59 protein-coding genes and 1 tRNA gene (2 of these 60 cut by a window edge) are annotated in these 54,526 nt (G+C 63.9%); 27 read left to right on the top strand and 33 right to left on the bottom strand.

Features of this window, described 5'->3' with window-relative positions; genetic code table 11:
- From yihA to rpmH, 8 genes are all read right to left on the bottom strand, one after another.
- Positions 1-393, bottom strand: partial view of a ribosome biogenesis GTP-binding protein YihA/YsxC gene (gene yihA, locus ACEN2S_RS13425; RefSeq protein ID WP_441866668.1) — the 5' portion only. The gene continues 255 nt to the left of window position 1, outside the view; only the first 393 of its 648 coding nucleotides appear in the window; it begins with the start codon at positions 391-393; the stop codon falls past the left edge of the window.
- Complete coding sequence (locus tag ACEN2S_RS13420) at positions 393-1,157, bottom strand: MOSC domain-containing protein (RefSeq protein ID WP_441866667.1); 765 nt, start codon at positions 1,155-1,157, stop codon at positions 393-395. The genes yihA and ACEN2S_RS13420 overlap by 1 nt, the downstream gene beginning before the upstream one ends.
- On the bottom strand, positions 1,154-3,037 hold the full coding sequence (gene yidC, locus ACEN2S_RS13415) for a membrane protein insertase YidC (RefSeq protein ID WP_441866666.1): 1,884 nt from the start codon (positions 3,035-3,037) through the stop codon (positions 1,154-1,156). Before yidC ends, ACEN2S_RS13420 begins: the two co-directional genes overlap by 4 nt.
- Before the next feature lie 135 nt (positions 3,038-3,172).
- A complete protein-coding gene (locus tag ACEN2S_RS13410) occupies positions 3,173-4,729 on the bottom strand; it encodes an EAL domain-containing protein (protein ID WP_441866665.1) in 1,557 nt (518 codons plus the stop codon).
- Positions 4,730-4,805: 76 nt separating this feature from the next.
- Positions 4,806-5,699 carry a tRNA 2-thiocytidine(32) synthetase TtcA gene (ttcA, locus tag ACEN2S_RS13405; RefSeq protein WP_441866710.1) on the bottom strand — a complete coding sequence of 298 codons (894 nt, stop codon included), beginning with the start codon at positions 5,697-5,699 and terminating at the stop codon, positions 4,806-4,808.
- The gene (yidD, locus tag ACEN2S_RS13400) at positions 5,692-5,937 is read right to left on the bottom strand and encodes a membrane protein insertion efficiency factor YidD (RefSeq protein ID WP_441866664.1); all 246 of its coding nucleotides are present in this window, start codon (positions 5,935-5,937) and stop codon (positions 5,692-5,694) included. The genes ttcA and yidD overlap by 8 nt, the downstream gene beginning before the upstream one ends.
- A complete protein-coding gene (gene rnpA / locus ACEN2S_RS13395) occupies positions 5,934-6,449 on the bottom strand; it encodes a ribonuclease P protein component (protein WP_441866663.1) in 516 nt (171 codons plus the stop codon). The genes yidD and rnpA overlap by 4 nt, the downstream gene beginning before the upstream one ends.
- Before the next feature lie 21 nt (positions 6,450-6,470).
- The gene (gene rpmH, locus ACEN2S_RS13390) at positions 6,471-6,605 is read right to left on the bottom strand and encodes a 50S ribosomal protein L34 (RefSeq protein ID WP_066013101.1); all 135 of its coding nucleotides are present in this window, start codon (positions 6,603-6,605) and stop codon (positions 6,471-6,473) included.
- Between the two features lie 242 nt (positions 6,606-6,847).
- Here rpmH and ACEN2S_RS13385 point away from each other — a divergent pair, with 242 nt between their 5' ends.
- From ACEN2S_RS13385 to ACEN2S_RS13290, 20 genes are all read left to right on the top strand, one after another.
- Positions 6,848-8,248, top strand: coding sequence for a sensor histidine kinase (locus ACEN2S_RS13385; RefSeq protein WP_441866662.1), 1,401 nt, complete (start codon positions 6,848-6,850; stop codon positions 8,246-8,248).
- Between the two features lie 105 nt (positions 8,249-8,353).
- Positions 8,354-8,917 (top strand): hypothetical protein, encoded by a 564-nt coding sequence (locus ACEN2S_RS13380; protein WP_441866661.1) that lies wholly within the window; start codon positions 8,354-8,356, stop codon positions 8,915-8,917.
- A 91-nt stretch (positions 8,918-9,008) separates the two neighbouring features.
- Positions 9,009-9,085: transfer RNA gene (locus ACEN2S_RS13375), tRNA-Arg, on the top strand.
- A gap of 105 nt (positions 9,086-9,190) precedes the next feature.
- Entirely contained in the window at positions 9,191-9,949 is a 759-nt protein-coding gene (locus ACEN2S_RS13370; RefSeq protein ID WP_441866660.1) for an HAD family hydrolase, read from the top strand.
- Positions 9,946-10,902, top strand: coding sequence for a sugar-binding transcriptional regulator (locus ACEN2S_RS13365; RefSeq protein WP_441866659.1), 957 nt, complete (start codon positions 9,946-9,948; stop codon positions 10,900-10,902). Before ACEN2S_RS13370 ends, ACEN2S_RS13365 begins: the two co-directional genes overlap by 4 nt.
- 226 nt (positions 10,903-11,128) lie before the next feature.
- Complete coding sequence (locus ACEN2S_RS13360) at positions 11,129-12,442, top strand: ABC transporter substrate-binding protein (RefSeq protein WP_441866658.1); 1,314 nt, start codon at positions 11,129-11,131, stop codon at positions 12,440-12,442.
- 224 nt (positions 12,443-12,666) lie between these two features.
- A complete protein-coding gene (locus tag ACEN2S_RS13355; protein ID WP_441866657.1) occupies positions 12,667-13,539 on the top strand; it encodes a carbohydrate ABC transporter permease in 873 nt (290 codons plus the stop codon).
- A gap of 3 nt (positions 13,540-13,542) precedes the next feature.
- Entirely contained in the window at positions 13,543-14,373 is an 831-nt protein-coding gene (locus ACEN2S_RS13350; RefSeq protein WP_441866656.1) for a carbohydrate ABC transporter permease, read from the top strand.
- Positions 14,374-14,382: 9 nt separating this feature from the next.
- Positions 14,383-15,381 (top strand): ABC transporter ATP-binding protein, encoded by a 999-nt coding sequence (locus ACEN2S_RS13345; RefSeq protein ID WP_441866655.1) that lies wholly within the window; start codon positions 14,383-14,385, stop codon positions 15,379-15,381.
- The gene (locus ACEN2S_RS13340; RefSeq protein ID WP_441866654.1) at positions 15,381-16,148 is read left to right on the top strand and encodes an L-iditol 2-dehydrogenase; all 768 of its coding nucleotides are present in this window, start codon (positions 15,381-15,383) and stop codon (positions 16,146-16,148) included. Before ACEN2S_RS13345 ends, ACEN2S_RS13340 begins: the two co-directional genes overlap by 1 nt.
- A gap of 1 nt (position 16,149) precedes the next feature.
- Positions 16,150-17,622 (top strand): mannitol dehydrogenase family protein, encoded by a 1,473-nt coding sequence (locus tag ACEN2S_RS13335; RefSeq protein WP_441866653.1) that lies wholly within the window; start codon positions 16,150-16,152, stop codon positions 17,620-17,622.
- Between the two features lie 155 nt (positions 17,623-17,777).
- Entirely contained in the window at positions 17,778-20,633 is a 2,856-nt protein-coding gene (locus ACEN2S_RS13330; protein WP_441866652.1) for a monovalent cation/H+ antiporter subunit A, read from the top strand.
- Positions 20,634-20,636: 3 nt separating this feature from the next.
- Complete coding sequence (locus ACEN2S_RS13325; RefSeq protein WP_441866651.1) at positions 20,637-21,020, top strand: Na+/H+ antiporter subunit C; 384 nt, start codon at positions 20,637-20,639, stop codon at positions 21,018-21,020.
- Positions 21,017-22,540: a monovalent cation/H+ antiporter subunit D gene (locus ACEN2S_RS13320; protein ID WP_441866650.1), complete on the top strand. Its 1,524-nt coding sequence runs from the start codon at positions 21,017-21,019 to the stop codon at positions 22,538-22,540. Before ACEN2S_RS13325 ends, ACEN2S_RS13320 begins: the two co-directional genes overlap by 4 nt.
- Before the next feature lie 12 nt (positions 22,541-22,552).
- Complete coding sequence (locus ACEN2S_RS13315) at positions 22,553-23,044, top strand: Na+/H+ antiporter subunit E (protein WP_441866649.1); 492 nt, start codon at positions 22,553-22,555, stop codon at positions 23,042-23,044.
- The gene (locus ACEN2S_RS13310; protein ID WP_441866648.1) at positions 23,041-23,310 is read left to right on the top strand and encodes a K+/H+ antiporter subunit F; all 270 of its coding nucleotides are present in this window, start codon (positions 23,041-23,043) and stop codon (positions 23,308-23,310) included. Before ACEN2S_RS13315 ends, ACEN2S_RS13310 begins: the two co-directional genes overlap by 4 nt.
- Before the next feature lie 7 nt (positions 23,311-23,317).
- Entirely contained in the window at positions 23,318-23,734 is a 417-nt protein-coding gene (locus ACEN2S_RS13305) for a Na+/H+ antiporter subunit G (protein WP_441866647.1), read from the top strand.
- A gap of 87 nt (positions 23,735-23,821) precedes the next feature.
- Entirely contained in the window at positions 23,822-25,186 is a 1,365-nt protein-coding gene (locus tag ACEN2S_RS13300; protein WP_441866646.1) for an aspartate aminotransferase family protein, read from the top strand.
- Between the two features lie 11 nt (positions 25,187-25,197).
- Positions 25,198-26,592, top strand: a complete 1,395-nt coding sequence (locus tag ACEN2S_RS13295) for a glutamine synthetase family protein (RefSeq protein WP_441866645.1) — start codon at positions 25,198-25,200, stop codon at positions 26,590-26,592.
- Positions 26,593-26,755: 163 nt separating this feature from the next.
- The gene (locus ACEN2S_RS13290) at positions 26,756-26,923 is read left to right on the top strand and encodes a hypothetical protein (protein WP_441866644.1); all 168 of its coding nucleotides are present in this window, start codon (positions 26,756-26,758) and stop codon (positions 26,921-26,923) included.
- Positions 26,924-26,928: 5 nt separating this feature from the next.
- Here ACEN2S_RS13290 and ACEN2S_RS13285 read toward each other — a convergent pair whose 3' ends face one another.
- The 13 genes from ACEN2S_RS13285 to ACEN2S_RS13225 form a co-directional block, all read right to left on the bottom strand.
- Complete coding sequence (locus ACEN2S_RS13285) at positions 26,929-27,738, bottom strand: division plane positioning ATPase MipZ (RefSeq protein ID WP_441866643.1); 810 nt, start codon at positions 27,736-27,738, stop codon at positions 26,929-26,931.
- Positions 27,739-27,852: 114 nt separating this feature from the next.
- Positions 27,853-28,266, bottom strand: a complete 414-nt coding sequence (locus ACEN2S_RS13280; RefSeq protein WP_441866642.1) for a hypothetical protein — start codon at positions 28,264-28,266, stop codon at positions 27,853-27,855.
- Positions 28,267-28,520: 254 nt separating this feature from the next.
- On the bottom strand, positions 28,521-28,742 hold the full coding sequence (gene rpmE, locus ACEN2S_RS13275) for a 50S ribosomal protein L31 (RefSeq protein ID WP_441866641.1): 222 nt from the start codon (positions 28,740-28,742) through the stop codon (positions 28,521-28,523).
- Between the two features lie 11 nt (positions 28,743-28,753).
- A complete protein-coding gene (gene rplS, locus ACEN2S_RS13270; protein WP_441866640.1) occupies positions 28,754-29,125 on the bottom strand; it encodes a 50S ribosomal protein L19 in 372 nt (123 codons plus the stop codon).
- A 49-nt stretch (positions 29,126-29,174) separates the two neighbouring features.
- Positions 29,175-29,939, bottom strand: coding sequence for a tRNA (guanosine(37)-N1)-methyltransferase TrmD (gene trmD / locus ACEN2S_RS13265; RefSeq protein ID WP_441866709.1), 765 nt, complete (start codon positions 29,937-29,939; stop codon positions 29,175-29,177).
- 158 nt (positions 29,940-30,097) lie between these two features.
- Positions 30,098-30,910, bottom strand: a complete 813-nt coding sequence (locus tag ACEN2S_RS13260; RefSeq protein WP_441866639.1) for a hypothetical protein — start codon at positions 30,908-30,910, stop codon at positions 30,098-30,100.
- 4 nt (positions 30,911-30,914) lie between these two features.
- Entirely contained in the window at positions 30,915-31,424 is a 510-nt protein-coding gene (gene rimM, locus ACEN2S_RS13255; RefSeq protein ID WP_441866638.1) for a ribosome maturation factor RimM, read from the bottom strand.
- Positions 31,425-31,519: 95 nt separating this feature from the next.
- On the bottom strand, positions 31,520-31,879 hold the full coding sequence (rpsP, locus tag ACEN2S_RS13250; protein ID WP_441866637.1) for a 30S ribosomal protein S16: 360 nt from the start codon (positions 31,877-31,879) through the stop codon (positions 31,520-31,522).
- Positions 31,880-31,946: 67 nt separating this feature from the next.
- Entirely contained in the window at positions 31,947-32,258 is a 312-nt protein-coding gene (locus ACEN2S_RS13245; protein ID WP_441866636.1) for a chorismate mutase, read from the bottom strand.
- A gap of 35 nt (positions 32,259-32,293) precedes the next feature.
- Positions 32,294-33,814 (bottom strand): signal recognition particle protein, encoded by a 1,521-nt coding sequence (gene ffh, locus ACEN2S_RS13240; RefSeq protein ID WP_441866635.1) that lies wholly within the window; start codon positions 33,812-33,814, stop codon positions 32,294-32,296.
- Positions 33,815-34,078: 264 nt separating this feature from the next.
- Positions 34,079-34,672: an FMN-dependent NADH-azoreductase gene (locus ACEN2S_RS13235; RefSeq protein WP_441866634.1), complete on the bottom strand. Its 594-nt coding sequence runs from the start codon at positions 34,670-34,672 to the stop codon at positions 34,079-34,081.
- Between the two features lie 264 nt (positions 34,673-34,936).
- Positions 34,937-35,446 carry a hypothetical protein gene (locus ACEN2S_RS13230; RefSeq protein ID WP_441866633.1) on the bottom strand — a complete coding sequence of 170 codons (510 nt, stop codon included), beginning with the start codon at positions 35,444-35,446 and terminating at the stop codon, positions 34,937-34,939.
- Positions 35,447-35,712: 266 nt separating this feature from the next.
- Positions 35,713-36,210 carry a hypothetical protein gene (locus tag ACEN2S_RS13225; protein ID WP_441866632.1) on the bottom strand — a complete coding sequence of 166 codons (498 nt, stop codon included), beginning with the start codon at positions 36,208-36,210 and terminating at the stop codon, positions 35,713-35,715.
- 202 nt (positions 36,211-36,412) lie between these two features.
- Between ACEN2S_RS13225 and ACEN2S_RS13220 the strand changes: the two genes are divergently transcribed.
- Together ACEN2S_RS13220 and ACEN2S_RS13215 are read left to right on the top strand one after the other, a co-directional pair.
- Positions 36,413-37,351, top strand: a complete 939-nt coding sequence (locus ACEN2S_RS13220) for a LysR family transcriptional regulator (protein ID WP_441866631.1) — start codon at positions 36,413-36,415, stop codon at positions 37,349-37,351.
- A gap of 7 nt (positions 37,352-37,358) precedes the next feature.
- Complete coding sequence (locus ACEN2S_RS13215; RefSeq protein WP_441866630.1) at positions 37,359-38,270, top strand: DMT family transporter; 912 nt, start codon at positions 37,359-37,361, stop codon at positions 38,268-38,270.
- A 63-nt stretch (positions 38,271-38,333) separates the two neighbouring features.
- Here the strand turns inward: ACEN2S_RS13215 and ACEN2S_RS13210 are convergent, their stop codons facing one another.
- A complete protein-coding gene (locus tag ACEN2S_RS13210; RefSeq protein ID WP_441866629.1) occupies positions 38,334-40,304 on the bottom strand; it encodes a protein meaA in 1,971 nt (656 codons plus the stop codon).
- A 210-nt stretch (positions 40,305-40,514) separates the two neighbouring features.
- Between ACEN2S_RS13210 and ACEN2S_RS13205 the strand changes: the two genes are divergently transcribed.
- From ACEN2S_RS13205 to ACEN2S_RS13185, 5 genes are all read left to right on the top strand, one after another.
- On the top strand, positions 40,515-40,844 hold the full coding sequence (locus ACEN2S_RS13205; protein WP_441866628.1) for a hypothetical protein: 330 nt from the start codon (positions 40,515-40,517) through the stop codon (positions 40,842-40,844).
- A gap of 199 nt (positions 40,845-41,043) precedes the next feature.
- A complete protein-coding gene (gene ccrA, locus ACEN2S_RS13200) occupies positions 41,044-42,330 on the top strand; it encodes a crotonyl-CoA carboxylase/reductase (protein ID WP_441866627.1) in 1,287 nt (428 codons plus the stop codon).
- Positions 42,331-42,490: 160 nt separating this feature from the next.
- Positions 42,491-44,053, top strand: a complete 1,563-nt coding sequence (locus ACEN2S_RS13195) for an ATP-dependent DNA helicase (RefSeq protein ID WP_441866626.1) — start codon at positions 42,491-42,493, stop codon at positions 44,051-44,053.
- Between the two features lie 87 nt (positions 44,054-44,140).
- Positions 44,141-44,377 carry an Lrp/AsnC family transcriptional regulator gene (locus ACEN2S_RS13190; protein ID WP_441866625.1) on the top strand — a complete coding sequence of 79 codons (237 nt, stop codon included), beginning with the start codon at positions 44,141-44,143 and terminating at the stop codon, positions 44,375-44,377.
- Position 44,378: 1 nt separating this feature from the next.
- A complete protein-coding gene (locus ACEN2S_RS13185) occupies positions 44,379-45,110 on the top strand; it encodes an SDR family oxidoreductase (RefSeq protein ID WP_441866624.1) in 732 nt (243 codons plus the stop codon).
- Positions 45,111-45,145: 35 nt separating this feature from the next.
- Here ACEN2S_RS13185 and ACEN2S_RS13180 read toward each other — a convergent pair whose 3' ends face one another.
- The 11 genes from ACEN2S_RS13180 to ACEN2S_RS13130 form a co-directional block, all read right to left on the bottom strand.
- A complete protein-coding gene (locus tag ACEN2S_RS13180; RefSeq protein WP_441866623.1) occupies positions 45,146-45,922 on the bottom strand; it encodes a TIGR02186 family protein in 777 nt (258 codons plus the stop codon).
- Positions 45,919-46,839: a sulfite exporter TauE/SafE family protein gene (locus ACEN2S_RS13175; RefSeq protein ID WP_441866622.1), complete on the bottom strand. Its 921-nt coding sequence runs from the start codon at positions 46,837-46,839 to the stop codon at positions 45,919-45,921. The genes ACEN2S_RS13180 and ACEN2S_RS13175 overlap by 4 nt, the downstream gene beginning before the upstream one ends.
- Positions 46,840-47,035: 196 nt before the next feature.
- Positions 47,036-47,482, bottom strand: a complete 447-nt coding sequence (locus tag ACEN2S_RS13170; RefSeq protein ID WP_441866621.1) for a GNAT family N-acetyltransferase — start codon at positions 47,480-47,482, stop codon at positions 47,036-47,038.
- A 4-nt stretch (positions 47,483-47,486) separates the two neighbouring features.
- On the bottom strand, positions 47,487-48,293 hold the full coding sequence (locus ACEN2S_RS13165; protein WP_441866620.1) for a purine-nucleoside phosphorylase: 807 nt from the start codon (positions 48,291-48,293) through the stop codon (positions 47,487-47,489).
- Positions 48,277-49,245 (bottom strand): ABC transporter permease, encoded by a 969-nt coding sequence (locus tag ACEN2S_RS13160; RefSeq protein ID WP_441866619.1) that lies wholly within the window; start codon positions 49,243-49,245, stop codon positions 48,277-48,279. The genes ACEN2S_RS13165 and ACEN2S_RS13160 overlap by 17 nt, the downstream gene beginning before the upstream one ends.
- A complete protein-coding gene (locus ACEN2S_RS13155) occupies positions 49,242-50,339 on the bottom strand; it encodes an ABC transporter permease (protein ID WP_441866618.1) in 1,098 nt (365 codons plus the stop codon). The genes ACEN2S_RS13160 and ACEN2S_RS13155 overlap by 4 nt, the downstream gene beginning before the upstream one ends.
- A 4-nt stretch (positions 50,340-50,343) precedes the next feature.
- A complete protein-coding gene (locus ACEN2S_RS13150) occupies positions 50,344-51,909 on the bottom strand; it encodes an ABC transporter ATP-binding protein (RefSeq protein ID WP_441866617.1) in 1,566 nt (521 codons plus the stop codon).
- A gap of 6 nt (positions 51,910-51,915) precedes the next feature.
- The gene (locus ACEN2S_RS13145) at positions 51,916-52,905 is read right to left on the bottom strand and encodes a BMP family lipoprotein (protein WP_441866616.1); all 990 of its coding nucleotides are present in this window, start codon (positions 52,903-52,905) and stop codon (positions 51,916-51,918) included.
- Between the two features lie 108 nt (positions 52,906-53,013).
- The gene (locus ACEN2S_RS13140) at positions 53,014-53,469 is read right to left on the bottom strand and encodes a GNAT family N-acetyltransferase (protein WP_441866615.1); all 456 of its coding nucleotides are present in this window, start codon (positions 53,467-53,469) and stop codon (positions 53,014-53,016) included.
- Positions 53,466-54,131 carry a tRNA (adenosine(37)-N6)-threonylcarbamoyltransferase complex dimerization subunit type 1 TsaB gene (tsaB, locus tag ACEN2S_RS13135; RefSeq protein ID WP_441866614.1) on the bottom strand — a complete coding sequence of 222 codons (666 nt, stop codon included), beginning with the start codon at positions 54,129-54,131 and terminating at the stop codon, positions 53,466-53,468. The genes ACEN2S_RS13140 and tsaB overlap by 4 nt, the downstream gene beginning before the upstream one ends.
- A protein-coding gene (locus tag ACEN2S_RS13130; protein WP_441866613.1) for a NifU family protein crosses the window boundary here: on the bottom strand, positions 54,121-54,526 show its 3' portion. It continues 158 nt past the right edge of the window; only the last 406 of its 564 coding nucleotides appear in the window; its start codon lies off the right edge, out of view; the stop codon is at positions 54,121-54,123. Before ACEN2S_RS13130 ends, tsaB begins: the two co-directional genes overlap by 11 nt.

Here is a 54,526-nt window from a genome sequence, read left to right as displayed (position 1 = left end):
CACGAAGGCGCGGCGCAGGGTCTGGCGGCCCGAGAGATAGGCCTTGAGCAGGCGCTGCCATTTCTCCACCACCGAGACCGGAGCTTCGGCATAGCCATAGCCGGGAAGGTCGACGAGATACTGCTCGCCCGCGGTGAAATAGTTGATCTCTTGCGTCCGGCCGGGGGTGTTGGAGGCGCGGGCGAGGTTCTTGCGGTTGGTCAGCGCGTTGATCAGGCTGGATTTGCCGACGTTCGAGCGGCCGGCAAAGCAGACCTCAAGCCGGTCGGCGGGCGGCAGGCCGTCCATCGCGACGACGCCTTTGAGGAAGTCGACAGCGCCCGCAAACATCAGCCGGCCTTTTTCACGGGCGGCGTCTTCGGGTTCCGGGGCGAGGGTGAATTGCATTTGCATCAGAGTATCTCCACCGGGGTGCCCCGGGTAATGGTGCCGCTTTCCACGACGCGACAAAAGAGGCCGAAATCCTGATGGCCCCAGCCGGCCTTCAGCGCGGCAAGCGTATCGGCATCTTCGACGCCGGTGTCGGGGTTCACGCAGGTGGCGCGGCAGCGGGTGATCGGTTCGGCCACCTCCAGCACGGCATCGCCGAGGCGGATCTGGCGACCGATCAGGTCAAATTCGGAAAACGCCTCCCAGCCCTCAACCCAGAGGTTGCCGCGAAAGCGGTGGGGCGAGAGGGGGGTGCCCATCCGCTCGGACAACAGGCGCAGGGAGGCGAGGCTGAGGAGCGAGACATAGGGTTCCACGTCATCGGTCATCGCCTGACCCGGCACTTGCACCACATGGCTGGCGGGCGGGAAGCGGTCGGGCCAGAGCGGCGCCAGCCAGGCGAGGAGGGCGGCCTCGTCCTCTTGCGGGTGCAGGGTGATCGCGGCGGCATCGGGGTGGTGCAGTGTCACGCGGCCTGTGGCCTCGTCCAGCGATGCGGTGACGGCCATCAGCGGGTGCCCTGCGACCCCGCGCAGGAAATTCATCTTGGAGGCCCAGCCCTCAGGCTGACGGCCGGGCAGGTCGAGGAATTTCGCAGCCTGATGGGCCACGGCCCAGTGGCGGTCAAAAGGCAGCACGCGCCCCCGGGTGAGGGGCGCGTGATCCAGTTCCTCCACCCCGATCGATTTGATCGGATGGCGGAAGATATGGGCAAGGCTTGCCGTCATTTTTTCGGCACGGCGGCGGCCTTCCGGCCCCCGATGATATTGCCGAAAATGTCCGGGCGTTTCCCGTGCAGCGACATGATCGTGTACTGCTGGATGAAGGTGATCGTGTTGTTGCAGATCCAGTAGAGCACGAGACCCGAGGCGAATTTGCCCAGCATGAACATGAAGACCCAGGGCATCCAGGCAAAGATCATCTTTTGCGCCGGATCGGTCGGGGCCGGGTTCAGCTTTTGCTGGAACCACATCGAGACCCCCAGAAGGATCGGCAGCACGCCCAGCGAGAACGTGTGCAGGAACGAGCTGGCATCCGGCGTGGCATAGGGCAAGAGGCCGAACAGGTTCAGGATCGACGAGGGATCGGGCGCCGACAGGTCGCGCAGCCAGCCAAAGAACGGCGCATGACGCAGCTCGATGGTGACGAAGATCACTTTGTAGAGCGAGAAGAAGATCGGGATCTGGATGAACATCGGCAAGCAACCAGAGGCGGGGTTCACCTTCTCGCGCTTGTAAAGCTCCATCATCTCTTTTTGCTGTTTCGCCCGGTCATCCCCGGCCTTTTCCTTCAGCTTCTCCATCTCCGGCTGCAATTCCTTCATCTTCGCCATCGAGATGTAGGATTTGCGTGCCAGCGGGAAGACCAGCATCTTGATGATGAAGGTCAGCGCGATGATGGCGAGGCCCATGTTGCCGATCAGCCCGTGCAATGCGTGCAGCAGCCAGAACATCGGTTTGGTGAAGAAGTAGAACCAACCCCAGTCGATCGAATCCACGAAGCCGAGGATTTGCGGCTGGTTGGGGTCGTATTTGTCGCCCAGCATCCGCGAGAACCAGCCCGGATTGTTCTCATAGTTCTTGATGGTTTCCCATTCCTTGGCGCCCGAGAACAGCATGGTGGCGACGCTGGCGTTTGCGCCCGGGGCCACTTCCATCACCGGCAGACGGGCTTCGGTCTGGTAGATGTTGGCGCTGGCCGAATATTTGATGACCGAGGTGAAGGGCTGACCGGATTTCGGGGCCAGCGTGGTCATCCAGTATTTGTCGGTAAAGCCGGTCCAGCCGTTCGCGGCCACATTGATGACCTCGGCCTGGCCCTCGCCCTCGACAGGATCAAGCTTGGCGATGTCCTTGTATTTGGTTTCTTCCAGCTTGCCGTCCGACATCCGCACCGCACCTTCGTGCAGCACGTAGAAATTCTGGGTGTCGGGCTGGCCGTGGCGGGCGACGATCCCGTAAGGGGCCAGACGCACCGCGGCACCGGTGTTGTTCTGCACCGCTTGCTCGACCGTAAAGAGATATTTGTCATCAATGCTGATCGTGCGGTGGAACACGAGGCCCGCGCCGTTGTCCCAAACCAGCGTCACCGGCTTGCCGGGGGCCAGCGTGTCACCGGATTCAAGGGTCCAGAGCGTGCGCGCGCCCGGCAGCAGCGCCGGATCGAGGCCACCTGCGGGCAGCCAGCCATAGACGGCATAATAGGGCTTGGCCGCATTCAGCTCGGTGGCGCCGACGGGGGCCAGAAGGCGGACATCCGGCGAGTCATTCGCGAGGGTTTCTTTGTAATCCTTGAGCAGCAGGTCATCGACCCGGCCGCCCAGCAGCGAGATCGAGCCTTCGAGGCTGTCGGTGTTGATCGCCACACGGGGCGCTGTGGCCAGTTCGCTTTCGGTCGCGGCTTCCGAGGCGCTGGCGACGGCGGTTGCCGAGGCGGTTGCCGAGGGTGTGGGCGCGATGTTCGGCGCGGCGGGCGAGGCCACCTGCTCGCTGACCGGCGCATTCGGATCCACGACCGGGGGCTCCGGCGCGAAGAAGTAGGTCCACCCGACGATGACCGCCAAGGAGAGCACGGTCGCAAGGATGAGATTCTTGTTTTGGTCTTCCATAGGGGTCCGCCAGCCTGTCTTGGGTTGGGGCTGGTTCAACAGAAGGGGCACCCAAAGGTCAAGCGGTTTTCCCCGATTTGGCCCCGGCGCCCGTGTTTGTTGATCGCGGCGGCACCGAATTGCGGCCCTGTCGGGTCAGCTGCGCCGCTTGCCCAGATGCGGCGGCGCTTTCAGCTTGGCATGGTGGCGTTGCACCCAATCGCCAATGTCCTCATAGGCCAGAGGCCGCGAGATTGCGGTGCCCTCGACCAAAGCGCAGCCAAGTTGTGCCAGCATCGCATGTTCGCCGATGCTGCCGACGCCTTCGGCAACCGTTTCCAGCCCCAGGCGCTCGGCCATCGACAAGATTGCGGCGGTCAGTTTCTGCTGATCGGGATTGATGTCGACCTTCTGCGAGAAATTCTGATCCAGACGCAGGCGGGTGATGCCACAGCCGCGCAGCGTGGCAATGGGAATCGCCCCAAGGCCAAAGCCCGTCACCTCAATCCCCGCGCCCAGACGCGCCAGCGCCGCGAGGTTGTGCAGCACGACATCGCGTCCGGTGTCGCTCATCAACTCGCCCGCGACGGAGAAGCACAGCTGCGCCGGATCCATCTCGAACCGGTCAAACTCCCAGCGCAGCTTGTCCACCATCTTCGGGTTCAGCAAGGTCTCGGCGGGCAGTTTCAAGGTGACAGTACCGACCTTCATCCCGCTGCGTGCCCAGGAGCGCAGCGCCGAAAAGACGTGGTAGAGCATCACTTCGGTCAGCCGCTGGTCAAGGCCGTTGCGGGTGATCGCGGGCAGGAACTCGGTCTCGGCCAACAGGCCGCGTTGCGGGTGCAGCCAGCGCGGCAGCGCGGCAAATCCAGCGACTTCGCCGGTATCGGTCGAGAGTTGCGGCGCGAAATGTGCGACGATTTGTCCCCCCTCCAGCGCGTCCATCACCTCGGCATCCGTATCGCCCGGCGGTGTGGCGCGGGTGCTGGCGAGGGTTTCCACCGAATAGGCGCGCAGGCCCGACGGCGCCTGTTGCGCAGCAAGATCGGCGGCCATTTCGGCCGCCCCCAGCATGGCGCTGCCGCTGCGTTCCGGTGTGCGCGTCAGCAAACAGAAGCCGACATATGAGGTGGTCATCACCGTGCCGAGGCCGATCGAGAACGGCACTTCCACGGCGGTTTGCACGCGGGTTGCGATCTGGATGACGCTTTCCAGATCGGCGCGCGGCACCGGGGCGAGGACGATGGCAAAACGGGCGCCCTCAAGCCGGGCGATATAATCCCCCTCGCGCAGCGCGCCCGCCAGTCGCTCGCCGGTGCGGCAGAGACATTCGTTCAGCGCGGCCGCGCCGTAGCGCGCGGTGATGGCTTCGGGCGCATCCAGCCCGACAACCAGACAGGCGGTCGATTTGCCGGTGGTGCTGCAATAGGCGATGACCTGCTGCATCCGCGCTTCGGCTTCGCCGCGCAGCGGCAGTGCGGTGACGCCATCGCGGGCCAGCCCGGCTTCTTGCGTCATCTGGGGCGGGGTGCGTTGCGCGCGCCCCAGCCAGGCCACCGCCAGTGCCGTGCTGCTGACCAATGCCGCCCCCCGGGCGCCATACCAAGCCGTCGCCAGCGCCAGAGCCGGCAGAAATGCCGCCATTTCGCGGCGGAACAAGGCCGACTGACCTGCCGCCTGCAAAACCGACCGCATCGAAAATTTCCTGCTCATCTGACCACCTTTGACCCATTCTGCGCGGGGGTTGACCCGTCGCCATGCAGGCTAGGCAATTTTGGTCAGCGATAGGTTAATCGGACTCGCGCAGTTTGGGGGGAATCCGAGAAAAATTTTCACCATCTGGTTGAGTGGCGCCCGGTTCGGCCCGCATCAGCCCGGCGAAATCGAACAGCGCCGGGTCCAGAAGATGCGAGGGGCGGCTGTTCATCAGGGCGCGGAACATGATCTGGCGGCGGCCGGGACTGCGCGCCTCCCATCCGTCGAGAATCTGTTTCACCTGTTGACGTTGCAGCCCGTCCTGACTGCCGCAAAGATCGCAGGGAATGATCGGATAATTCATCGCCTTGGCGAATTTCTCGCAATCCGCCTCGGCCACGAAGGCCAGCGGGCGGTAGACGAAAAGATCGCCTTCTTCATTCAAGAGTTTCGGCGGCATCGCGGCCAACCGCCCGCCGTGAAAGAGATTCATGAAGAATGTTTCAAGGATGTCATCGCGATGATGGCCCAGAACCACGGCCGAGCAGCCCTCTTCGCGGGCGATTCGATAGAGGTTGCCGCGCCGCAGCCGCGAGCAGAGCGCGCAATAGGTGCGGTTCGCCGGGACCTTTTCCTTCACGATGGAATAGGTGTCCTTGTATTCGATCCGGTGCTTGACCCCCATCCGCGCCAGAAACTCCGGCAGGACGGTGGCGGGAAAATTCGGCTGCCCCTGATCGAGGTTGCAGGCAATGAGTTCCACCGGCAGCAGGCCGCGCCATTGCAATTCATGCAGCACGGCGAGCAGCGTGTAGCTGTCCTTGCCACCCGAAAGGCAGACCAGCCAGCGGCTGCCGCGCTCGATCATCCCATAGGTTTCAATCGCCTCGCGGGTTTCGCGGACGATTCGCTTGCGCAATTTCTTGAATTCTGTCGAGGTCGGCGCGCCCTGAAACAGGGCATGGATTTCCCCCAGATCATCATCCAGCATCGCGGTCTCCTTTGCGGGGCGGCACCGGATCATAGCCTTGTCCGCCCCAGGGGTGGCAACGGCAAATGCGGTGAACGGTCAGATAGCTGCCCTTCAGCGCGCCGTGGCGGTCGAGCGCCTCCAGCGCATAGGCAGAACAGGTGGGCTGAAAGCGGCAGCCATGGCCGACCCAGGGGCTGAGCACCAGGCGGTAGGCCCGCACCGGCAGCGCCACGATGCGTGCAAGCGGGGTCACTTGCCGCGGCCCTTGGCCTTGCCGCGCGGGGCATAGGGGGGCGGGGCCTTGTAATTCTCGGAATGAATCTGCGTCAGCGCGCGGCTGAGATCGGCCAGAAGCGCCGCGAAATCGCGGTTGGCCGTGGCATCGGGGCGCCCCACAAGGACGTAATCCCAACCGGGACGGCCCGCTTGCGGCAGCACCGCGCGGGCAATTTCACGCAAGCGGCGCTTGGCGCGGTTGCGCATCACCGAATTGCCGACCTTTTTCGAGCAGGTATAGCCGATGCGGATCAGATCCGCCGGAGCGGGTTCCTCATCCCGTCGGGCGCGGGCCTGCAGCAAAAAGCCGGGCGCCCCCTGACGGCGGGCCTGCGCGGCGCGCAGAAAATCCGCGCGCTTGGCCAGAACCGAGATCCGGGGGGGCTGGGGTGCCGGAATGGCGGCAGGCTCCGGACAAACGGAAACCGCCGGGGCGCTTCCCGCGCCCTGACCAACCTGGCCAGTAACGGGAGCCTCCGGCGGTGTCATGCCGTATAGCCTGCGCTGGCCTTATGCCGACAGGGACTTGCGGCCCTTGGCGCGGCGTGCGTTCAGGACGCGGCGGCCGCCTTTGGTCGCCATGCGTGCGCGGAAGCCGTGACGGCGGGCGCGGACGAGGTTCGACGGCTGGAATGTGCGTTTCATCGCTTCTTCTCCGGGTTCAGGCAACGCAAAACCCGTTCGGATTCGCCGCCGATATCATTCGAAGCCCGGTCTTTAGTGGGGGATCGCCGCCAAGTCAATTCACACTGGGGCATTTTTTGCCGATCACCTTGGGGTGAGGCGCCGCACACCCTATTTTTCCCTTGAACCGTTTGATAATTCTGTGCCCAAGCGGGGGCAAGCGGGCCTTTTGGGACACAAAGATCCGGCGCTGAGGAGAAGGCATGCAGCTGAACACACTATCGGGTCGCTTTTTGCTGCTGACGACATTGTTCGTCATGCTGGCAGAAGTGCTGATCCTGGTGCCCAGCCTGGCCAATTACCGGCGCGACTATCTCGCCTCGCGTCTGGAGCGGGCGCAGATCGCCTCCCTGGCGCTGCTGACCACCGATGCGGTGATCGAACCGGATCTGGAAAAAGAGCTGCTGCAGAACGCCGGGGTGTTCAACGTCGTGTTGCGCCGCGACGAGATGCGGCAGCTGGTGCTCTCCTCGCCGATTCCGCAGGAAGTCTCGGCCAGCTACGATCTGCGCGAGGAAACGGAGCTCAATCTGATCTCGGATGCGCTGCGGCAGATGGTGGATGGGCAGAACAGGGTGATCCGGGTGATCGGTGCTCCGGTGCGGGCGGGCGGTCAGCTGATCGAGATCACGCTGGAGACCGCGCCGCTGCGCAAGGAGATGTTTGAATATGGTCTGCGCATCCTGACGCTGTCGGCGGTGGTCTCGGTGCTGACGGCGCTCTTGCTGTTCTTGGCGGTGCAGCGGCTGATGCTGACGCCGATCAAGCGGCTGGTGCGGCATATGTCATCTTATGCCGAGGCGCCGGAAGATGCGCGGCGGATCATCGTGGTCGAGGGGCGGGTGGCCGAGCTGCGGGTGGCCGAGGAGGCGCTGGCCTCGATGCAGCACCAGCTGACCGCGTCGCTGCGGCAAAAGGACCGTCTGGCGCAGCTGGGGCAGGCAGTGGCCAAGATCAGCCACGATCTGCGCAATGTGCTGACCACGGCGCAGCTCTTTGCAGACCGGTTGGAGCGGTCGGAAGATCCGGCAGTGAAACGCGCGGCACCGAAGCTGGTGAATTCGATCACCCGCGCCGTCAATCTGTGCGAGACGACCCTGACATTCGGGCGGGCGGAAGAGCCGCCCCCCTCGCTGTCGCGTTTCATGCTGGCGGCGCTGGTCAATGAGATGATTGAAGGCGAAAGCATGGCTGATGGCGCGGATTCGGTTGAGTTCATCACCGATATCGCGCCCAATCTGGTGGTGCGCGCCGACCGCGAGCAGCTCTACCGTGTGGTGTCGAACCTCACCCGCAACGCGCGGCAAGCCATTGTCGCCACCGGGCAGCCGGGGACGGTGGAAATCGGGGCGGGCGAATCAGAGGATGGCTGGTGGATCCGCGTCGGGGATACCGGTCCGGGCCTGCCCGAGCGTGCCAAGGAGCATCTGTTTCAGCCCTTCTCCGGCGGCACGCGGAAAGGCGGCACCGGTTTGGGGCTGGCCATCGCGGCCGAATTGGTGCGCGGGCATGGCGGGCGGCTTGAACTCTTGCGGAGCGATTCCGAGGGCACGGAGTTCCGCCTGCTCTTGCCGCGCGCCCTGGCCCTGGAGACCGAGAATTAGGCAAAGGCGGCATCCGCGGTGCCAAAGTCGATTTATTGACCGGTTGGCGACAGTTTTTCCCCGCTGAGCCGTAGTAGCTTGTCTGAGGGGTTCTGGGGGCAAAAAATGAATGTGCGCAGTTGGATCATCCCGATCGGGATCGGCGCCGTGTCTCTGCTTTTGATAACCGGCATCCAGCTGGCGTTTCGGGTTGATAACCCGGTGGGGCGCGGGCTGCATATGGTGGCGGGTGCCTGGCTGGTGGCCGCGGGCATCATATTGATGCTGTCGCGTGCGGCCGTGCTGCGTCCCTATCTCGAGGGGCGGTTTGCCGTCTGGGCGATGGCGCTGAGTGCCGGGCTTTTGGGGCTGACCGCGCTACCGCTCTTGCCGCTGATGCCGCCACCGGCACCGCCGGGCATGGCGGCCCCCGTGCTGCCGCTGGGCGCAGTGCCGCCGCAACTGCTCGTCGGCGGTGAAGACCTGCCGCCGCCCGGGATCGACGGGCTGAGCAGCACCAGAATCGGTCAGCTCGCGCTGATGGCGGGGCTGAGAGATGACGAGCTTCTGAGCCGTCTGAGCGCGAGCGGATATCAGAATGTGACCATTGATCAGACGATTGCCTTCGTGGCCCACGGCGATGTTGCCCGCGAAAGGCGCATCGTGCAGATCGCCTTCGGGTCTCAGTGACGGTTTTTTCACGAAAAATGCATCCGGCTGCAAAAAGTTTGTTTTTTGCTCTTGCTCTGCCCGGCGGGCAGGGCTAAACGGCCCCCACGGCGCACCCGTAGCTCAGCTGGATAGAGCATCAGACTACGAATCTGAGGGTCAGGAGTTCGAATCTCTTCGGGTGCACCACTTCCCCTTCTTCTGCGACAGATGACGTGACATGGCGGCGCAACAGCCCTGCCTCCGGGGAAATTGTCTGCTTGCAGGATGCCCGATTCCGCCTCAAATGAGCAGATGGAACCCAAACTCATCATCTTTGACTGCGACGGCGTGCTGATCGACAGCGAAATCATCAGTGCCAAAATGCTGGTGGCTGAGCTGGCGCCGCTGGGCGTGCATATCGACCTCGATTATATCGGCGCGCATTTTCTGGGCCGCAGTTATCCCGTGGTCATGCAACAGATCCGGCAGGAATTTGGCGTGACCTTGCCGGTGGATTTCGAGGATCGCTACCGAGAGCGGCTGCTCGCGGCCTTTGAACGTGGGCTGAAGGTTATTCCCCATGTGACGGCGGTGCTGGAGACGTTGACCGCGACGGGCCGGAACTGGTGCGTTGCCACCTCCTCAAGCCCCAAACGTGCGGAACTGTCGCTGCGGATTGCCGGGCTTGATCATCTGGTTGCCGGGCGGCTCTATACCTCCAGCCTGGTGGCACGCGGCAAACCGGCGCCGGACCTTTTCTTGCACGCAGCGGCGGCGCGCGGCGTCGCACCGGAGGCGTGTCTGGTCATCGAGGACAGTCTCAACGGGGTCCGGGCTGGCCGGGCCGCGGGTATGCGGGTCTGGCGGTTCATCGGGGGCAGCCATCTGGCCGACAAGCAGCTGCACGAACCCGACGATGCCCTGCCCGAGCGCAGATTCGCATCCTTTGACGATTTCACGCAGCGCATCGGCGCAACGGCGGAAGGGGGCGCAGGGGCGACCGCAGAGACGACCGGAGCGACGACCGGAGGGACGACCGCAGCGCCGTGCTGCGGAAAGGAGGAGCTATGAGCCGGTTTGACGCCGAAATCTCACCTTTGGACGAGGCGGCCCGTGCGGGCTGGCTCTACTACATTGGCGGGATGACGCAGGATCAGATTGCCACCAATCTCGGCGTCTCCCGCCAGCGGGCGCAGCGTCTGGTGGCGCGCGCAATGGCCGAAGGCCTGATCCGCGTGCGGCTGGATCACAAGATCGGTGCCTGTCTCAGGCTGGAGGATGAGCTGAGCCGCCGCTTTGGCCTGACCGAATGCCGGGTGGCACCGGCGATGGGGGCGTCAGTGGATCCGGCGCGCTCGATCGCGGTGACGGCGGCGGAGGTGTTTGAACAATTCCTCGCGCAGCCCGAACCGATGGTGATCGGTGTGGGGACCGGCCGTGCCTTGCGGGCGATGGCCGATGAGTTGCAGCCGATGAGCGGCACCCGCCACCGCTTTGTGTCCTTGATCGGCAACATCGCCTCGGATGGCTCGGCCAGCTTTTATGACGTGATTCTGAAAGTGGCGGAAAAGCTGCAATCCGCACATTATCCGATGCCGGTGCCGGTTATTTCCGACAGCATCGCCGAGCGGGAGGCGTTTCACGCGCTCAAGCCCGTGCAGGCGGTTCTGGCCCTGGCGCGCGGGGCAGGGGCATTGATGGTTGGCGTGGGGCAGATGGGGGCGGATGCGCCGCTGCTGAAAGACGGGTTTATCACCGCGGCCGAAATGGCCGAAGCGCGCGCCATGGGCGCGGTGGGCGAGGTGGTGGGCAATATCTTTGACGCCGAAGGCTGCTATCTGAAAAATGAGATCACTGCCCGTATGGGCGGCGTCCGGATTGAGCCGGGATTGCCGCGCCCTGCCGTCGGTATTGCCGGTGGCGCCAGCAAGGTGCCCGCCATTCTGGGGGCATTGCGGGGCCGAATCATCAACGGCCTGATCACGGATGAGACGACCGCTGAGGCGCTGTTGGCGCAATCCTGACTCCGCCGGCTTCTGCCGCGGCGCAGCAATTCAAGTGGTTTCGCAAGGGCCCCGGCGTGTTCGGGGCCCTTTGTGCTTTTGGCGGGCAGGGAGCGGGGCTGCCGCCCGAAAAGAGGGCGATTTTCGGTGCCGCAGAACGCAAATTCAGCGTTGACAGATTTCGATTGTCGGGTGAGTATTTACTCAGCTAGTGGGCATATGCTCAAACGGCAAATGGGAGGACTACATGAAATTCACGCTCCGCGCGCTCATGGGCGCGTGCGCTGTTGCTGCGCTTTCCAGTGCGGCGATGGCCGAAACCACGATCACCGTTGCCACCGTGAACAACGGCGACATGGTGCGTATGCAAGGCCTGATGGATGCTTTCTACGCCAAGCACCCCGACATCAAAGTTGAGTGGGTGACGCTGGAAGAGAACATCCTGCGTCAGAAAGTCACCACCGACATCGCCACCAAGGGCGGCCAGTTCGACGTGATGACCATCGGCACCTACGAAGCGCCGATCTGGGGCAAGCAAGGCTGGCTGGTCTCGCTGAACGATCTGCCCGCGGAATATGACGTTGATGACCTGCTGCCCGCGATCCGTGGCGGCCTGACGGTGGATGGCAATCTCTATGCCGCGCCGTTCTATGGCGAATCCTCGATGGTCATGTACCGCAAGGATCTGATGGAAAAAGCCGGTCTGACCATGTCGGACGCGCCGACCTGGACCGAGATCAAGGCGGCGGCCGCGGCGATGACCGACAAGGCCAATGAAGTCTACGGCATCTGTCTGCGCGGCAAGGCGGGCTGGGGCGAGAACATGGCCTTCCTCTCGGCCATGGCCAACTCCTATGGCGCCAAATGGTTCGACATGGACTGGAATCCGCAGTTCGACGGCGAAGCCTGGAAAGCCACGCTCACCGATTATCTGGACCTGATGAACAACTACGGTCCTCCGGGCGCCTCGAACAACGGGTTCAACGAAAACCTGGCGCTGTTCCAGCAGGGCAAATGCGGCATGTGGATCGACGCCACCGTGGCGGCCTCCTTCGTGACCAACCCGAAAGACTCGACCGTGGCCGACAAGGTCGGTTTCGCCCTCGCGCCGGACAATGGTCTGGGCAAGCGCGGCAACTGGCTCTGGGCCTGGAACCTGGCCATCCCGGCAGGCTCGCAAAAGGTCGATGCGGCGAAGGCCTTCGTCGAATGGGCGACTTCGAAAGACTATATCGCGCTCGTGGCCGAGAAAGAGGGCTGGCCGAACGTCCCGCCGGGCACCCGGACCTCGCTCTATGAGAACCCCGAGTACCAGAAGGTACCGTTCGCGCAAATGACGCTGGAAAGCATCAATGCGGCCGACCCGGTGCACCCGACCGTCGACGAAGTGCCTTATGTTGGCGTGCAGTTCGTGGCGATCCCGGAGTTCCAAGGCATCGGTACCGCCGTGGGTCAGCAATTCTCGGCGGCACTGGCCGGGACCACCTCGATCGACGACGCGCTGGCCAATGCGCAGGATCTGACCGTGCGTGAAATGACCAAGGCGGGTTACCTGAAGTAATCAGGTTCCACCTTGTGACGGGGGCGGGCCCGGTGCCGGCCCCCGTTTTCCATCCCGCGCCCGGCGCGTGCATTTTCTGCCCGCGCTGCGCCCTCTGCCGATCTCAGGTCTGGTTGTCCCGCTGTTCTGCCTGGCTCAGTCAGTCTGACCTGACACGGTCCGCCCCAAGGTCGCCGCCCCCGGGCCCGTCTTTTCCGGTCCTTAATCCTTCACGAGGTTCCCCAATGGCCACTTCAGCTTCCCGCATCGCGGGGCGTCTGATGATCTCGCCCGCGGTCGTCTTGCTGTTCTTGTGGATGATCGTGCCCTTGGCGATGACCATCTGGTTCTCGCTTCAGCACTATAATCTGCTTCAGCCCGGCACCGAGCGTTTCGTCGGTCTGCTCAATTACCGCTATTTCCTCTCTGATCCCGCGTTCAGCGATGCGCTGGTGAACACCTTGCTGCTGGTGGGCGGGGTGCTGGTCATCACCATCTTTGGCGGCATGTTGCTGGCGATCCTCCTGGATCAGCCGATGTGGGGGCAGGGGATCGTCCGGGTGCTGGTGATCGCGCCGTTCTTCGTCATGCCCACCGTCTCGGCGCTGGTCTGGAAGAACATGTTCATGAACCCGGTGAACGGCCTTTTCGCCTTCGCGGCGAAAGCGTTGGGGATGCAGCCCTATGATTTTCTCAGCCAGTCGCCGCTGGCCTCGATCATTCTGATCGTGGCCTGGCAATGGCTGCCCTTCGCCACGCTGATTCTGCTGACCGCGCTGCAAAGCCTCGACAGTGAACAGCTGGAAGCCGCCGAGATGGACGGCGCCGGTGTCCTGTCGCGCTTTCGCTACATCATGCTGCCGCATCTGGCGCGCGCCTCCACCGTGGTCATCCTGATCCAGACCATCTTCCTGCTGTCGACCTTTGCCGAAATTCTGGTGACCACCAATGGCGGTCCGGGCACGGCATCCACCAACCTGACCTACCTCGTCTACATGCAGTCCTTGCTGCAATACGACGTCGGCGGCGGCTCGGCGGGCGGCATTGTCGCGGTGGTTCTGGCCAATATCGTTGCGATCTTCCTGATGCGGATGATCGGCAAGAATCTGGAGAGCTGAGCCATGGCACGTGCTGTTTCCCCCCGCCGCAAGGCCGCCTTCACCGCGCTCGCCTGGGCCATCGGGATCGTGATCTTCTTCCCGATCCTCTGGACGATCCTGACCAGTTTCAAATCCGAGGGCGATGCCATCGCCAGCCCGCCGAAATTCCTGTTCTTCCACTGGACGCTGGAAAACTATGTGACGGTGCAGGCGCGCTCGGACTATTTCCGGCATTTCTGGAACTCGGTGGTGATTTCGGGCGGCTCGACCATCCTGGCGCTGGTCATCGCCATCCCCGCCGCCTGGGCCATGGCCTTTGTGCCGGGCCCGCGCACCAAAGACGTGCTGATGTGGATGCTCTCGACCAAGATGATGCCCGCCGTGGGTGTCTTGGTGCCGATCTACCTGTTGTTCCGCGATCTGGGGCTGCTCGATACCCGCAGCGGGCTGGTGGTGGTGCTGGCGCTGATGAACCTGCCGATCGTGGTCTGGATGCTCTACACCTATTTCAAGGAGATCCCCGGCGAGATCCTGGAGGCCGCGCGCATGGACGGTGCCGGGCTGAAAGCCGAGATCCTCTATGTGCTGACGCCAATGGCCGTGCCGGGCATCGCCTCGACCCTTCTGTTGAACATCATCCTCGCCTGGAACGAAGCCTTCTGGACGCTGAACCTGACGGCCGCGAAAGCCGCGCCGCTCACGGCCTTCATCGCCAGCTATTCCAGCCCCGAGGGCCTCTTTTACGCGAAACTTTCGGCGGCCTCGACGCTCGCCATCGCGCCGATCCTGATTCTCGGGTGGTTCTCCCAGAAACAATTGGTGCGTGGCCTGACCTTCGGCGCGGTGAAATAAGGAAAGATCATGGGACAGATTGAACTCAAAGGCGTCACGAAACGCTTTGGTGAAGCCGAGGTGATCCCGCCGCTGGACCTCACGATCAATGACGGCGAATTCGTGGTCTTTGTCGGCCCCTCGGGCTGCGGCAAATCCACCCTGCTGCGGCTGATTGCCGGGCTTGAGGATACCTCGGCCGGCCGGATCGAGATTGACGGTGTCGATGCAACCGGGCTGGAGCCTGCCAAGCGTGGTCTGGCGATGGTGTTCCAGAGCTATGCGCTCTATCCGCATATGTCGGTGCGCAAGAACATCGCCTTCCCGCTGAAAATGGCGGGTCTGCCGCAGGCCGAGATTGACGCCAAGGTGAACGGCGCGGCGGAAGTGCTGAACCTGACCAGCTATCTGGAGCGGCGTCCGGGCCAGCTTTCGGGCGGGCAGCGGCAGCGGGTGGCCATTGGCCGCGCCATCGTGCGCAGCCCCGGCGCCTTCCTCTTTGACGAGCCTTTGTCGAACCTGGATGCGGCGCTGCGGGTGAACATGCGGCTGGAGATTTCCGAGCTGCATCAGACGCTGAAGACCACGATGATCTATGTGACGCACGACCAGGTCGAGGCGATGACCATGGCCGACAAGATCGTCGTCCTGCAGGCCGGGCGGATTGAGCAGGTGGGCAGCCCGCTGGAGCTCTACCGCACCCCGCGCAACCGCTTTGTGGCGGGCTTTATCGGCAGCCCGAAGATGAACTTCATCGGCGGCGCCGAAGCGGCGAAACACGGCGCGCATGAAATCGGCATCCGTCCCGAGCACACGGCGGTTTCCGCGACCGAGGGGCTCTGGCAGGGCAAGGTCAGCGTCTCCGAGCACCTGGGGTCGGACACGTTCCTGCATGTGAGCACCGAGCATGGTCTGCTCAACGTCCGCACCAGCGGCGAGGTCTCGTTCCACCATGGCGACACCGTCTATCTGACGCCGGATATGGCGAATCTGCACCGCTTTGGTGCCGATGGGCTGGCGGTGCGCTGATGCGGCTTCAGGGGAAAATCGCGCTGATCACCGGCGCCGCGCGCGGCATCGGCCTGACCTTTGCCAAGGCCTATGCGGCCGAAGGCGCGCAGGTCATTCTGGGCGATATCAATCTGGCGGCGGCTGAAGCTTCGGCCGCCAGCATCGGGGCAGGGGCCCGTGCGCTGCGCCTCGATGTCACCTCGCAAGAGAGCCTCGACGCGGCCTTTGCCGAGATTGCCGCCACCGGCGGCATCGACATCCTGATCAACAATGCGGCGCTGTTTGACGCGGCCCCGATCGCCGAGATAACCCGGCAAAGCTATGATCGGCTGTTTTCGGTGAATGTGGCGGGCACGTTGTTCACCATGCAGGCGGCGGCAAAGCTGATGATCGCCCAAGGGCGCGGCGGCAAGATCATCAACATGGCCAGCCAGGCCGGGCGCCGGGGCGAAAGTCTGGTGGCGGTGTACTGCGCCACCAAGGCGGCGGTGATCAGCCTGACGCAAAGCGCGGGGCTAAACCTGATCCCCTACGGCATCAATGTGAATGCCATCGCGCCCGGCGTGGTTGATGGTGAGCATTGGGACGGCGTCGATGCGCTCTTTGCCAAATACGAGAACCGCGCCCCCGGCGAGAAGAAAAAGCTGGTGGGCGAGGCGGTTCCCTTTGGCCGCATGGGCCGGGCCGAGGATCTGACCGGGATGGCCATTTTCCTCGCTTCGCCCGAGGCCGATTACATCGTTGCCCAGACGTATAACGTCGACGGCGGAAACTGGATGAGCTGACATGAAAATCTCGAATGCCACGCTGGGCGACCTGCCCGCGAATGTCGCCCGCCCGCACTATGACCGCGCCGCTTTGACCCCCGGCATCGTCCATGTCGGCTGCGGCAATTTCCACCGCGCGCATATGGCGGTCTATCTCGATGACCTGTTCAATCTGGGCGAGGGGCATGACTGGGCCCTGCTCGGGGCCGGGGTGCGCGAGGGCGACGCCAAGATGCGCAGCGCGCTGGAAGCGCAGGACTGGATGTCGAGCGTGACCGAGCTGGAGCCGGGCAATCACAGCGCCCGGATCATCGGTGCGATGGCGGGCTTTGTGCCGGTTGAGGCGGGAAACGCCAGCCTGATCAAGGCGATGTCCGACCCCGCGATTCGCATCGTCAGCCTGACGGTGACCGAGGGCGGCTATTATATCGACCCCAAAACCGGCACCTTCAGCCCCTCGCATCCCGATATTGCCAAGGATGCGGCCAACCCTGCAACGCCCGATACGGTGTTTGGCGCCATCGTGGCGGCGCTGGGCGCGCGGCGCGGCGCGGGGGTGGCCCCCTTCACCGTCATGTGTTGTGACAACGTGCCGCACAATGGCCGCGTCACCCGCGATGCGGTGGTCGGGCTGGCCCGTCTGATCGACGCCGAGCTGGCGGAATGGATCATGTCAAATGTCGCTTTTCCGAATTCGATGGTGGACCGGATCACCCCCGCCACCGGCCCGCGAGAGCGCGCGATGGCGGCGGCATTCGGGCTGGAGGATGCCTCTCCCGTCACCTGCGAACCGTTCCGCCAATGGGTGATGGAGGACCATTTTCCGACCGGGCGTCCGGCGCTGGAAAAGGTCGGTGTGACCTTCACCCCGCATGTCGACAAGTTCGAGACGATGAAGATCCGCATCCTGAATGGCGGCCATGCGATCATCGCCTATCCGGGCGGTTTGCTGGACATTCACTTCGTGCATGAGGCGATGGAACACCCGCTGATCCGGGCCTTCCTCGACAAGGTGGAGACCACCGAAGTCCTGCCGATCGTGCCGGAGGTTCCGGGGCAAGATCTGAATGATTACAAAGCCTTGATCATCAACCGCTTTGCCAATCCAGAGGTGGCCGATACCGTGCGCCGCCTCTGCCTTGATGGCTCGAACCGGCAGCCGAAATTCATCATCCCCTCCATCCGCGATCAGCGCGCGGCGGGCGGTGCGGCAGAGGGGTTGATCCTGCTCTCCGCGCTTTGGTGCCGCTATTGCGAGGGCACGACCGACAGCGGTGCGGTGACCGAAGCCAATGACCCGAACTGGGAGATGTTGCAGGCCCGTGCCCGCCGCGCCAAGGCCGATCCGGCCGAATGGTTGGCGATGGCCGAGGTCTACGGCGATCTCGGTCAGGATGCCCATGTGGCGGCCCGGTTTGCCTATTGGCTGGACCGGATCTGGGCCGAGGGCACCACGGCGGCTCTGACCGCCTATCTCGGCGACGATTTCTGAGCTCCCTCGTTGCGTAACGAGTATCTTGCGACCCGAAAGCCCCGGCTTTCGGGTCGCTTTCGCTTGACAGTCGGGGGGGGGTAAATCAGTTAAAGAGCACTTCGCGCCCAAGGCCCTCGCCCCTCATAACGACCCTAAGAACGGACCCGTTGCCGATGACGCCAGCCCTTATCGTCGCTCTACCCTTCCTGGGAGCCCTGTTGCCGGGTCTTTTGATCCGCGCCGGGCGCAATGTGGCGGCGCTTGCCGCGGGCTGTACCACAGCGCTGGCCCTGTTGGGGTTGCTCCTGCATCTGCCCGTCGTGATGGCGGGCGGCACGGTGAGCGCCCGGTTCGACTGGTTGCCGCAGCTGGGCCTGAACGCCAATTTCCGCATCGACGGTCTGGGCATGCTCTTTGCCACGATGATCCTTGGCATCGGCCTTTTGATCATCATCTACGCGCGGTTCTATCTGGCCAAGAACGACCCGGTGGGCCAGTTCTACACCTATCTGCTGCTGTTTCAGGGCGCGATGGTGGGCATTGTCCTGTCGGATAATATCCTGCTCTTGCTGGTGTTCTGGGAGCTGACCTCGCTCTCCTCCTTCCTGCTGATCGGCTATTGGAAACATCTGCCCGAGGGGCGGCAGGGCGCGCGGATGGCGCTGACGGTGACCGGCATGGGCGGTCTGGCGATGATCGCGGGGATGCTGATTCTGGGCGGTATTGCCGGCAGCTATGACATTTCCGAGATCCTGCAGCACAAAGAGGCGATTCAGGCCTCGCCCTATTACCTGCCCGCGCTGATCCTGATCCTTTTGGGCGCTTTCACAAAATCGGCACAGTTTCCGTTCCACTTCTGGCTGCCGCATGCAATGGCGGCGCCCACCCCGGTTTCGGCCTATCTGCATTCGGCCACCATGGTGAAGGCGGGGCTGTTCCTGATGGCGCGGCTCTGGCCGGTGCTCTCGGGCACGCCGGAATGGTTTTACATCGTGGCGACCGTGGGCCTTGTGACCATGCTGATCGGTGCCAAGATCGCGCTGTTCAAGGATGACCTGAAATCCCTGCTGGCCTTTTCCACCGTCTCGCATCTGGGCCTGATCACGCTGCTTCTGGGGCTGGGCACCGAGGCCGGGGCGGTGGCGGCGGTGTTTCACATCATCAACCATGCCACGTTCAAGGCGGCATTGTTCATGAGCGCCGGGATCATCGACCATGAGGTCGGCAGCCGCGACCTGAAATACATCGGTGGCCTGCGCAAGCTGATGCCGATCACCTTCGTGATCGCCACGCTGGCGGCGCTGTCGATGGCGGGGATTCCGCTGCTGAACGGGTTCCTGTCGAAAGAGATGATGCTCGAAGAGGTGTCGCACACCGCTTGGGCGGGCAACCCCTGGATTGTCTCGCTGCTGGCGACCATCGCGGCGCTCTTCTCGGCGGCCTATTCCTTCCGCTTCATCTCGCACAGTTTCTTTGGGCCGCAGCGCACGGATTACCCGAACAAGCCGCATGATCCGGGCTTTGGCCTCTGGGGCGCGCCCGCCTTCCTCGTGGTGCTGGTGGTGCTGATCGGTCTGATGCCGATGACCTTTGGCGCGCCCTTCGTCGATATGGCGGCGGGGGCGGTCACCGGCAATGCGGTGCACGCGCATATCAAACTCTGGCACGGGCTGACCCCGGCGCTTCTGATGTCGGTGATTGCGGTGCTCGGCGGTCTGGCCCTCGTGCTCAGCCATGCGCCGCTGAACCGCCTGTGGGAGGCAACGCCGCGTCCCGAGGCGAAACGCATCTTTGACGCGCTGATGTCCGCCGTGAGCCGCGTTGCGCAGGATCTGACGAACACGCTGCACAATGGCGCGATGACCCGCTATCTGCTGATCTTCTCGATCACCACGGTTGCCGCCGGGATCTGGGCCTTCATGGGCGGACAACTTGGTGAACCGACGCGGGCGATGATGCCGATCAGCATCATTCCGCTTCTTGGCTGGGTGATGCTGATTGCCGCCACCGGTTGCATGGTCGCCTTCCACCGCAACCGCCTGCTGGCGCTGGTGCTGATCGGCATTGTCGGGCTGATCGTTTCGGTGGCTTTCGTCTATTTCTCGGCCCCCGACCTCGCGCTCACCCAGATTTCGGTCGAGGTGGTGACGGTGGTCCTGTTGCTTCTGGCGCTGAACTTCCTGCCGAAAAAGACCATTGTGGAAAGCCACCGCTCCAAGCGGCTGTTTGACATGGCCGTGGCCTCGGTTTGCGGCATTGGCATCGGCGGGCTGATCTATGCGCTGATGCGCCGCGATTTCGCCTTCCCCTCGATTTCCGAGTATCACCTTGCCAACAGCTATACCGGCGGCGGTGGTCATAACGTCGTCAACGTGATCCTTGTCGACTTCCGGGGCTATGATACCTACGGCGAGATCATCGTTCTGGGCATTGCCGCGCTGGCGATTTTCGCGCTGACCGAGGTGTTGATGAACGGCGAGGGGCTGCGCAAGCTGATCGCCTGGAAACCGGACCAGAACCGCGCGGGCGACAAACATCCGCTGATGCTGGTGGTGGTGACCCGTATGATGATGCCGGTGGCGCTGACCGTGGGGCTGTTCATCTTCCTGCGCGGGCACAACGCGCCGGGGGGCGGTTTCATCGCCGGTCTGGTCGTCGCGATCGCATTGGTCATGCAATACATGGCCTCGGGCTTTGCCTGGACACAGGAGCGGCTGCGCGTCTACTACCACGTGCTGATCGGTCTTGGGGTGATCACGGCGGGGATCACCGGCCTCGGCGCCTGGTTTGCGGACCGTCCTTTCCTGACCTCGGCCTTTGGCTATTTCAAAATCCCGGGGCTGGAAAAGTTTGAGCTGGCCACCGCAATGGGCTTTGACACCGGCGTTTTCCTGACGGTGATCGGTGCGGTGATGCTCTCGCTCGCCTCGCTCTCGCGTCTGGCGCGGCGGGCAGGCTCGTCGGGCGAGGATGACAGCACCGGGGCGACCGGGATCAATCCCGTCGTGACCCCGAAAGTGGAGGGCTGAGCCATGGAACTTCTGGTGGCAAGCGCCGTGGCGGCGATGACGGCGGCAGGGGTCTATCTGATCCTGCGGCTGCGGGTGTTTCCGGTCATTCTCGGCACCGCAATGCTCTCTTATGCGGTGAACATTTTCCTCTTCGCCGCGGGTCGGCTGGTGGTCAACATGCCGCCGATTCTGGATGACGCGGCCAAGGGGTACACCGATCCGGTGCCGCAGGCGCTGGTGCTGACCGCCATCGTGATCTCGTTCGGGATGACGGCGGTTGTGGTGATGATGTCGCTGGGCTCGTTCATTCTGGCCGGACATGACCGTATCGACATGACGCCCGAGGCGGATCAGGCGGCAGAGCGTGCCGCCAAACGCGACGCCGAGCGGGAGGGCCGCGCATGAACCACTGGATCATTGCCCCCGTCGTGCTGCCGGCCGTGCTGGCGCCGATCATCGTGCTGTGGATGCGGCATGACATCATCCTGCAGCGGGTGTTTTCGGTGCTGGGCACGCTGGCGCTGCTGGCCATTGCGATTTTCCTCTGCATCCTCGCCTCGGATGGTCACGTTGAGGTCTACAAGCTTGGCAATTGGGAGGCGCCCTTCGGCATCGTGCTGGTGCTGGACCGGCTGGCGGCGCTGATGGTGCTGATCACCGCGCTGCTGGCGCTGGCGGTGGTGCTTTATGCCATCGGCTCGGGCTGGGACGCCAAAGGCTGGCACTTCCACTCGCTGCTGCAATTCCAGCTGATGGGCATTTGCGGCGCCTTTCTGACCGGCGATGCCTTCAACCTCTTCGTCTTCTTCGAGGTGCTGCTGATCGCCTCTTACGGTCTGATGATCCATGGCGGTGGCCAGAACCGGCTGCGGGCGGGCGTGCAATATGTCGTCTATAACCTCGCGGGCTCCTGCCTGTTCCTGTTCGCGCTGGGCACGATCTACTCGGTGACCGGCACGCTGAACATGGCGGATCTGGCGGTGAAAATCGCGCAGATCCCGGCGGGCGAGACGGGGCTTTTGCGGGTGGGCATCGTGCTCTTGCTGATGGTCTTTGCGATCAAGGCGGCGCTGGTGCCGTTCCAGTTCTGGCTGCCGGGCACCTATGTCAACGCGCCGGGGCCGGTGGCGGCGCTGTTTGCGGTGATGACCAAGGTCGGTATCTACGCGATCCTGCGGATGGGCACGCTGGCCGTGGGACCCGAGAGCACGCTCGGCTCTCTCTCCACCGATCTCTTGCAACCCGCCGCGCTGATCACGCTGGTGATCGGCATGGTGGGGGTGCTGGGCGCCAGGGATATGGGCCGCACGGTGGCCTTTTCGGTGATCGGCTCGGTCGGCACGATGATGCTCGCCTTCGCGCAATTCACCGAGGCGGCCACCGGGGCCGGGCTCTACTATATGGTCCATTCCACCTTTGCCGCCGCCGCGCTGTTCCTGATTGTCGATCTGGTGCGCGCGCGCCGGGGGGCCACCGAATTGGCGCTGGTGCCCGCCGCCCCGATCGTGAATCACGGTCTGCTGGCCGCCATGTTCTTTGCCGGGGCCATCGCCATGGCGGGGATGCCGCCGCTGTCGGGCTTTATTGGCAAACTTCTGATCATGGATGCACTGCGGCCCTCGCCCGAGGTCTGGATCTACTGGGCGGCGATCCTCGTCACCTCGCTGATCGCCATCATGGGCTTTGGTCTCTCGGGCAGCATGGTGTTCTGGAAATCTTATGAGGTTGAGGGCGCGGCCGAGGCCGAGGCGCTGGAGCCCGCCCCCTCGCAGGCGCTGGCGATCACCGCGGCCATGGCGCTGCTGGGCGTGTTGGTGGTGCTGACGCTGGGCGCCGGTCCGATCAGCGCCTGGCTGCGTGAGACGGCGGCACAGATCCATGCACCGGGCGCCTATATTGCCGCCGTGCTCGGCGTGGCCGGATAGGGGAGAGCCAAGATGTTGCGCAAGATTTTCCCGCACCCGCATCTGTCGATCCTGTTGATCGTGGTCTGGCTGATGCTGGTGAACCAGTTGACCAAGGAAAGCCTGGTCTTCGCGGTGATCCTCTCGATCTTCATTCCGATGCTGACCGCCGCCTTTTGGCCCGACCGGCCCCGGTTGCGCAATCCGCGCGCGATCATCGGCTATGTCTGCATCGTGCTTTATGACATTCTGGTCGCCAATATCACCGTGGCCAAGATTATCCTGTTCATGAAGAACGAGGACATCCAGCCCGCCTGGATCGACGTGCCGCTCGACGTGACCAGCCCGGAGGCGATCACCGTTCTCGCGGGCACGATCACCATGACGCCGGGCACGATCACCGCCGATCTGTCGGCGGACGGGCATTCGCTGCTCGTGCATTGCCTGCATGCGCCGGACCCGATTGCGGTGCGTGACGACATCAAGGCCCGCTACGAGGCCCGGCTGAAGGAGATTTTCGAATGATCCACTATGCCCTGACCTTTGCCTATGGCTGCTTTGGCCTGGCTTTGCTTTTCAACCTCTTCCGCGTCGTGCGCGCGCCGGGGGTGACGGACCGCGTGCTGGCGCTCGATACGATGGTGATCAATGTCATCGCGCTGTTGATCCTGTTCGGCATCGACGAAGGCTCGGCGATGTTCTTTGAGGCCTCGGTCCTGTTCGCCATGGTCGGCTTTGTCTCGACCGTGGCCTACGCGAAATTCATCCTGCGCGGCGACATCATCGAGTGAGGGCATCATGGAACTGATCGCGGATATCATCATCTCGGCGCTTCTGGTCATTGCGGGGGTCTTCGGCCTCATCGGCTCTTACGGGCTGGTCAAACTGCGCGACCCGATGATGCGGCTGCATGCGCCGACCAAGGCGACCACGGTGGGGGTGGGGGGGGTGCTCCTCGCCTCGATGCTGTGGTTCTGGGTGCATGAGGGCAAATTCACCTTTCATGAGCTGATGATCACCCTCTTCCTGTTCCTGACCGCGCCGATCACGGCGCATTTCATCTCCAAGGCCAACATGCATCTGCTGTGGAAGGCCGAGGATCTGCCCCCGGCGGGCAAACCCGATGCGACGCCGGAAGAGCAGAACTGGGCCACCTTCACCGCCGGGACTGACACCGCCGCGGCGGCGCTGGCCGATCACCACAAGGCGCAGTAAGCGGCTGCCAAAGAGGCGCCTCGCGAGGGCGATTGACCTTGCCGGGGCCGCATGCTGATCTGGCGGCGGGTGATCTGGGGTATGCGGATGAGTGAGCATTTTGCCGGAGTTTCGCGGGCGCGGACCGAGGCTTTGCGCGCAGAGGCGGCGCGGGCCTATGCCGCCGCGCGGCCGCGCACGCAGGCCGCGCTGGCCGAGGGGGCGGGGGCCTATCTCGCCGATGTGCCGATGCACTGGATGCGCGACTGGCCGCAGCCCTTTCCGATGTTGGTCGCGCGGGCACGCGGCGCGCGGCTTGCCGACATCGACGGCCATCACCTTGATGATTTCTGCCTTGGCGACACTGGCTCAATGTTTGGCCATTCGCCCGCGCCGATCGCCCGGGCGATCCGGGCGCAGGCGGGGCGGGGCCTTACCTATATGCTGCCGACCGAGGATGCTTTGGCGGTGGGGCAGCTCCTGAACCAGCGGTTCGGCCCCCGGCGCTGGCAGATTGCCACCACCGCGACCGATGCCAACCGCTTTGCCCTGCGGGTGGCGCGGGCGGTGACCGGGCGGCGCAAGGTGCTGGTGTTCAACGGCTGCTACCACGGCACGGTGGATGAGGTGATGGTCTGTCTTGACGGTGGGCGCACCGTGGCGCGGCCCGGCCTTGTCGGGCAGGGCACCGATCTGACCGAGGGCGCGGTGGCGGTGGAATTCAACGATCTGGCCGCTGTTGAGGCCGCCCTCGCCACCGGCGACATCGCCGCTGTGCTGACCGAGCCGGTGATGACCAATTCCTGCATGGTGCTGCCCGATCCGGGCTTTCACGACGGGCTGCGTGATCTGACCCGGCGCCATGGCGCGCTGCTGGTCATTGATGAAACGCATACGATCTCCTCCGGGCTTGGCGGCTACACCGCCGTTCACGGGCTGGAGCCGGACATCTTCGTGCTGGGCAAGCCGGTCGCCGGGGGCCTGCCCGCCAGCGTCTGGGGAATGAGCGCCGAAGTTGCCGCCCGCTTTGCCACCTATGACGCCGCGCGGCCCTCGGGGCATTCCGGCATGGGCACCACCCTCTCGGCCAATCCGCTGCAATTTGCGGCCCTGCGCGCCTGTCTCTCGGAGGTGATGACGCCCGGGGCCTATGCCCGTATGGACGCGGGCGCCCGGCTGCTGGCGGCGGGCCTTGAACGGGCGATTACCGCGCATGGCGCCCCTTGGCATGTGGCGCGGGTGGGCGCGCGGGTGGAGTTCATCTGCGCCCCGGAGCCCCTGCGCAATGGCAGTGAGGCCGCCGCCGCGCATGTCCCGGAACTGGAGGCCGCCATCCACGCCGATCTTTTGAACCAGGGCTGCCTGATCGCGCCTTTCCACAATATGATGCTGGTCAGCCCGGCCACCAGCCGCGCGCAGATCACCCGTCTGATCGCGGCTTTCTCGGCCACGCTGGACCGCCTTTTCGACTGAAAGATTCTGACATGACCACCTCTCCCACCGGCTCGACCCCCGACGAAGCTGCCCGCTTTCTGGACGCGCATCCCGAGATCGAGGCCTTCGACATCGTGCTGACCGACGCCAATGGCATCGGGCGCGGCAAGATCATCCGCCGGCACGAGCTGATGGGGCTTTACACCGGCGGGCGGCATCTGCCGATCTCGATCCTCGGTCTCGATATCTGCGGCGAGGATGTGCATGAGACCGGGCTGATCTGGGATCAGGGCGATGGCGATCTGCGCGCCTGGCCGATCCCCGGTACGCTGAAGGCGATGCATGGCACCACGCCGCCGCGGGGCGAGCTGTTGATGAGCATGTTCCATCTGGATGGCAGCGTGATGACCTCGGACCCGCGCCACGCGCTGGTGCGGCAGGTGGCGGCGCTGGCGGCAGAGGGGCTGCATCCGGCGGGGGCGTTTGAGCTGGAGTTTTTCCTCCTCGATCCCAAGTTCGATGAACAGGGCTATGCGCGCCCGGCGGCGGCGGTGCTGGATGGGCGCCGCTCGGACAAGACCGAGGTCTATTCGGTGGACCATCTGCACGGGATGGAGCCTTTGTTCTCTGACATCTATCGCGCGGCGGCGCTGATGGACATCAAGGCCGAGACGGTGATTTCCGAATATGCGCCCGGGCAATATGAGCTGACGCTGCATTACCGGACCGATGTCTTGCAGGCGGCGGATGATCTGGTGCGGCTGAAGCGCATCGTGCGGCTGCAGGCGCGCCGGCACGGGGTGACCGCCTGTTTCATGGCGAAGCCGGTGGAGAAATATGCGGGTTCCGGCATGCATTTCCATGTCTCGATGCAGAATGAGGCGGGGGAGAACGTCTTTGCAGAGGCGGCGGCCGAGGAGGGACAATGGACCCCGGCGATCCGCCATGCGATCGGCGGGCTGCGCGCCACGATGGGCGAGAGCATGCTGGTCTTTGCGCCGCATGCCAACAGCTGGCGGCGGTTTGCCAATCAAAGCTATGCGCCGGTGACGCCGAATTGGGGGGTGAACAACCGCTCGGTCGCGCTGCGCATCCCGGCGGGGGACCTGCGGGCGCGGCGGATTGAGCACCGCCCGGCGGGGGTGGATGCCAACCCCTATCTGGTGGCGGCGACGGTGCTGGCGGCAATCCGGAAGGGGAAGGCCGAGCGGATTGATCCGGGGCCGGAAACCACCGGCAATGGCTATGACACCGAGGGTGATCTTTTGCCGATGCCGGGGGATTGGCGCGAGGCGATCCGGGCGGCGCAAGGCTCGGCGTTTCTGCGCGAGGCTTTGGGCGAGGATATGCACCGCACCTTCACCGCGATCAAAGCGGCGGAATATGCGCGGGTGGCGCGGACCATCGCGGATGTGGATTATGACCTCTATCTGCACACCGTGTGAGGCGGGGCAGAAGGGGGCGCTGCCCCCGCCGCCTGCGGCGTCTCCCCCGAGGTATTTTGACCAAGAAGAAAAGCCGTGCCTTAATCTGGCCCGAAAATGCCGCGTGAATGCCGGGGTCGTGCCCTTTGGCGGGCGGATTGCCGCGCGAAAACAAGGGGGTCCAATGGAGGAACCCAGTATGTCGCTCGCTTTGTCGCTGTTGCAGATGTTCGGTTTTGGCAATCGCGGGCTGGCGCCGGTGGTCGAGGCGCGGTTCCGGGCGCTGGCCACCGCCGAAGCGCGGTTGATGCCGCGCAGCCGGGCGGCGCTCTTCGTGCGTGCGGCCCGCTGACCCTGTCAGAAGGCCGGCGTGACGCCGGGCAGTTTCAGCTCGAGCATCAGGTCGCGCAATTCCTGCCGGGCGGCGATGTTCGACATGTTCAGGTTTTCAACGCCGACATCCTTGAGGTCGAGCAGGGTCAGGCCGCGGGGGAAGAGTTCGCGGAAGATGACGCGCTCTGAAAAGCCGGGGGCGACGCGGAAGCCGATGCGTTTGGACAATTGCTCGAGCGCGGCGCCGACCTTTTTCTTGTTGTGCATCTGCTGGGCGCCCAAACGGTTGCGCAGCACGATCCAGTCGATGGGTTTGAGGCCCGCGCGGGCGCGCAGCTGGCGGGCGTTCCACACCATTTCCGAATAGATCGAGGGGCCGATGACCTTGGAGGTCTCGGGATCGACGCGGGCCAAGAGGTCAAAGTCGATGAAGCTGTCGTTCAGCGGGGTGATCAGCGTGTCGGCCAGCGAATGCGCGACTTGGCTCAGCCGCGTATGGCTGCCGGGGCAGTCGATGATGATGAAATCACATTCGGTTTCCAGCGCGGCAACGGCGGTGGACAGGCGGTGGTCGAACGGGTTCTCGCCGGGATCGAGGGTGGCGCCGTCGGCCTCTGGCAGGTCGCGGTAGTCGATGCTGGGCAGATCCAGCCCTTCGCGGGCCATGAAAGCGTTGCGGTTCTCGACATAGCGGCCAAAGCTGCGTTGCCGCAGGTCAAGATCGAGTGCGCCGACCCGGTGGCCCATGCGCACCAGCGCGGTGCCCACATGCATGCAGGTGGTCGATTTGCCCGAGCCACCCTTTTCATTGCCCACAACGATGATATGCGCCACCGACGACCTCTTGTCTGTTCTTGTTCCGCGCTGCCCCCCAGCGTTCGGGACACTATATGTTGTGGGGAGAGGCAAGGGAAGCATTGGCGGGTTTTCGCCGGGGGAAAATGCCGTTCATGAATTTCCGGTACTGCAGCGTTCCAACATCTTCGTACAGGCCAAAGGCGGCCAATCCGCGCGATGCCAGCAAAAGTGGTTGGCATCAACCATTCGCAAATCCCACTCAACCGGGTTTCCCGCCTCGGTAAGGCGGGTTTCGCCCTCGATCCGGCTGCGGAAAGCGGTGTCTGTCAGGGTGACGACACGATAGACTGAGGGGTCGTGAGTATGCGCCCAACTGTAGGTCATCGTGCTCAGATCGGCCGAGAAGCGCAGGCTTTGGGGGTTTTGGGCGCAGCTGTTTTCACCGCTGGGCCAGCCCCATTGGCCGGATTCAAGCTGGTTTGTGACCGTGAAGTTTTGCGCGCAAATCGGGCCGGGGAGCAGCAGGGACAGGCTGATCAGGCAGGAAAAATGTATCGCTTTCATCAACAGGGCTCTCAAATGGGGGCTGGGTTCGGCTTTGGTCAAGATCGGGAGAGTCCGCAACCATCGACAGGGCGGTCAGATAAAGTGCAGGTTGCACGTTTTCGGATCTGCCGGGGCGTGTTTTCTCGGCACGGTTCTTTTTTGAGCGTTGCGCAGGGGGGGTGGCGTCGGCGGCATTGAACTTTGCGTCGCGGCTCCTTCAACGCAAAAGGCCCGCGGCGAAGCGCGGGCCTTTCGGAACAGATGCGGCGGGATCAGAAACCCAGGCCGGCGTATTTGTTCTTGAACTTCGACACGCGGCCGCCGGTGTCCATCAGACGGGCGTTGCCGCCGGTCCAGGCCGGGTGTGCCAGCGGATCGATGTCCAGCGCCATCTGGTCGCCTTCTTTGCCCCAGGTCGAACGCACCTGGAACACGGTACCATCGGTCATCTTGACGTTGATGAAGTGGTAATCGGGGTGAATTTCTTTTCTCATGATCCCGGTCCTCAGGCTTTGGGTTTGTAGTTGGTGACTTCGGCGATACGGGCCGATTTACCGCGACGGTCGCGCAGGTAGTAGAGTTTGGCGCGACGCACACGGCCACGACGCACAACTTCGATCGAATCGATGTTGGTCGAGTAGAGCGGGAACACACGTTCCACGCCTTCGCCGAACGAGATTTTGCGCACGGTGAACGAAGCAGCGAGCGTCGAGCCGCCTTTGCGGGCGATGCAGACGCCTTCATAAGCCTGCACGCGCGAACGGGTGCCTTCGGTCACTTTGTAGCCAACGCGGATGGTGTCACCGGCTTTGAAGTCCGGGATAGTCTTGCCGAGAGCAGCGATTTGCTCGGCTTCGATTTGCGCGATCAGGTTCATCGCAAGTCCTTTCAATTGCTCAGGGTTTACCCCCGAAGTGTGCGCCGCCTCAGAGCTCTTGGTCTTCACCCGGGTCCCTTCTGTGCTTTGCACAGAACGCCCGCCAGAGATCAGGTCGTCTTTCCTTGGTCAGCCTTTCGGCCATGGTCCGCCGCCAGGTGGCAATTTTCGCATGATGCCCGGACAGAAGAATTTCCGGGATGCTGCGGCCGTTCCAGGTGGTGGGTCTTGTGTACTGAGGATGTTCCAGAAGCCCGTCCGAGAAAGATTCCTCCTCGGTGGACGCCTGATTCCCAAGCACGCGGGGTATAAGCCGGACTGTCGCGTCGATCAAGACACTTGCTGCAATCTCACCGCCGGTCAGAACGAAATCTCCGATGCTGACCTCTTCGATGCCGTAATGTTCCATCACGCGTTCGTCCACGCCCTCGAAACGGCCGCAGAGAATGGTCATTCCGTCCGCCTGGCTATAGCGCTGGGCCATTTCCTGCGTCAGCGGTTTGCCGCGCGGCGACATGAAGATCACCGGCCATTTGGTACGCTCCAACGGGGTGCCGATGGCGGCCTGATCCAGCGCGCGGCCGACCACATCGGCGCGCAGCACCATGCCCGCGCCGCCGCCCGAGGGATTGTCATCCACATTGCGGTGCTTGCCCTCGCCAAAGGGGCGCAGGTCGATGGTTTCCAGCGCCCAGAGCCCCTCCATCAGCGCCTTGCCGGTCAGGCTGAGGCCGAGCGTGCCGGGAAAGGCCTCGGGGAAAAGGGTGATGATGCGGGCGCACCAGGCGCCTTTGACGCGCGGTGTGTCGGTCATCAGCTCGCGCGGTTTCAGCGAGGCCGAGATGCTGAGGCGGCCGTGCGATTTTTGCGGAGATGCCACGGTGCCGTGCGACTTCTGGCCAAGCGCCCGGCCTTCGGGGGCGGCATCGGCGCCGGGGACTGTGTCCGGGGTGTGGGGATCGGTCTCGTCGGTCATGCCGATTGTGCCTTTCGGGCCTTGGCCAGCAGGGCTTTTTTCTCTGCGGTCAGCGTGGTGCGGGGCAGGCCCGCTCGGTTGAGATCAAGCAGCGCTTGCGGCAGGTCCACCCCCGGCAGGCGCGGGCGGGCATTGGCAGGGGGCGTGGGGCGCAGGCTGGCGCGGCGCTCGTCCAGGACCCCGGCCAGATCGAGAAGCGGCGTCACCGGCCCCTGTGCCATTGCGGTGCTGTCCTCAAGCGCGATCATCTGCGCGGTCACCCCGGCGGGCAGGGCATCTTTGACGGCGTCGAAAATCGCATTGTGATCGGCCGCCTCCGGCAGATTGGCGGTGAAGGTCGCCAGATCCTCGGTCAGCGGCGTGTTGACCAGATATTGCCAATGCAGGCTTTCGATCCAGGGCGCGGCGGCGCGGGTCGAGAGATGCACCGTGATCTCGCTGCCCGCCCCCAGCACCAGTTGTGCTGTTTCGCAGAGTGCGGCGATCAGCGTGGGGGTGGCATCATAGTGCGTCAGCCCCATCCGCCCCGGCATATGCCCCGCCAGATCCTCGGCCGAGACGATCAGGCAATCGAGCGGGCCGAGGTGCAATTCTTCAAGATATTCCGCCCAGAACCCCTGCATCAGGCCCAGATCCAGCCGCCCGCGCCGCTTGGACCAGATCCGCGCGCTCTCGGTCACCGGCAGGATGTCGGCCTTTAGCGCGACATGCACCCTTGTGCCCAACCGCTCGCGGTTGGCCTTCAGCGCGGCTTGCACGCTGGAGGTGCCGGTCTTGTGGAACCCCGGATGCAGGATCAGCCGCGTCATGCGCCTACTCGGTGGCTTCGGGCGGATCGGCGATGATGCGCCGGGCCGTCAGGTCGACCGTGGGCACAATCGCGCGGGTAAAGGGCAAAAGCAGGGTCGATTTGCCGCCGGGGGTGTACACCTCAAGGATATCGCCCGCGCCATGGTCATGCACAGCGCGCACTTCACCCAGCAGCACCCCACCGGTGTCATAGACCGCGAGGCCGATCAGATCGGCATGGTAAAATTCATCATCGGGCAGGCGCGGAAGTTTGTCGCGGTCGGCCCAGAGGGTCACGCCTTTCAGCGCATCGGCCTCTTCCTTGGTGGCAATGCCAGTCATCCGCACGCCAAGGCCGCCGGTCACCGGCCGGGTCAGGGTGACGCCGAAGCTGCGCTTGCCGTCCTCGGTCCAGAGCGGGGCATAGTGCACGATGTCTTCGGGCACCGAGCAAAAGCTTTTCAGCCGCACTTCGCCCTTCACGCCAAAGGCGCCCGCGATGGCGCCGACACAGGTTCTGTCTTTGCTGCTCATGGCCGTTCCTTTCACGAAACAGCCGGGCGGAAGCACCGCCCGGCCGGATCTTTGTGCAATCTTGCCCGGCGAGGGGCAAGATCTGACGCGTCCGATTACTCGGCAGCTTCGGTTGCAGCAGCTGCTTTTTTGGCTTTTTCTTCAGCGCGTTTGGTGGCTTTCGCGCCCGGAACGGCCTTTTTCAGGTTGGCGCGTTCGGCTTTCGGCGCAGCACCAGCGGCTTCGAGGAAGCGGGCCACACGGTCGGTCGGCTGCGCGCCTTGGGCGATCCAGTACTGAACGCGCTCCATGTTCATTTTCACGCGCTCTTCGCTGTCTTTGGCCAGGAGCGGGTTGTAGGTGCCCAGTTTCTCAAGGAAACGGCCGTCGCGCGGCATGCGGCTGTCGGTCGCAACGATCGAGTAGTGCGGGCGTTTTTTCGAGCCACCACGGGCGAGGCGGATTTTCATAGCCATATCAGTATCTCCTATTCTGGCTGTGGGCGGGGCAGGTGCCCCGGCATTCGGGTCTTCGGTTTTTCGGTTATTTCTGCAACTTTTCGTGGTGGCGGATGACTTCCGAGATCACGAAGTTGAGGAATTTCTTGGCAAATTCTGGGTCGAGGTCGGCTTCTACCGCCAGACGTTCCAAGCGCTCTATCTGGTTGGCTTCCCGCGCGGGGTCCGAGGGGGGCAGCTCATGCTCGGCTTTCAGGCGGCCCACGGCCTGGGTATGGGCAAACCGCTCGGCCAGAGTAAACACCAGCACCGCATCCAGACGGTCGATGCTGGCGCGGTGGCGCGCAAGGATCTGTGCCGCGCGGACCGCGTCATCGCTCAGGGTGGTCTCGGTCATGCTGGCCTCCGACATGGGCTGGCTGTTGGCTTGGGTCATTTTTTCTTGCCCAGCCCCGACAGGCCGCCCGGCAGTTTCAGCCCGCCAAGGCCCGGCAAACCACCGAGGCCCCCGGGCAGCTTGCCGCCCATCTGGCCCAGCATCTTGGCGGCTTCTTCCATTTTCGCCGGGTCGAGGCCCTGCGCGGCATCCGGCAGACCGGCGCCTTTGCCGATCATATTGCCCATCGCCTGTTTCAGCATGCCGCCTTTGCCCATTTTACCGAGCTTTTTCATCGTGTCGGCCATCTGGCGGTGCATTTTCAAGAGCCGGTTCAGCTCGGCCACATCGAGACCTGCCCCCGCCGCGATGCGCTTTTTGCGCGAGGCGGCCAGCAGATCGGGGTTGGCACGCTCTTTCTTGGTCATCGAATTGACCAAAGCGATCTGGCGGCGGATCGAGCGGTCGTCAAAACCGGCCTGTTCGGCGGCTTTGGCCATTTTGCCCATGCCCGGCATCATCGACATCATGCCCTGCATGCCGCCCATTTTCAGCATCTGCTCCAGCTGTCCCTTGAGGTCGTTCATGTTGAACAGACCCTTCTGGAAGCGCTTCATCATCCGCTCGGCCTGCTCGGCCTCAAAGGTCTCTTGCGCCTTTTCCACGAGCGCGACGATGTCGCCCATGCCGAGGATGCGGCCCGCGACGCGCTGCGCTTCGAATACCTCGAGCGCATCCATCTTTTCGCCAAGGCCGACGAAACGGATCGGCTTGCCGGTGACCGCGCGCATCGACAGCGCGGCGCCGCCACGGCCGTCGCCGTCCATCCGGGTCAGCACGACGCCGGAGATGCCGACCTTGCCGTCAAATTCGGTGGCCACATTCACCGCGTCCTGCCCGGTCAGACCATCGACGACCAGCAGGGTTTCGCGCGGGTTGACGATGTCGCGCACCGCCTGAACCTCGTCCATCAGCACTTCGTCGATGTGCAGACGGCCGGCGGTGTCCAGCATATATACGTCATAGCCACCCAGGTTCGCCTGCTGCTTGGCGCGCTTGGCGATGTCCACCGGCTTTTGCCCCGGCACGATCGGCAGCGTATCAACGCCGATCTGCGTGCCCAGAATCGCCAGCTGCTCCATGGCGGCCGGACGGTTGACGTCAAGGCTGGCCATCAGCACGCGTTTGCCCTGCTTTTCGGTCAGGCGTTTGGCGAGTTTGGCGGTGGTGGTGGTTTTCCCCGAGCCTTGCAGACCCACCATCAGCAGCGCGGCGGGCGGGTTGTCAATTTTCAGCGCTTCGGATTCGCCATCCCCGGCCAGAACCGCGATCAGCTCGTCATGAACGATTTTCACGACCTGCTGGCCCGGCGTCACCGATTTGGTGACAGCCTGCCCCTTGGCCTTGGTTTCCACCGCCTTGATGAAATCGCGCGCCACGGCGAGCGACACGTCGGCATCCAGCAGAGCGACCCGGACTTCACGCAGCGCAGTCGCGACATCGGCCTCGGACAGCGCGCCTTGTTTCGTCAGCCGGTCGAAGACGCCACCAAGGCGTTCGGACAGGTTCTCGAACATTTCGCGGCCCTCCTTAGGCCTGGGGCAGATGCCGGAGATCCGGCGCGACTTTCGTGCCGGGAGACCGGCGGGTTCGGGGCCCCGAAGCATGGGGCAAACGACAATCGCGCCCGTGGGCGCAACGCGCTGACGGACGGCGATCCCTGCCTGCGGCGGGGACCGAAGGCAGTAAGGCCCTCGGGAATCTTGGCTGACTTAAGGAAAAAGGGCCCCGGAGTCAACCGGGGCCCTGTCTCTATATATATGCGGCAGAACCGGGATGGCTCAGGCGGCCAGTTCGGCGATCTGGGCTTCGGCACGGGCGACGGCCGCGGCTTCGTCCATCGCCACACCCTCTGCGGCCACAAAGGCCACATCGGTCACCCCGATAAAGGCGAGGACCTGACGCAGATAGGTCGAGGCGATGTCATAGCCCGAGCCAAACGGCACGCCGCCCGACGCATAGGCCACGATGGCGCGTTTGCCCTGAACCAGGCCTTGCGGACCGGCTTCGGTGTATTGGAAGGTTTCGCCGACGCGGGCGATCTGGTCGATCCATGCTTTCAGCGGGCCGGTGATGCCGAAGTTATAGACCGGCATGCCGATGACCAGCACGTCAGCGGCCTTGATTTCGGCGATCAGTTCGTCCGAGAGCGCCAGCGTCGCGGCCTGATCGGCGCTGCGGGCATCTTTCGGCGTATAGGCGGCGCCAATCCAGGTGCCGTCAATCAGCGGCACGCCGCCGTTGGCCACGTCACGCTCGGTCACGACCGAGCTGGGGTTATCGGCGAGCAGTTTGGCGATGATCTTGTCGGCCACTTTGCGGGTCACCGAAGCCGGGCCTTTGATGGACGAGTCGATGCGGAGGATCTTGGTCATGGTCAAATTCCTGTATGGGGGAGGGTGGGTTGTGTTCTGCCCTCAAAATGCGCTTTGGCCTGAAAAACGCAATTTGCCATCTGCGCACCGGTCTTGTGGGTGATTGCACAGAAGGTCCGGGGGCGTTCTGCGCATTTTCGCACAGAGAAACCCCCTGCGGCGCTGCCGGAGGGGGTTTGGGGTCTTACCGGCCTCTCTCCCGGGTAAAACGCCGGGAGAGAGGCGGGAGGCGGTCAGGCCGGGGAGGGGGCCCTACCGGCCTGTTCAGTCGTTGCGCGTGATCGTGGTCATGTCGGTCAGCTGCGCCAGCGTGTAATCCGAAGCATTGACCCCGGCCAGTTTCGCCAGCTGCTCTTTGCCCGCGCTGGCACCATTGGCGTCCATGCGGTCCTCATGGCTGAGGATATAGCTCACCACGTCCGGGTGGTTGTTGATCTGAGCGTCGCGCAGACGGATCAGCTCGGACTGGGTGTAAGCGCCCGGCTCAACACCTGCCAGTTTGGCGAGTTGCGCAACGCCTTGCGCCGGTTGCGACGAGCTGGACAGCGTCGCGTTGCTGGTGCTTGCGCTCTGGCTCAGGATGAAGGCCACGCGCTCGGCGTCATTGTCACGTTGAGCGTCGCGCAGTTCGACGAGCTGGGCCTGGCTGTAGGCGCCCGGGTTCACGCCAGCTTCGAGAGCGAGCTGCGCAACGCCCGGGTTGACCGATTGTGCAAAGGAGGCCGAAGACATGACGATCAGGGCCACCGAAGCGGCATAGGTACGGATAAGCATGGTATTACTCCACTTTTCAATAAGTTGGACCAACTGAGGGTCCGGTTGTGATGGGCGCGGTCTTACGGTTCTGCCGCGTCATTTGTTCGAGCCGTCTGGAGTGAGCTACGGTCGGCGCTGCCAGAAAGTTGCAGGCGCTGGCAAAGCTGTGGTCGGGGCGGGCTCGGAATTCTTTGCGCGTTCGTGTCAAATCAAACGCAGTGCAGTCTGGGTTCCGTCGCCTCGGCACGGCAATTTTGCGCGGCCGAGGTGACGAAGGCTTTCGCTCAGTCGCTGGCGGTCATGTCGGTCAGTTGGCTCAGCGTGTAGTCGGCGGCGTTGACGCCGGCGATGCTGGCCAGTTGCAGACGGCCTGCATTGGTCGCCGATTCCGTGGTGTCGCGGTTGCCATGGTTCAGGATGAACGCAACGGTTTCGGCGTCGCCGTCACGCTGGGCATCGACCAGTTGCGACAGTTCGGCGTTGGTGTATTGGCCGGGCGCAACGCCTGCCAGGCGGGCCAGTTGCACATTGCCGGTCGAGGGTTGCGACGCGGTGGACGCGGTGACGCCCGATTTCCCTTGGGCCAGGATGGCGTTGACGGTGGTAGAATCGTTGTCGCGTTGCGCGTTGATCAGTTCAACGATCTGGGCCTGGCTGTAGTTTGCCGGGTTCACACCAGCCTGGGCTGCCAATTGGGCAACGCCGGGGTTGATCGATTGTGCAAAGCCTGCAGAAGCCATGACTGCAAAGGCCACCGAAGTGACGAAAGTGTTGATACGCATTGGTAATCTCCGTTTTCTCTGTGGTGGATCCTTCTGGGATCCGAATGTCGGGGGCGGGAAGGTTCGGTTCTCGTCGCCTCGTGAGAAGTGAAATAGACCGTTCAGTTCGCTATTTCTAGTTCCCGAAACGGATGGTATGCTGTTCAAAATTGCACATCACACGGCTGTTACATTTCGGAACCGCCAGAGAGGCGTTAGGACAATGAGTTTCACGAATTGGGATGAAATCCGCACAGCTTTCCAGGTGGCGCGGATTGGCACGGTGTCAGGGGCCGCTGAAGTCTTGGGCGTGCACCATGCGACGGTGATCCGCCACATTGATGCGCTGGAGGCGCGGCTGGGCGCCAAGCTCTTTCAACGCCACCCGCGCGGCTACACCCCCACCGAGGCGGGGCGGTATCTTCTGGCGGTCGGGCAAACCACCGAAGACCAGTTCGCTCAGCTCTCGGCGCGCATCGCGGGTGCGGGCGAGGAGGTGGCGGGCGAGTTGATCATCACGGGCCTGCCGACGCTGTCGGCAATGGTGGTCCCGGCGCTGATCCGGCTGTCGGATGAATACCCCGGCCTGTTGCTGCGTTATATTACGGATCTGCGGGTGTTCCGGCTGGAATATGGCGAGGCGCATGTCGCCATTCGGGCGGGCACCCGCCCGAGCGAGCCGGACAATGTGGTGCAGCCGCTGTTTGACCGGCACACCGCGCTTTATGCCGCGCCCTCCTATGTGGCCAAGCACGGGATGCCAAGCACCGAGGCAGAGCTGGTGGAGCACCGCTTTGTCGGCCCCGAGAACCCCGAAAGCCGGGCGCCCTATTACCGCTGGCTGGCCGAGCGGGTGCCCAATGACCGCGTGGTGATGCGCACGAATGAGCAAGAGGCGATGCTCGCCGCGGTGGTGGGGGGGCTTGGCATCGGCTTTTTGTCGGTGCTGGATGCTCAGCCGCACAGTGAATTGGTCGAGGTGATGGCGCCGCAGATGGAATGGTCCGCACCGCTGTGGTTGGTGACGCATGTTGATTTGCACCGGACTCCGAAAGTTCAGGCGGCGCTCAGCGCCCTGAAGCGTGCCGCGAACAGCTGTCAGGAGGACCTGCCGGTGCCGCCGCGGGGCACGGGCAGCAGCAAAACGGCACGGTTGAGCTGATTCCCGGATGAGCCAAGCCTTTCGCGGCCATCTGGCCATGCTGACCTTTTCTGCGCTGGTCGCGGGGTCATTCTCTCTGGGGGCGCTGACGGCGCCCCTTATTACGCCCACGGCGCTGAACACCATGCGGTTTGCGCTGGCCGCGGGATTGGTGATCGGCCTCGCGCTGTTTCAAATGCGTGCCGCCCGCGCGCAGGGGGAGGCAGAGCCGCGCCCGGGCAGGGCAGATCCGTTCCGCGCCCCCTGGCGCTATGCGATTCTGGGGCTGCTCTACGCCCTCTATTTCGTTTTGATGTTCGAGGCGCTGAAAACCGCGGCGCCGGTTTCCGTTTCGGCGGTTTTCACGCTGACCCCGCTGATCGCCGCGGGCTTTGGCTATCTGCTGCTGCGCCAACGGATGACCGCGCGAATCGCACTGGCACTGACATTGGGTGCGGGTGGCGCGCTCTGGGTCATTTTCCGGGGTGATATGGCGGCGCTGCTGCGGTTTGATCTGGGGCGGGGTGAGGCGATCTATTTCCTCGGCTGCGTCGGCCACGCGCTCTACACACCCTTGGTGCGCAAATTGAACCGCGGTGAACCGGCCCCGGTTTTCACCAGCGGCATTCTCACCGCCGCCACCATTCTTCTGGGCCTGTGGAGCCTGCGCGACATCGCCGCGACGGATTGGGCCGCACTGCCCGCCGTTGTCTGGATCACCATTGTCTATACGGCGGTCTTCGCCACCGCCGCCTCGGCAATGATCCTGCAATATGCCAGCCAGCGCCTGCCCTCGGCCAAAGTGATGGCCTATACCTATCTGACGCCGGTCTGGGTCATCTTGTGGCAAACCGCGCTGGGCCAATCCGGCCCCGGCTGGATCATCCTGCCCGGCCTCGGCGCAACCCTCGTCGCGCTGGCCCTCTTGCTGCGCGACTAGGGCTTGCTTCGGCCAAATATCCCCGCCGGAGGCCCTGGTTCGGGCCTCCGCGCAGAGCATGGCTCATTGCGCCGCGATCGGTTCCGGTGCCGCCAGCGCCACGATGTCCATCATGATCCGGTTCAGCTCGAAATCCTTGGGCGTGTAGACCGCCGCCACGCCAAAACCGCGCAGCGTCGCGGCATCCTCGTCGGGGATGATACCGCCGACCAGCACCGGAATTTCCAGCCCCGCCGCCCGCATCCGCGCCATCACCTCTTCGATCAGCGGCAGATGGCTGCCCGAAAGGATCGAGAGCCCGAGCACATGCGCACCCTCTTCCCCGGCGCGGGCCACGATCTGCTCGGGCGTCAGCCGGATCCCCTCATAGGTGATGTCCATGCCGCAATCGCGGGCGCGAAAGGCGATCTGCTCGGCGCCGTTCGAATGGCCATCAAGGCCCGGTTTGCCCATCACGAATTTTAGCCGCTTGCCCAGGCGACGCGAGGCGGCATCCACTGCCGCCCGGATATCCTCCAGCCCCTCGGTGCGGTTGGAGGGGCTCTGCGACACGCCGGTCGGGCCGCGGTATTCGCCATGCACCTGCCGCATCACGCCCGCCCATTCGCCGGTGGTCGCCCCCGCCTTGGCGGCTGCGATCGAGGCGGGCATGATGTTCTCGCCCGCCGTCGCTGCGGCCCGCAGGGCGGTCAGCGCGGCGGCCACTTCGCCCGCATCGCGCGTGGCGCGCCAGGCGTTCAGCCGCGCGATCTGATCCTCCTCGACCCCCGGTTCCACCACCATGATGCCGCCATCACCGGCGGTCAGCGGCGAAGGCTCGCCCGCCTGCCAGCGGTTGACGCCGACCACCACCGTCTCATTCGCCTCGATCCGCCCCAGCCGCGCGGCATTGCTCTCGACCAGACGTGATTTCATATAATCGATGGCCGCAATCGCGCCGCCCATCGCCTCCAGCGTCGCCAGCTCTGCCCGCGCGCCCTCTTTCAGCGCCGCCACCTTGCGCTCCACCGCCGGATTGCCGTCGAAAAGGTCATCAAATTCCAGCAGATCGGTCTCATAGGCCATGATCTGCTGCATCCGGAGCGACCATTGCTGATCCCAGGGCCGCGGCAGGCCCAAAGCCTCGTTCCAGGCGGGCAGCTGCACCGCGCGCGCCCGGGCGTTCTTCGACAGCGTCACCGCCAGCATCTCGATCAGGATCCGGTAGACGTTGTTTTCCGGCTGCTGCTCGGTCAGCCCGAGGCTGTTGACCTGCACGCCGTAGCGGAAGCGGCGGTATTTTTCCTCTGCAATGCCATAGCGTTCGAGGCAAATCTCATCCCACAGCTCGGTGAAGGCGCGCATCTTGCACAGCTCGGTCACAAAACGGATGCCCGCATTGACGAAGAACGAGATCCGCCCCACCTGCGCCGGGAAAGCCGCGGGATCGACCTTGGCCTTCAGGTCATCCAGCACCGCCACCGCGGTCGCCAGCGCAAAGGCCAGCTCCTGCTCCGGCGTCGCCCCCGCCTCTTGCAGGTGATAGGAGCAGACGTTCATCGGATTCCATTTCGGCAAGGCCCGCGCCGTATAGGCCGCCACATCGGTGATCATCCGCAGGCTGGGCTTGGGCGGGCAGATATAGGTCCCGCGCGAGAGATATTCCTTGATGATGTCGTTTTGCACCGTGCCTTGCAGCTTGGCGACATCCGCCCCCTGTTCCTCGGCCACCGCCACATAGAGCGCCAGCAGCCAGGGCGCGGTGGCGTTGATCGTCATCGACGTGTTCATCTGCTCCAGCGGGATCTGGTCAAACAGCATCCGCATATCGCCCAGATGGCAGACGGGCACCCCCACCTTGCCCACCTCACCGCGCGCCAGCACATGGTCGCTGTCATAGCCGGTCTGGGTCGGCAGATCGAAGGCCACCGACAGGCCGGTCTGCCCCTTGGCCAGATTGCCGCGGTAGAGCGCGTTGGATTTCGCCGCCGTCGAATGCCCGGCATAGGTGCGGAACAGCCAGGGTTTGTCACGCTGGATTGGTTGCGGTGCCATTGTCTCGCTCATGCCGGATCTCGCTTCTTGCGGTAAGAATGTTTCGCATACTCCCCGATTATGCGAAATAATGTGTCCCTGTCAATTCGCTGCGATGCGGCGCGGCGCTGCAATGCCGCATTTGAAGATTCTGGTTGATTTTACCTCACGCCCGATCACAGATCATCACAGCGGCGTGATGTGTCTGCGCCGCATTTGGGGGGTAACAGAATGACGATGTCTATCAGGTCGATCCTTGTGGCGGGACTGCTGATCGCCACCACTGCCGTGCCGACCCTTGCGCTCGACCGGCGGGTCAAGATTGTGAACAACACCGGCTATACGATGACCGAATTTTATGGGTCCAACAAAGGCACGGACTCCTGGGAGGAAGATATTCTGGGCGCCGATGTGCTGCCATCCGGCTCCAGCGTGATGATCAATTTCAACGATTCGTCGGGCTACTGCAAATTTGACTTCAAGGCGGTGTTTGAGGACGGCGATGAGCTGGTCCGCCAGAATGTGAACGTCTGCGAACTCGGCACTTTCACCTATAACTGACCCGTGCATCTGCGGCATGGCGATCCGGACGGGCAGCGAAAGCTGCCCGTTTTTTCATGCGCAGCAAGAATTTCTGCATCCGCTGGGTTATAAAATTTCAAAAAGCAAAACTTAAGGATTGCATTGTTGCGCGGCCAAAAGTATTTCATCAGGTAATCCGCGCCGATTCTGCGCCGCGGCATCTGATGGAGGATAGAATATGGCTCTGGATGTGAAGCCCGAGATTGCCCCGTATGACGCTCCGGTGAAGGATCTCTATGCGGTGGGTGAAATGCCGCCTCTGGGTCATGTTCCCGCCAAGATGCACGCCTGGGCGATCCGGCGTGAGCGCCACGGCGAGCCGGATCAGGCGATGCAGCTTGAGGTGGTCGATACCCCCAGCATCGACAGCCATGAGGTGCTGGTGCTGGTGATGGCGGCGGGCGTCAATTACAACGGCATCTGGGCCGGTCTTGGCGTGCCGATCAGCCCGTTTGACGGCCACAAGGCGCCCTATCACATCGCCGGTTCCGACGCTTCGGGCATCATCTGGGCGGTGGGCGACAAGGTGAAGCGCTGGAAAGTCGGCGATGAGGTGGTGATCCACTGCAATCAGGACGATGGCGACGACGAGGAGTGCAACGGCGGCGATCCGATGTTCTCGCCCACCCAGCGGATCTGGGGCTATGAGACCCCCGATGGCTCTTTCGCGCAATTCACCCGCGTGCAGGCGCAGCAGCTGATGCACCGTCCCAAGCATCTGACCTGGGAGGAAAGCGCCTGCTATACGCTGACGCTGGCCACCGCCTACCGGATGCTCTTTGGCCACCGGCCGCATATCCTGAAGCCCGGCGACAATGTGCTCGTCTGGGGGGCCTCGGGCGGCCTCGGCTCTTATGCGATCCAGCTGATCAACGCGGCGGGGGCCAATGCGATCGGCGTGATCTCGGAAGAGGACAAGCGCGAGTTTGTCATGAGTCTGGGCGCCAAGGGCGTGATCAACCGCAAGGAATTCAACTGCTGGGGCCAGATGCCCACCGTCGGCACGCCGGAATACAATGCCTGGTTCAAGGAAGCGCGCAAATTCGGCGCGGCGATCTGGGAAATCACCGGCAAGGGCAACAATGTCGACATGGTCTTCGAGCACCCCGGCGAAGCGACCTTCCCGGTCTCGGTCTTCGTGGTGAAGCGCGGTGGCATGGTGGTGATCTGTGCCGGGACCACCGGCTTTAACCTGACCTTTGATGTGCGCTATCTCTGGATGCACCAGAAGCGGGTGCAGGGCAGCCATTTCGCCAATCTCAAACAGGCATCGGCGGCGAACAAGCTGATGCTAGAACGTCGGCTTGATCCTTGCATGTCCGAGGTGTTCCCCTGGGCCGAAATTCCGCAAGCCCATATGAAGATGTACAAAAATCAGCACAAGCCCGGCAATATGGCCGTGCTGGTGCAAAGCCCGCGCGCCGGGCTGCGCACCTTGGAAGATGCCTTGGACACTGAGGTTTAAGTCCCACCCTCAGCATCCAGCATGACCCGGCCCCGAAAGGGTGCCGGGTCTTATTATTTGCCCCCGAGGGTCCCCGCGCGCGGCTTTTGTGCCCCGAGGTGGCCCCCTGCCGGTGCGCCGCCTCTTCCCCCGCCCGCCGCCCGGCCTTATGGTCGCCGCCATGAGCGATCTTTTCCCCCAGCCCGCCCCGAAACTGACGGTGCAATTCTCCGAGGATCAGGCCGAGGCCTGGGACCGGATCGCCGCTGCGCTGGAGGCGGCTGGGGTTGATATCCTCTCGGGAAGCTACGATTCCGATCCCGGCTCGAACCGGGTGCTGGCGGTGATCGGCAAGGCGGGCTCGGGCAAGACCTTGCTGCTGGCCGAGCTGTACCGCGCACTCGAAGCCTGCGGGATCGAGATTGTTTCGGGCGACTTCGAGGGCAAAAAGCGCAAGGACAAGCGCACGCTTGCCATTCTCGCCCCCACCAACAAAGCGGCCAGCGTCTTGCGCAACCGTGGTGTGCCCGCCACCACCATTCACCGCATTCTCTACACCCCGGTTTATGACCCGGAATATGAGAAGATCGCCGAATGGCTGGCCGGGCAGGGCGAGCGGCCCAAGGTGGATATGCTCGGCATCAACGGGCTGACCGAAGAGGCGCTCGACCGTGCCAAGGCGTTTTACGAGACGGTGAAGTCGATCCCGGCGGCGCTGGCCTCGGCGGGTCTGCGCGGCTCGGATTTCATCCGGGGCTGGAAGCGGCGCGAAGATCCGCTGGATATCGGCTTTGTCGATGAAAGCTCGATGCTGGACGAGCGGCAGTTCGACGATCTGCGCGAGATTTTCCCGACCCTGATCCTGTTCGGCGATCCGGCGCAGTTGGCCCCGGTCGGCCTTTCCGGTGAAATGGTATTTGACCGGCTGCATGAGGATCGCAAGCTGATCCTGCACCGCATCCACCGGCAAACGGCGGACAATCCGATCCTGGATCTCGCCCATGCGCTGGCCGATGACAGCCTGACCTTTGAGCGGTTTGAGCGGATGGTCGAGGATGCCGCCAAACGCGATCCCCGCGTGGTCTGGGCCGAGCGGGTGGAAAGCGATCTGATGGCGCGCAGCCCGGTTCTCGTCTGGCGCAACGCCACCCGCATCCGGCTGATTCAGGCCTTCCGCAACGCGCATGGCGCGCCGATGGACGCGCTTTTGCCGGGCGAGCCCTTGATCTGCGACGGGATCGAACTGCCGTTGAAACACCGCAAGAAGCGGATTGATCTGGAGGCGCGCGGCCTGATCAAGGGCGCGCAGGTCATCTATCTCGGGCCCGGCAAAAAGCCCGGCTTCTCGCGGCTGCATGTGATGGGGGCGGAAGATCCGCGCATCTCGGCGGCCTCGATCGTGAAAATCGAGCTGCCGGATGAAGAGGAACCCTTCATCCCCTATGCCGCCCGCATGGGGGCCGCGTTTTTGCATGGCGCGGCGGTGACCATCCATAAAGCCCAAGGCAGCCAATGGGATACGGTGCAGGTCTTTGCGCCTGACCTTTACGCCGCCGCCCGCGCGGGCCGCAATGAGGCGGGGATTCCCCTGTGGAAACGTCTGGCCTATGTGGCGATCACCCGCGCAGAGAACCGCCTCTTGTGGGTGGTGCGCAACCGCCTCTCGCGCCCGTCGTCACCGCTCTCAACAGAGGATCTGCCGCGCCCGGCCGCCGCGCTGCAGCTGATCCGCGAAGAAGAGTGATCGGGCTTTCGTCCGGCCGCCGCCGGGGCTAGGCTTTGCCCAAACCATTCGGCCACCCTCTCGTGGCCACATCACTCGGGGGATCCCATGCGCTGCGTCTTCGTTCAGTTCCGTTGCCTGCCCGGCAAGACCTATGAGGTGGCGGATGCCATCTATGACCGCGAAGTGGTCAGCGAGCTCTACTCGACCTCGGGGGAATATGACCTGATCGCCAAGATCTACATTCCCGAAGAGGCCGATGTCGGCCATTGGCTGAACGAGCAGCTGTTTGACATTCCCGGGATCAGCCGCACGCTGACCACGATGACCTTCAAGGCGTTCTGACATGCAGACCATCGTCATCACCGGCGCCAGTGCCGGCATCGGGCGCGCCACCGCCGCGCGGTTCCTTGCGGGGGGCTGGAATGTCGCGCTGATCGCCCGGCGCGGCGATCTTTTGCTGGAGATGGCCGAGGGGCACAGCGCCCTGGCCTTGCCCTGCGATGTCACCGACATTCACGCGGTCGAGGCGGCCTTCATGGCCACGGCAGAGGCCTTTGGCCGGGTCGATGCCCTGTTCAACAATGCGGGTCTGTCGCGTCCCGCCGGGCTGATCGACGAGATCCCCTATGAGGATTGGACCGCGACGCTGGGGGTGAACTTGACCGGCATGTTCAACTGTGCCCGCGCCGCCTTCCGTCAGATGCGGGTGCAAAAGCCGCAGGGCGGGCGGATCATCAACAACGGCTCTATCTCGGCGCATGCGCCACGGCCGGGCTCGGTCTGCTACACCACCACCAAACATGCGGTGACCGGGCTGACCAAGACGCTGGCGCTCGATGGGCGTCCGTTTGACATCGCGGCGGGGCAGATCGACATCGGCAATGCCCGCACCGAGCTTGCGGCGAAAATGGAAACCGGGGTGACGCAGGCCGATGGTTCGGTTCGCGCTGAGCCGATGATGAGCGCGACCGAGGTGGCCGAGGCGGTCTGGCATATGGCGGGGCTGCCGCTGTCGACCAATGTGCTGAACATGACCATCATGGCGCGCGACATGCCCTTTGTCGGGCGCGGCTGATCTGCCGGGCGGGGCGGGTTGCCCCGCCATCCGGCCTATTTGTTGAACATCCGGAACACGGCCGAGGCCGTCCAGCCCGCCACCACCGCCAGCACCAGTGAAATGGCGCCATAGGCCATCGGGTTTTCCTGGCTCAGCGCATAGACGAACCGCTCAAGGCCCACGCGGCGCACATGGATTGCCGCGCGGTGCTGGTCAATGACCTTGCCGTCGCGCAGCAGGAACATCCGGGTCTTGTAATCGCCCTCGGTCAGGCTGGCGGGCAGGGTGAAATCGGCGCGAAACAGCGTCTCTTCTTCCAGCGCGACGCCGGTTTCATTCAGGTTATAGAGCCCCTCATCCTCACGGATCCGCAGCAGCGCCTCGGTGAATGGGGTGGCATCCGAGACCTCGAGCGGCCCGTCAAAGGAGCGCAGCGCCAAGGGGATCGAGATGCGCTGGCGCACATCTTCATCGGGGTTCAGAATTTCGCTCAGGGGCGCGGTGGAGGCGATGGCGTAAAAACTGGGCGTGCCCGCCACGCCCACGGCTTCGGTGTTCACCCAGATCCCGGCGCGCCGCTCTTTCTTGCGGATGGTCAGCGCCCCCGGCGGCCCTTCCACCGTGACAATCACCTGCAGCGAACTGTCCAAGGGCATCGGCGTCTCGCGTTTCACGGCGCCATAGATCAGGATTTGCGAACCGTCAAAGCTGGCGGTGATCCCGATGGAGTTCTGGCTGAGGCCCGCCACCACGGTTTCTTCCGCCCGTGGTGCCGAGACCGGCAGCACCAGCGCCGCGGCCAGCGCGAGAACGGCAATCCGGCGCATCATTCAACCCCCGTGACGGTGATCGAGAACACCTCGGAGGGCTTGATCAAAAGGTCGAGCGCCAGCTTGCCCGCAACGAGAAGGACCATCGCCGCCAACAGCACCCGCAACTGCTCGGCCTTCATCTTGGCCCCCAGCCGGGCGCCGATCTGCGCGCCGATCACCCCGCCCACGATCAACATCAGCGCCAGCACCACGTCGACCGATTGGTTGGTGATCGCATGCATCATCGTGGTGAAAGCGGAGACAAACAGGATCTGAAACAGCGAGGTGCCGATCACCACTTTCGTCGGCATCCCCAGCAGGTAGATCATCGCCGGCACCATGATGAAACCGCCGCCGACCCCCATGATCGCACCCAAAACGCCGACAAACAGCCCGACGATAAAGGGCGGGATGACGCTGATATAAAGGCCGGAGGCGCGGAATTTCATCTTCAGCGGCAGGTTATGCACCCAGCCATGCTGATGCCGCTTGCCGGTGCTGCGGATGCCCTTGCGGGCCCGGCGCATCGCGCGCAGGGATTCCTGAAACATCAGCAGCCCGACCAGCCCCAGAAACAGCACATAAGAGAGTTGCACCGCGAGGTCGATCTGCCCGAGCGCGGAGAGGAAGTTGAAAACCCAGATCCCCATGCCAGAACCGCAGAGGCCGCCGACCAGTAGGACCAGCCCCATCGGGATGTCCACCGCCTTGCGTTTCAGCTGCGCCAGCACGCCCGAGACCGACGAGGCCACAACCTGATTGGCGCCGGTCGCCACCGCCACCGTCGGCGGGATGCCAATGAAGAACAGCAAGGGCGTGATCAGAAAGCCACCGCCAACGCCAAACAGCCCGGACAGGATGCCGACGATCCCGCCCAGCCCCAACAGGACATAGGCATTGACCGAAACTTCGGCAATCGGAAGGTAGATCTGCATGTATCAGGGCCCTGACGGCGGTTTTTTACCACTCTTGCCCGGATGTGCAGCAGCGTCAAACGCTCTGGCGGCCAAAGCGTCTATGGGCCGGAGACGAAGGCCTGACTGTGGCTAAGCTGCATCCTCGACCAACCTTATCGTCAATAAATAAAGGCACTTGGCGGCTGTTTGCGACGCTTTTGGGCGGATAGCGGCCTCAGAGCGGGCGACGGTATTGAACGAAGGAACTGCGCGTCGCCAGCCGGTCATAGAGCTTTTGCGCGGTCCTGTTCTCCGCGTCGGTCACCCAATAGAGCCGCTCGGCCTGCGCCGCGCGCGCCGCCTCGGTCACTCCCTCGATCAGGGCGGCAGCAATCCCCTGTCCACGCGCGGCGGGGTCGACGAAGAGGTCCTCGAGATAGCAATAGCAGGTCGCGGCCCAGGTCGAGCGGTGCAGGACATAGGCGGCGAAGCCGAGACACTGCCCGTTGCGCGCTGCGATCACGAGATGCAGCGACTCGGCAGGGTCGAGCGCGCGGGCAAAGGTCAGATCGGTCTGTGCCTCGGGCAGGGTCTGCTGGTAAAAATCCAGATACCCCTGCCAGAGCGGCAGCCAGCCCGCCCGGTCCTCGGCCCGCGCGGGACGGATCTCAACGCTGGTCACTGGCTTAGACCAGATCGCGCAGATAGCGGCGCAGGACCTTTTCCAGCTTGGCCGCGCCCAAAGGTGCCATCGCCTTGGTATGCTCATGGCTGATCGCTTCCGTGCTCAGCCCGGCGCCCATATTGGTGATGACCGAGACCGCTGCCACCCGCAGCCCGAGGAACCGCGCGAGGATCACCTCCGGCACCGTCGACATGCCCACCGCATCGGCGCCCCAGCGTTGCGCCATGCGGATCTCGGCCGGTGTCTCGAAGGAGGGGCCGGAGAACCAGCAATAGACCCCCTCGGCCAATTCGACCCCCTCGGCTCCGGCGGCCTTGGCCAGACCCGCGCGGATGGCCGCGTCATGCGCCTCGCTCAAGGGGACGAAGCGGGCATCCGTCGGCTCGCCAAACAGCGGGTTGGAGCCGGAGAAGTTGATGTGATCGTTCAGCATCATCAGATTGCCCGGCGGAATGTCGGGGCGCAAAGACCCGGCGGCATTGGTCAGGATCAGGCTTTCCGCGCCGAGCGCCTTCAGCACCTCGAGGGGCAGCCGCATCACGCTGGCATCGCCCTTTTCATAGTAATGCGCCCGGCCACCGAACACCGCAACGCGCTGGCCCTCCAGCGTGCCGATCACCAGTTTCGGGTTATGCCCCGAAACCCCCGCATGCGGGAATCCCGGCAGATCGGCATAATCTATCGCCACGCCCTCCACCGCATCGGCCAGATGGCCAAGGCCCGAGCCGAGGATCAGCCCCAGTTTCGGCGGCTCTGCGCCCGCCCGGTCGCGGATCAGCGCGGCAAGGGTCTCAGCGTTCTTTGACATAGGGTTCGCCTCCGGCACGGGGGGGGATTGCCTTGCCGACGAACCCGGCGAGGATGAAAACGGTCATGATGTAGGGCAGGCTCTCCAGAAGCTGCGTCGGCACCGTCAGCCCGGCGAGCTTGACCAGAAAGTCCGGCCGCAGCGCCAGCGCCTGCAAGAAGCCAAAGAGCATCGTGGCCCCCAGCGCATACCAGGGCCGCCATTTGGCAAAGATCAGCGCCGCCAGCGCGATATAGCCGCGGCCAGAGGTCATTTCCTTGCCAAACCCGGCCGAGAGTGCCGTGGCGAGATAGGCCCCGGCCACCCCGCAGAGCACGCCTGCAATGGCCACCGCCGCAAAGCGTAGCCGCACGACCGAGATCCCCGCCGTGTCCACCGCCGCCGGATTTTCGCCGACCGCGCGCAGCCGCAGGCCAAAGCGGGTGCCATAGAGCAACCAGGCGCTGAATGGCACCAGCGCAAAGGCCAGATAGACCAGCACCGAATGCCCGGAAATCAGCCCGTGATAGAGCGGCCCGATGAAGGGCACGTCCTTGATCGCCTGGGCGCCGGGCAAGATGATCGGCTCAAACCGCGCCGCGCCGGACAGCGGCGGGGTGCGCCCGCCCTGACCGAACCATTTCTGCGCGATCAGCACGGTCAGCCCGGAGGCGAGAAAGTTGATCGCCACGCCGGAAATCAGCTGATTGCCGCGGAAGGTGATGGCCGCCAGCCCGTGGATGCCCGCAAACAGCAGACTGGCGCTGATCCCGGCCGCAAGGCCGATCCAGGGCGAGCCGGAGACGGCCGCGATGGCGCCCGAGAAACAGGCGGCCACCAGCATCTTGCCCTCAAGTCCGATGTCGAAAATCCCCGCCCGCTCGGAGTATAGCCCGGCCAGACAGGCCAGCAGCAGGGGCACCCCCAGCCGCACGGTCGAGCCGAGGATCTGGATCAGATCAAGATAGCTCATGCCCGTTTCCTCCGGTTGAGCGCGAGGAAGACGCGCTCCAGCGGCATCCGCACCATATTGTCCAGCGCCCCGGTGAACAGGATCACCAGTGCCTGAATCACGGTGATCAGTTCCCGCGGGATCGAGGTCCAGAGCGCCAGCTCGCCGCCGCCCTGATAGAGAAAGCCGAAGAGCAGCGAGGCGAGCAGGATGCCGAACGGATGGTTGCGGCCCATCAGCGCCACGGCAATCCCGATGAAGCCCGCGCCATCGACCGAATTCAGCACCAGACGCTCGGATTCGCCCATGACGTTGTTGATCGCCATCATCCCGGCCAGACCGCCCGAGATCAGCATGGCATAGAGGGTGATTTTCACCGGCGAGATCCCGGCATAGACCGCCGCAGGCTGCGATTTGCCAAAGGCGCGGATCTGATAGCCGAGCCGCGTGTGCCAGATCAGCGCCCAGACCGCGACGCAGGCGATCAGGGCGACGAAAAAGCTGATATTGGCCGGGGTGTTCTTGCCCCAGACCATGCCGATGCCCGCCGCCATTTCGTTCAGCGTCGGCAGATGCGTGGCCGCCGGAAAGCGGGCCGTGGCCGGATCCATGCTGCCCACCGGGCGCAGGACATTGACCAGCAGATAGTTCAGCAGCGCCGCGCCGATGAAGTTGAACATGATCGTGGTGATCACGATATGGCTGCCGCGTTTGGCCTGCAGCCAGGCGGGAATCGCGGCCCAGGCGGCGCCAAACAGCGCGGCCCCCAGAATGGCCACCGGCAGCGCCAGCGCCCAATGCGTCCAGGGCAGCATCAGGCAGACCAGCGCCACCCCGAGGCCGCCCATCGTCGCCTGCCCCTCACCGCCGATGTTGAACAAAGCGGCATGGTTGGCCACCGCCACCGCCAGCCCGGTGAAAACAAAGCTGGTGGCGTAATAGAGCGTGAATCCCCAGCCATAGCTCGACCCCAGCGCGCCCTCGATCATGATCTTCAGCGCCTCAACCGGGTTTTCCCCGATGGCGAGGATCACCAGACCCGAGATGGCAAAGGCCAGGATCAGGCTGAGGAGCGGGATCAGGGCGAGATCCGCCCATTTCGGCATCTTTTCCATCGGTCTATTTCACCCCGGCCATCAGCAGGCCCAATTCGCGTTCATTCGTCTCGCCGGGCAGCCGTTCGCCCATGATCTGGCCGTCAAACATCACCGCAATCCGGTCCGAGAGCGACATGATCTCATCCAGCTCGACCGAGACGAGCAGCACCGCCTTGCCCGCGTCGCGCAGCTCGACAATGCGTTTGTGGATGAATTCGATCGCCCCGATGTCCACCCCCCGCGTCGGCTGGCCGATCAGGAGAAGGTCGGGATTGCGCTCGATCTCGCGGGCGAGCACGATCTTTTGCTGGTTGCCGCCCGAGAAATTCTTGGCCGCCAGCGTCGGGATCGGCGGGCGCACGTCGAAACGCTCCATCTTGCCCTTGGTGTCGGCCAGGATCGCCTCATTGTCCATGAACAGCGCGTTCTTCTGATATTCCGGCGCGTTGTGATAGCCGAAGGCGACATTCTCCCAGGCGGCGAAGTCGAGGATCAGCCCCAGATGATGCCGGTCCTCGGGCACATGGGCAATGCCGCGCGCGCGCCGGGTCTGGGCATCCGAGGAGGTGCCGGTCAGGTCAATTTCCTCACCGTTCAGCCGGATGCTGCCAGTGCCCTTGGCAAAACCGCCCAGCACTTCAAGCAGTTCGGACTGGCCGTTGCCCGCCACGCCCGCAATCCCCAGAATCTCGCCCGCGCGGATGGAGAGCGAAATGCCCTTCAGCCGCTCGACCTTATCGGCATCAACCACCCTGAGGTTCTCGATCCGCAGCACTTCCGCGCCGGGCTTGGCCGGAGTTTTGTGGACGTTGAGCAGCACCTTGCGGCCCACCATCAGCTCGGCCAGTTGTTCGGGGCTGGTCTCGGCGGTTTTCACCGTGGCGGTCATCTCGCCGCGTCGCATCACGCTCACCGTATCGGTGATTTCCATGATTTCGCGTAGCTTATGGGTGATCAGGATGATCGTCTTGCCCTGTTCGCGCAGGTTGCGCAGGATGCGGAACAGGTGATCGGCCTCATCCGGCGTCAGCACGCCGGTCGGCTCATCGAGGATCAGGATATCGGCCTGCCGGTAAAGCGCCTTGAGGATCTCGACCCGCTGCTGATGGCCCACCGACAGCTCTTCAATCAGCGCCTCGGGGTCGACATTCAGCTCATATTCGCGCGCCAGATCGGTCAGCGCGGCGCGGGCCTTGCGCAGGCTGGGGCGCAGCAGGGCCCCATCTTCCGCGCCGAGGATGACGTTTTCCAGCACAGTGAAATTCTGCACCAGCTTGAAATGCTGGAACACCATCCCGATCCCGGCGCGGATCGCGGCCTGGCTGTCGGGAATGGCGGTGGGTTTGCCCGCGATCAGGATCTCGCCGGCATCGGCTTTGTAAAATCCGTAAAGGATCGACATCAGCGTGGATTTCCCCGCGCCGTTCTCGCCGATGATCCCGTGGATCGTGCCGGGCATCACCCGGATCGAGATGTCCTTGTTGGCCTGAACCGGCCCGAAGGCCTTGGAGATTCCGCGCAATTCAATGGCCGGAACCACGGTGGGGGCGGCAGTTTCCTGCCGCCCCATCATATCTGCCGCTGCCATGCGCGCTTACATCGCCGGGCAGGTGTTGTCCAACATATAGTCGTGAACCACGATCTCGCCCGAAGCGATCTTGGCCGCGGCCTCGTCGACTTTCGCCTTCATCTCCGGGCTCACCAGCGCGGCGTTGTTGTCGTCCATCGCATAGCCGACGCCGCCCTTGGCAAGGTCCATGACCTGCACGCCCGTGGCCACATCGGTGCCCGCCTTGAAGGCATCATAGACCGCATTGTCCACGCGCTTGGTCATCGAGGTCAGCACTTTGCCCGGGTGCAGGTAGTTCTGGTTGCTGTCGACGCCGATCGACAGGATGCCGTCATCTGCCGCCGTTTGCAGCACGCCGATGCCAGTGCCACCTGCGGCCGCAAAGATCACATCCGCGCCCTGGCTGATCTGCGCCTTGGTCAGCTCGCCCCCCTTCACCGGGTCATTCCAGGCGGCCGGGGTGGTGCCGGTCATGTTCTCGACGAATTTGATATCCGGATTGGCGGCTTTCGCGCCCTGCGCATAACCGCAGGAGAATTTGCGGATCAGCGGAATGTCCATGCCGCCGATAAAGCCGACAGTGCCGGTTTTCGAGGCAAGACCGGCCATCATGCCGACGAGATACGAGCCCTGCTCTTCGGTAAAGACCACCGAGGAGACGTTGGGCTGATCGACGACCATGTCGATGATGACGAATTTCGTGTCCGGGTAATCCGGGGCGACCGAGTTCAGCACGTCGCCAAAGGCAAAGCCGGTCATCACGATCGGGTTGGCGCCGGTTTCGGCCAGACGGCGCAGCGCCTGCTCGCGCTGGGCTTCGTTCTGCATTTCCAGCTCTTTGTAGCTGCCGCCGGTCTCATCGGCCCAACGCTTGGCGCCCTCATAGGCGGCCTCGTTGAAGGATTTGTCGAATTTGCCGCCGAGGTCGAAGATCAGCGCCGGATCGGCATGGGCCAGACCGGCGGTCAGCGCGAGCGAGGCGGCAGCGCCCAGCAGTTTTTTCATCAGGGTCATCAGTATCTCCCGGTCTGTTATGGTGCCCTTGGCGGGCGCCCGTTGGCAGGCCATTGGCCTGCGGATGCGGCGATTAGGGCGAAAGCTGACGAACTGGTCAATAGCAATTTAACCGCTTGGTCGAATGTCGGAAGGTGACGCAGGGGCCAGTGCCCGCGTCATGACCACTGCATCTTCCGGACGCCCGTCCGGGTGGCGGTAATAGCTTTTGCGCCGTCCCTGCGGCTGCCAGCCCAGGGCGGCGTAGAGCGCGCGGGCCGGGTCATTTCCGACCGCCACCTCCAAAAACGCGGTTTCAGCCCCGCGCAACCGGGCAGCCTCCTCAAAGGCCAGCACGAGCGCGCGCGCGCGTCCCTGACGCCGCAGCGCCGGGGCGACAGCAAGGGTCAGCAGTTCCGCCTCGCCCGCCAGCGCGCGGCCCATCACGAAACCCTGCGCATCGCCGCAGAGATATACACCGGTCATGCCAAGGAGATCGGTGAATTCGGCGGCAGACCAGGGACGCGGTGTGCTGAAGCATTGAGCATGCAGCGCGGCCAGTGCGGCGACATCGGGCAGGCTCACGGCAGAATCACCGGGGCCGGATCGGCGGGCGGGGCCGCATCGGCGGCGCGCAGATAGAGCGGGGCGGGGCGCGCCAAGGGGCCGGTCAGCGCCAGGCCGGCGTGGCGCGCCGCAGCGATACGCGCGATGGCTTCGGGCAGGGGCAGCGCGGCCTCTGTCACCCTTGATGCAAGGCCCTGCGCCACGGCCGCCGCCGCCGCCGTTCCCGTCACGGCAACATCGGCCCCGAGGGGGGACAGATCGGCCAGCGGCATCAGGCATGGCGCGCTGATTTCTTGCGCGAAACTCTGCTGGTAGACCTCGCCCCGTTTGGCATCCTGCAGCACGGTGCAGGGGCGCGGCAGCCCTTCCGCCGCCGCCTCCAGCGCCGAAACGCCGATGGCCGGAATCCCGAGCGACAGCGCCAGCCCTCGCGCGCAGGACACCGCAATCCGGATGCCGGTGAAATTCCCCGGCCCGGTGCCGACGCCAAGCGCGCCCAGATCGCCCCAGCCATAGCCATGCCGTGCCAACAGCGCCTCCAGCATCGGCATCAGATGTTCGACCTGGCCCTTGGCCATCTCGTCAATGCGGGTTTCCAGAACCCGGTCGCCCAAGAGCAAAGCGGCCGCGCAATGCGCGGCCGATGTGTCAAAGCCAAGAACCAATGTCTCAGACGGCAACGGGACGTACCTCGGTCACCTCGGGGATGTAGTGGCGCAAGAGGTTCTCGATCCCCATTTTCAGCGTCAGCGTCGAGGAGGGGCAACCGGCGCAAGCACCCTGCATGTGCAGATAGACCACGCCACGCTCAAAGCCGTGGAAGGTGATGTCGCCGCCATCCTGTGCCACGGCGGGACGGACGCGGGTGTCGAGAAGTTCCTTGATCTGCGCCACAATGGCACCATCGGGGCCGTCATGCGCGGCGTGGCCGCCTGCGGCGACGGCTTCGCCCTCCATCACCGGCGCGCCGGATTGGAAATGCTCCATCACCGCGCCCAGAATGGCGGGTTTTGCATGGTCCCAGGCGGTGGCCTCATCCTTGGTCACCGTCACGAAATCCGAGCCGAAGAACACG

Origin of the sequence: Phaeovulum sp. W22_SRMD_FR3 (assembly GCF_052113705.1) — a bacterium.
Classification (GTDB): domain Bacteria; phylum Pseudomonadota; class Alphaproteobacteria; order Rhodobacterales; family Rhodobacteraceae; genus JBGQOG01.
Note: the sequence above shows the minus strand (reverse complement) of the source record. Positions and strands in the feature narration are given on the sequence as shown.

What these genes read in the sequence shown, in the direction of transcription:
- ACEN2S_RS13345 (WP_441866655.1), top strand. Translation starts at nt 14,383, where the DNA reads ATGGGACAGATTGAACTCAAAGGCGTCACGAAACGCTTTGGTGAAGCC.
- ACEN2S_RS13195 (WP_441866626.1), top strand. Translation starts at nt 42,491, where the DNA reads ATGAGCGATCTTTTCCCCCAGCCCGCCCCGAAACTGACGGTGCAATTC.
- ACEN2S_RS13180 (WP_441866623.1), bottom strand. Translation starts at nt 45,922, where the DNA reads ATGATGCGCCGGATTGCCGTTCTCGCGCTGGCCGCGGCGCTGGTGCTG.
- ACEN2S_RS13295 (WP_441866645.1), top strand. Translation starts at nt 25,198, where the DNA reads ATGACCACCTCTCCCACCGGCTCGACCCCCGACGAAGCTGCCCGCTTT.
- rpmE (WP_441866641.1), bottom strand. Translation starts at nt 28,742, where the DNA reads ATGAGAAAAGAAATTCACCCCGATTACCACTTCATCAACGTCAAGATG.
- ACEN2S_RS13305 (WP_441866647.1), top strand. Translation starts at nt 23,318, where the DNA reads ATGGAACTGATCGCGGATATCATCATCTCGGCGCTTCTGGTCATTGCG.
- ffh (WP_441866635.1), bottom strand. Translation starts at nt 33,814, where the DNA reads ATGTTCGAGAACCTGTCCGAACGCCTTGGTGGCGTCTTCGACCGGCTG.
- ACEN2S_RS13320 (WP_441866650.1), top strand. Translation starts at nt 21,017, where the DNA reads ATGAACCACTGGATCATTGCCCCCGTCGTGCTGCCGGCCGTGCTGGCG.
- ACEN2S_RS13325 (WP_441866651.1), top strand. Translation starts at nt 20,637, where the DNA reads ATGGAACTTCTGGTGGCAAGCGCCGTGGCGGCGATGACGGCGGCAGGG.
- rnpA (WP_441866663.1), bottom strand. Translation starts at nt 6,449, where the DNA reads ATGACACCGCCGGAGGCTCCCGTTACTGGCCAGGTTGGTCAGGGCGCG.
- ACEN2S_RS13150 (WP_441866617.1), bottom strand. Translation starts at nt 51,909, where the DNA reads ATGGCAGCGGCAGATATGATGGGGCGGCAGGAAACTGCCGCCCCCACC.
- ACEN2S_RS13235 (WP_441866634.1), bottom strand. Translation starts at nt 34,672, where the DNA reads ATGACCAAGATCCTCCGCATCGACTCGTCCATCAAAGGCCCGGCTTCG.
- ACEN2S_RS13355 (WP_441866657.1), top strand. Translation starts at nt 12,667, where the DNA reads ATGGCCACTTCAGCTTCCCGCATCGCGGGGCGTCTGATGATCTCGCCC.
- ACEN2S_RS13315 (WP_441866649.1), top strand. Translation starts at nt 22,553, where the DNA reads ATGTTGCGCAAGATTTTCCCGCACCCGCATCTGTCGATCCTGTTGATC.
- ACEN2S_RS13410 (WP_441866665.1), bottom strand. Translation starts at nt 4,729, where the DNA reads ATGAGCAGGAAATTTTCGATGCGGTCGGTTTTGCAGGCGGCAGGTCAG.
- ACEN2S_RS13370 (WP_441866660.1), top strand. Translation starts at nt 9,191, where the DNA reads ATGGAACCCAAACTCATCATCTTTGACTGCGACGGCGTGCTGATCGAC.
- ACEN2S_RS13385 (WP_441866662.1), top strand. Translation starts at nt 6,848, where the DNA reads ATGCAGCTGAACACACTATCGGGTCGCTTTTTGCTGCTGACGACATTG.
- ACEN2S_RS13380 (WP_441866661.1), top strand. Translation starts at nt 8,354, where the DNA reads ATGAATGTGCGCAGTTGGATCATCCCGATCGGGATCGGCGCCGTGTCT.
- ACEN2S_RS13290 (WP_441866644.1), top strand. Translation starts at nt 26,756, where the DNA reads ATGGAGGAACCCAGTATGTCGCTCGCTTTGTCGCTGTTGCAGATGTTC.
- ACEN2S_RS13175 (WP_441866622.1), bottom strand. Translation starts at nt 46,839, where the DNA reads ATGCAGATCTACCTTCCGATTGCCGAAGTTTCGGTCAATGCCTATGTC.
- ACEN2S_RS13280 (WP_441866642.1), bottom strand. Translation starts at nt 28,266, where the DNA reads ATGAAAGCGATACATTTTTCCTGCCTGATCAGCCTGTCCCTGCTGCTC.
- ACEN2S_RS13335 (WP_441866653.1), top strand. Translation starts at nt 16,150, where the DNA reads ATGAAAATCTCGAATGCCACGCTGGGCGACCTGCCCGCGAATGTCGCC.
- rpmH (WP_066013101.1), bottom strand. Translation starts at nt 6,605, where the DNA reads ATGAAACGCACATTCCAGCCGTCGAACCTCGTCCGCGCCCGCCGTCAC.
- ACEN2S_RS13160 (WP_441866619.1), bottom strand. Translation starts at nt 49,245, where the DNA reads ATGAGCTATCTTGATCTGATCCAGATCCTCGGCTCGACCGTGCGGCTG.
- ACEN2S_RS13215 (WP_441866630.1), top strand. Translation starts at nt 37,359, where the DNA reads ATGAGCCAAGCCTTTCGCGGCCATCTGGCCATGCTGACCTTTTCTGCG.
- ACEN2S_RS13210 (WP_441866629.1), bottom strand. Translation starts at nt 40,304, where the DNA reads ATGGCACCGCAACCAATCCAGCGTGACAAACCCTGGCTGTTCCGCACC.
- ACEN2S_RS13300 (WP_441866646.1), top strand. Translation starts at nt 23,822, where the DNA reads ATGAGTGAGCATTTTGCCGGAGTTTCGCGGGCGCGGACCGAGGCTTTG.
- ACEN2S_RS13330 (WP_441866652.1), top strand. Translation starts at nt 17,778, where the DNA reads ATGACGCCAGCCCTTATCGTCGCTCTACCCTTCCTGGGAGCCCTGTTG.
- ACEN2S_RS13190 (WP_441866625.1), top strand. Translation starts at nt 44,141, where the DNA reads ATGCGCTGCGTCTTCGTTCAGTTCCGTTGCCTGCCCGGCAAGACCTAT.
- ccrA (WP_441866627.1), top strand. Translation starts at nt 41,044, where the DNA reads ATGGCTCTGGATGTGAAGCCCGAGATTGCCCCGTATGACGCTCCGGTG.
- rplS (WP_441866640.1), bottom strand. Translation starts at nt 29,125, where the DNA reads ATGAACCTGATCGCGCAAATCGAAGCCGAGCAAATCGCTGCTCTCGGC.
- yidC (WP_441866666.1), bottom strand. Translation starts at nt 3,037, where the DNA reads ATGGAAGACCAAAACAAGAATCTCATCCTTGCGACCGTGCTCTCCTTG.
- ACEN2S_RS13420 (WP_441866667.1), bottom strand. Translation starts at nt 1,157, where the DNA reads ATGACGGCAAGCCTTGCCCATATCTTCCGCCATCCGATCAAATCGATC.
- ACEN2S_RS13225 (WP_441866632.1), bottom strand. Translation starts at nt 36,210, where the DNA reads ATGCGTATCAACACTTTCGTCACTTCGGTGGCCTTTGCAGTCATGGCT.
- ACEN2S_RS13340 (WP_441866654.1), top strand. Translation starts at nt 15,381, where the DNA reads ATGCGGCTTCAGGGGAAAATCGCGCTGATCACCGGCGCCGCGCGCGGC.
- ACEN2S_RS13365 (WP_441866659.1), top strand. Translation starts at nt 9,946, where the DNA reads ATGAGCCGGTTTGACGCCGAAATCTCACCTTTGGACGAGGCGGCCCGT.
- ACEN2S_RS13145 (WP_441866616.1), bottom strand. Translation starts at nt 52,905, where the DNA reads ATGACCCTGATGAAAAAACTGCTGGGCGCTGCCGCCTCGCTCGCGCTG.
- rpsP (WP_441866637.1), bottom strand. Translation starts at nt 31,879, where the DNA reads ATGGCTATGAAAATCCGCCTCGCCCGTGGTGGCTCGAAAAAACGCCCG.
- ACEN2S_RS13205 (WP_441866628.1), top strand. Translation starts at nt 40,515, where the DNA reads ATGACGATGTCTATCAGGTCGATCCTTGTGGCGGGACTGCTGATCGCC.
- ACEN2S_RS13155 (WP_441866618.1), bottom strand. Translation starts at nt 50,339, where the DNA reads ATGGAAAAGATGCCGAAATGGGCGGATCTCGCCCTGATCCCGCTCCTC.
- ACEN2S_RS13360 (WP_441866658.1), top strand. Translation starts at nt 11,129, where the DNA reads ATGAAATTCACGCTCCGCGCGCTCATGGGCGCGTGCGCTGTTGCTGCG.
- ACEN2S_RS13260 (WP_441866639.1), bottom strand. Translation starts at nt 30,910, where the DNA reads ATGACGCGGCTGATCCTGCATCCGGGGTTCCACAAGACCGGCACCTCC.
- ACEN2S_RS13230 (WP_441866633.1), bottom strand. Translation starts at nt 35,446, where the DNA reads ATGCTTATCCGTACCTATGCCGCTTCGGTGGCCCTGATCGTCATGTCT.
- rimM (WP_441866638.1), bottom strand. Translation starts at nt 31,424, where the DNA reads ATGAGCAGCAAAGACAGAACCTGTGTCGGCGCCATCGCGGGCGCCTTT.
- trmD (WP_441866709.1), bottom strand. Translation starts at nt 29,939, where the DNA reads ATGACCGACACACCGCGCGTCAAAGGCGCCTGGTGCGCCCGCATCATC.
- ACEN2S_RS13310 (WP_441866648.1), top strand. Translation starts at nt 23,041, where the DNA reads ATGATCCACTATGCCCTGACCTTTGCCTATGGCTGCTTTGGCCTGGCT.
- ACEN2S_RS13165 (WP_441866620.1), bottom strand. Translation starts at nt 48,293, where the DNA reads ATGTCAAAGAACGCTGAGACCCTTGCCGCGCTGATCCGCGACCGGGCG.
- ACEN2S_RS13220 (WP_441866631.1), top strand. Translation starts at nt 36,413, where the DNA reads ATGAGTTTCACGAATTGGGATGAAATCCGCACAGCTTTCCAGGTGGCG.
- ACEN2S_RS13350 (WP_441866656.1), top strand. Translation starts at nt 13,543, where the DNA reads ATGGCACGTGCTGTTTCCCCCCGCCGCAAGGCCGCCTTCACCGCGCTC.
- ACEN2S_RS13245 (WP_441866636.1), bottom strand. Translation starts at nt 32,258, where the DNA reads ATGACCGAGACCACCCTGAGCGATGACGCGGTCCGCGCGGCACAGATC.
- ACEN2S_RS13185 (WP_441866624.1), top strand. Translation starts at nt 44,379, where the DNA reads ATGCAGACCATCGTCATCACCGGCGCCAGTGCCGGCATCGGGCGCGCC.